General features: G+C 68.2%; 49 protein-coding genes, 1 tRNA gene and 1 pseudogene (1 of these 51 running past the window's edge). 22 read left to right on the forward strand and 29 right to left on the reverse strand.

Annotation, left to right across the window (positions count from 1 at the left end):
- The first annotated feature begins 135 nt into the window (after window positions 1–135).
- The 10 genes and pseudogenes from O9344_RS15470 (at window position 136) to mazG (ending at window position 9,246) form a co-directional block, all read left to right on the forward strand.
- Entirely contained in the window at window positions 136–390 is a 255-nt protein-coding gene (locus O9344_RS15470; RefSeq protein ID WP_298479174.1) for a hypothetical protein, read from the forward strand.
- Window positions 391–538: 148 nt separating this feature from the next.
- Window positions 539–628 (forward strand) — tRNA-Ser (locus O9344_RS15475).
- Window positions 629–1,022: 394 nt separating this feature from the next.
- Window positions 1,023–2,090 carry a septal ring lytic transglycosylase RlpA family protein gene (locus O9344_RS15480; RefSeq protein WP_298479176.1) on the forward strand — a complete coding sequence of 356 codons (1,068 nt, stop codon included), beginning with the start codon at window positions 1,023–1,025 and terminating at the stop codon, window positions 2,088–2,090.
- Between the two features lie 56 nt (window positions 2,091–2,146).
- Window positions 2,147–3,322 carry a D-alanyl-D-alanine carboxypeptidase family protein gene (locus O9344_RS15485; RefSeq protein ID WP_298479178.1) on the forward strand — a complete coding sequence of 392 codons (1,176 nt, stop codon included), beginning with the start codon at window positions 2,147–2,149 and terminating at the stop codon, window positions 3,320–3,322.
- The gene (gene tmk, locus O9344_RS15490) at window positions 3,319–3,993 is read left to right on the forward strand and encodes a dTMP kinase (RefSeq protein ID WP_298479180.1); all 675 of its coding nucleotides are present in this window, start codon (window positions 3,319–3,321) and stop codon (window positions 3,991–3,993) included. Before O9344_RS15485 ends, tmk begins: the two co-directional genes overlap by 4 nt.
- Complete coding sequence (locus O9344_RS15495) at window positions 3,990–5,039, forward strand: DNA polymerase III subunit delta' (protein WP_298479182.1); 1,050 nt, start codon at window positions 3,990–3,992, stop codon at window positions 5,037–5,039. The genes tmk and O9344_RS15495 overlap by 4 nt, the downstream gene beginning before the upstream one ends.
- Window positions 5,040–5,060: 21 nt before the next feature.
- Window positions 5,061–6,605, forward strand: coding sequence for a methionine--tRNA ligase (gene metG / locus O9344_RS15500; RefSeq protein WP_298479184.1), 1,545 nt, complete (start codon window positions 5,061–5,063; stop codon window positions 6,603–6,605).
- A complete protein-coding gene (locus tag O9344_RS15505; protein WP_298479186.1) occupies window positions 6,605–7,399 on the forward strand; it encodes a TatD family hydrolase in 795 nt (264 codons plus the stop codon). The genes metG and O9344_RS15505 overlap by 1 nt, the downstream gene beginning before the upstream one ends.
- Before the next feature lie 8 nt (window positions 7,400–7,407).
- Window positions 7,408–8,208, forward strand: coding sequence for an MBL fold metallo-hydrolase (locus O9344_RS15510; RefSeq protein ID WP_298479188.1), 801 nt, complete (start codon window positions 7,408–7,410; stop codon window positions 8,206–8,208).
- 171 nt (window positions 8,209–8,379) lie between these two features.
- A pseudogene (mazG, locus tag O9344_RS15515) lies at window positions 8,380–9,246 on the forward strand (nucleoside triphosphate pyrophosphohydrolase).
- A gap of 4 nt (window positions 9,247–9,250) precedes the next feature.
- On the opposite strand, the gene hflX reads toward mazG, so the two are convergent.
- The 8 genes from hflX to dusB all read right to left on the reverse strand — a co-directional run bounded on the left by hflX (window position 9,251) and on the right by dusB (window position 19,377).
- Window positions 9,251–10,615 (reverse strand): GTPase HflX, encoded by a 1,365-nt coding sequence (gene hflX / locus O9344_RS15520; RefSeq protein WP_298479192.1) that lies wholly within the window; start codon window positions 10,613–10,615, stop codon window positions 9,251–9,253.
- A gap of 20 nt (window positions 10,616–10,635) precedes the next feature.
- Window positions 10,636–10,884: an RNA chaperone Hfq gene (gene hfq, locus O9344_RS15525; RefSeq protein ID WP_108176771.1), complete on the reverse strand. Its 249-nt coding sequence runs from the start codon at window positions 10,882–10,884 to the stop codon at window positions 10,636–10,638.
- Between the two features lie 158 nt (window positions 10,885–11,042).
- Complete coding sequence (locus O9344_RS15530) at window positions 11,043–11,900, reverse strand: D-amino-acid transaminase (RefSeq protein ID WP_298479197.1); 858 nt, start codon at window positions 11,898–11,900, stop codon at window positions 11,043–11,045.
- 139 nt (window positions 11,901–12,039) lie between these two features.
- Complete coding sequence (locus O9344_RS15535; protein ID WP_298479200.1) at window positions 12,040–13,407, reverse strand: sigma-54 dependent transcriptional regulator; 1,368 nt, start codon at window positions 13,405–13,407, stop codon at window positions 12,040–12,042.
- A 17-nt stretch (window positions 13,408–13,424) separates the two neighbouring features.
- On the reverse strand, window positions 13,425–15,659 hold the full coding sequence (locus O9344_RS15540; RefSeq protein WP_298479205.1) for a PAS domain-containing sensor histidine kinase: 2,235 nt from the start codon (window positions 15,657–15,659) through the stop codon (window positions 13,425–13,427).
- Window positions 15,660–15,804: 145 nt separating this feature from the next.
- On the reverse strand, window positions 15,805–17,244 hold the full coding sequence (ntrC, locus tag O9344_RS15545; protein WP_298479208.1) for a nitrogen regulation protein NR(I): 1,440 nt from the start codon (window positions 17,242–17,244) through the stop codon (window positions 15,805–15,807).
- Window positions 17,245–17,254: 10 nt separating this feature from the next.
- Window positions 17,255–18,379: a nitrogen regulation protein NR(II) gene (locus O9344_RS15550; RefSeq protein ID WP_298479211.1), complete on the reverse strand. Its 1,125-nt coding sequence runs from the start codon at window positions 18,377–18,379 to the stop codon at window positions 17,255–17,257.
- Window positions 18,376–19,377 carry a tRNA dihydrouridine synthase DusB gene (gene dusB / locus O9344_RS15555; RefSeq protein WP_298479461.1) on the reverse strand — a complete coding sequence of 334 codons (1,002 nt, stop codon included), beginning with the start codon at window positions 19,375–19,377 and terminating at the stop codon, window positions 18,376–18,378. The genes O9344_RS15550 and dusB overlap by 4 nt, the downstream gene beginning before the upstream one ends.
- Window positions 19,378–19,569: 192 nt before the next feature.
- On the opposite strand from dusB, the gene O9344_RS15560 reads away from it, so the two are divergent.
- Window positions 19,570–20,769, forward strand: coding sequence for a bifunctional 2-C-methyl-D-erythritol 4-phosphate cytidylyltransferase/2-C-methyl-D-erythritol 2,4-cyclodiphosphate synthase (locus O9344_RS15560; protein ID WP_298479214.1), 1,200 nt, complete (start codon window positions 19,570–19,572; stop codon window positions 20,767–20,769).
- Entirely contained in the window at window positions 20,766–21,287 is a 522-nt protein-coding gene (locus O9344_RS15565; RefSeq protein WP_298479217.1) for a CinA family protein, read from the forward strand. The genes O9344_RS15560 and O9344_RS15565 overlap by 4 nt, the downstream gene beginning before the upstream one ends.
- On the opposite strand, the gene O9344_RS15570 is transcribed toward O9344_RS15565, so the two are convergent.
- The 9 genes from O9344_RS15570 to uraH form a co-directional block, all read right to left on the reverse strand.
- The gene (locus O9344_RS15570; protein WP_298479220.1) at window positions 21,254–21,727 is read right to left on the reverse strand and encodes a type II toxin-antitoxin system RatA family toxin; all 474 of its coding nucleotides are present in this window, start codon (window positions 21,725–21,727) and stop codon (window positions 21,254–21,256) included. The two genes, O9344_RS15565 and O9344_RS15570, sit on opposite strands and share 34 nt — an antisense overlap.
- Window positions 21,728–21,748: 21 nt before the next feature.
- A complete protein-coding gene (gene lipA / locus O9344_RS15575) occupies window positions 21,749–22,708 on the reverse strand; it encodes a lipoyl synthase (protein WP_298479223.1) in 960 nt (319 codons plus the stop codon).
- A gap of 49 nt (window positions 22,709–22,757) precedes the next feature.
- The gene (locus O9344_RS15580) at window positions 22,758–23,408 is read right to left on the reverse strand and encodes a hypothetical protein (protein ID WP_298479227.1); all 651 of its coding nucleotides are present in this window, start codon (window positions 23,406–23,408) and stop codon (window positions 22,758–22,760) included.
- A 106-nt stretch (window positions 23,409–23,514) separates the two neighbouring features.
- Window positions 23,515–24,786 (reverse strand): allantoate amidohydrolase, encoded by a 1,272-nt coding sequence (locus O9344_RS15585; protein ID WP_298479230.1) that lies wholly within the window; start codon window positions 24,784–24,786, stop codon window positions 23,515–23,517.
- Complete coding sequence (locus tag O9344_RS15590; protein ID WP_298479233.1) at window positions 24,783–25,973, reverse strand: urate hydroxylase PuuD; 1,191 nt, start codon at window positions 25,971–25,973, stop codon at window positions 24,783–24,785. The genes O9344_RS15585 and O9344_RS15590 overlap by 4 nt, the downstream gene beginning before the upstream one ends.
- 18 nt (window positions 25,974–25,991) lie before the next feature.
- Window positions 25,992–26,948: a xanthine dehydrogenase accessory protein XdhC gene (gene xdhC / locus O9344_RS15595; RefSeq protein WP_298479236.1), complete on the reverse strand. Its 957-nt coding sequence runs from the start codon at window positions 26,946–26,948 to the stop codon at window positions 25,992–25,994.
- A gap of 2 nt (window positions 26,949–26,950) precedes the next feature.
- On the reverse strand, window positions 26,951–29,263 hold the full coding sequence (gene xdhB, locus O9344_RS15600) for a xanthine dehydrogenase molybdopterin binding subunit (RefSeq protein ID WP_298479238.1): 2,313 nt from the start codon (window positions 29,261–29,263) through the stop codon (window positions 26,951–26,953).
- Entirely contained in the window at window positions 29,253–30,725 is a 1,473-nt protein-coding gene (gene xdhA, locus O9344_RS15605) for a xanthine dehydrogenase small subunit (protein WP_298479241.1), read from the reverse strand. The genes xdhB and xdhA overlap by 11 nt, the downstream gene beginning before the upstream one ends.
- Entirely contained in the window at window positions 30,722–31,078 is a 357-nt protein-coding gene (gene uraH / locus O9344_RS15610; RefSeq protein WP_298479244.1) for a hydroxyisourate hydrolase, read from the reverse strand. Before uraH ends, xdhA begins: the two co-directional genes overlap by 4 nt.
- 151 nt (window positions 31,079–31,229) lie before the next feature.
- Between uraH and O9344_RS15615 the strand changes: the two genes are divergently transcribed.
- Both O9344_RS15615 and O9344_RS15620 read left to right on the forward strand, forming a co-directional pair.
- Entirely contained in the window at window positions 31,230–32,939 is a 1,710-nt protein-coding gene (locus O9344_RS15615) for a SulP family inorganic anion transporter (protein WP_298479247.1), read from the forward strand.
- Between the two features lie 62 nt (window positions 32,940–33,001).
- On the forward strand, window positions 33,002–34,234 hold the full coding sequence (locus O9344_RS15620) for a UbiH/UbiF family hydroxylase (protein ID WP_298479250.1): 1,233 nt from the start codon (window positions 33,002–33,004) through the stop codon (window positions 34,232–34,234).
- Here the strand turns inward: O9344_RS15620 and O9344_RS15625 are convergent.
- The 4 genes from O9344_RS15625 to O9344_RS15640 all read right to left on the reverse strand — a co-directional run bounded on the left by O9344_RS15625 (window position 34,231) and on the right by O9344_RS15640 (window position 37,731).
- A complete protein-coding gene (locus O9344_RS15625; protein WP_298479253.1) occupies window positions 34,231–35,226 on the reverse strand; it encodes an AEC family transporter in 996 nt (331 codons plus the stop codon). The genes O9344_RS15620 and O9344_RS15625 overlap by 4 nt on opposite strands.
- A 74-nt stretch (window positions 35,227–35,300) precedes the next feature.
- Entirely contained in the window at window positions 35,301–35,636 is a 336-nt protein-coding gene (hspQ, locus tag O9344_RS15630) for a heat shock protein HspQ (RefSeq protein ID WP_298479256.1), read from the reverse strand.
- A gap of 102 nt (window positions 35,637–35,738) precedes the next feature.
- Entirely contained in the window at window positions 35,739–36,779 is a 1,041-nt protein-coding gene (locus O9344_RS15635) for a CoA ester lyase (protein WP_298479260.1), read from the reverse strand.
- 133 nt (window positions 36,780–36,912) lie between these two features.
- On the reverse strand, window positions 36,913–37,731 hold the full coding sequence (locus O9344_RS15640) for an invasion associated locus B family protein (protein ID WP_298479263.1): 819 nt from the start codon (window positions 37,729–37,731) through the stop codon (window positions 36,913–36,915).
- Window positions 37,732–37,939: 208 nt separating this feature from the next.
- Here O9344_RS15640 and O9344_RS15645 point away from each other — a divergent pair, with 208 nt between their 5' ends.
- From O9344_RS15645 to lexA, 6 genes are all read left to right on the forward strand, one after another.
- Complete coding sequence (locus tag O9344_RS15645; protein ID WP_298479266.1) at window positions 37,940–39,763, forward strand: extracellular solute-binding protein; 1,824 nt, start codon at window positions 37,940–37,942, stop codon at window positions 39,761–39,763.
- 35 nt (window positions 39,764–39,798) lie between these two features.
- The gene (locus tag O9344_RS15650; RefSeq protein WP_298479269.1) at window positions 39,799–41,430 is read left to right on the forward strand and encodes a class I adenylate-forming enzyme family protein; all 1,632 of its coding nucleotides are present in this window, start codon (window positions 39,799–39,801) and stop codon (window positions 41,428–41,430) included.
- 29 nt (window positions 41,431–41,459) lie between these two features.
- Entirely contained in the window at window positions 41,460–42,134 is a 675-nt protein-coding gene (locus O9344_RS15655; RefSeq protein ID WP_298479272.1) for a DsbA family oxidoreductase, read from the forward strand.
- A 56-nt stretch (window positions 42,135–42,190) separates the two neighbouring features.
- Window positions 42,191–42,676, forward strand: coding sequence for a cyclic pyranopterin monophosphate synthase MoaC (gene moaC, locus O9344_RS15660; RefSeq protein ID WP_298479275.1), 486 nt, complete (start codon window positions 42,191–42,193; stop codon window positions 42,674–42,676).
- A gap of 2 nt (window positions 42,677–42,678) precedes the next feature.
- Window positions 42,679–43,881 (forward strand): gephyrin-like molybdotransferase Glp, encoded by a 1,203-nt coding sequence (gene glp / locus O9344_RS15665; RefSeq protein WP_298479278.1) that lies wholly within the window; start codon window positions 42,679–42,681, stop codon window positions 43,879–43,881.
- Between the two features lie 105 nt (window positions 43,882–43,986).
- Complete coding sequence (gene lexA, locus O9344_RS15670; RefSeq protein ID WP_298479281.1) at window positions 43,987–44,685, forward strand: transcriptional repressor LexA; 699 nt, start codon at window positions 43,987–43,989, stop codon at window positions 44,683–44,685.
- On the opposite strand, the gene O9344_RS15675 is transcribed toward lexA, so the two are convergent.
- Window positions 44,679–46,931 carry a ComEC/Rec2 family competence protein gene (locus O9344_RS15675; RefSeq protein ID WP_298479284.1) on the reverse strand — a complete coding sequence of 751 codons (2,253 nt, stop codon included), beginning with the start codon at window positions 46,929–46,931 and terminating at the stop codon, window positions 44,679–44,681. The two genes, lexA and O9344_RS15675, sit on opposite strands and share 7 nt — an antisense overlap.
- 178 nt (window positions 46,932–47,109) lie before the next feature.
- Here O9344_RS15675 and gltX point away from each other — a divergent pair, with 178 nt between their 5' ends.
- Both gltX and gltA read left to right on the forward strand, forming a co-directional pair.
- Window positions 47,110–48,528: a glutamate--tRNA ligase gene (gene gltX / locus O9344_RS15680; RefSeq protein WP_298479287.1), complete on the forward strand. Its 1,419-nt coding sequence runs from the start codon at window positions 47,110–47,112 to the stop codon at window positions 48,526–48,528.
- Window positions 48,529–48,700: 172 nt separating this feature from the next.
- The gene (gene gltA, locus O9344_RS15685) at window positions 48,701–49,999 is read left to right on the forward strand and encodes a citrate synthase (RefSeq protein ID WP_298479290.1); all 1,299 of its coding nucleotides are present in this window, start codon (window positions 48,701–48,703) and stop codon (window positions 49,997–49,999) included.
- Between the two features lie 83 nt (window positions 50,000–50,082).
- Here the strand turns inward: gltA and lpxB are convergent, their stop codons facing one another.
- From lpxB to rseP, 7 genes are all read right to left on the reverse strand, one after another.
- Window positions 50,083–51,258 (reverse strand): lipid-A-disaccharide synthase, encoded by a 1,176-nt coding sequence (lpxB, locus tag O9344_RS15690; protein WP_298479293.1) that lies wholly within the window; start codon window positions 51,256–51,258, stop codon window positions 50,083–50,085.
- Window positions 51,255–52,106, reverse strand: coding sequence for a UDP-2,3-diacylglucosamine diphosphatase LpxI (lpxI, locus tag O9344_RS15695; protein ID WP_298479296.1), 852 nt, complete (start codon window positions 52,104–52,106; stop codon window positions 51,255–51,257). Before lpxI ends, lpxB begins: the two co-directional genes overlap by 4 nt.
- A complete protein-coding gene (lpxA, locus tag O9344_RS15700; RefSeq protein WP_298479299.1) occupies window positions 52,099–52,950 on the reverse strand; it encodes an acyl-ACP--UDP-N-acetylglucosamine O-acyltransferase in 852 nt (283 codons plus the stop codon). Before lpxA ends, lpxI begins: the two co-directional genes overlap by 8 nt.
- On the reverse strand, window positions 52,950–53,408 hold the full coding sequence (gene fabZ / locus O9344_RS15705; RefSeq protein ID WP_298479302.1) for a 3-hydroxyacyl-ACP dehydratase FabZ: 459 nt from the start codon (window positions 53,406–53,408) through the stop codon (window positions 52,950–52,952). Before fabZ ends, lpxA begins: the two co-directional genes overlap by 1 nt.
- 17 nt (window positions 53,409–53,425) lie before the next feature.
- Window positions 53,426–54,472 carry a UDP-3-O-(3-hydroxymyristoyl)glucosamine N-acyltransferase gene (gene lpxD / locus O9344_RS15710; protein ID WP_298479305.1) on the reverse strand — a complete coding sequence of 349 codons (1,047 nt, stop codon included), beginning with the start codon at window positions 54,470–54,472 and terminating at the stop codon, window positions 53,426–53,428.
- A 52-nt stretch (window positions 54,473–54,524) separates the two neighbouring features.
- Window positions 54,525–57,029: an outer membrane protein assembly factor BamA gene (gene bamA / locus O9344_RS15715; protein ID WP_298479308.1), complete on the reverse strand. Its 2,505-nt coding sequence runs from the start codon at window positions 57,027–57,029 to the stop codon at window positions 54,525–54,527.
- A 214-nt stretch (window positions 57,030–57,243) separates the two neighbouring features.
- Window positions 57,244–57,671: the 3' portion of an RIP metalloprotease RseP gene (gene rseP, locus O9344_RS15720; protein ID WP_298479311.1), read on the reverse strand. The gene runs 715 nt beyond the window's last position; the window shows 428 of its 1,143 coding nt (coding positions 716–1,143); its start codon lies beyond the right edge, outside the window — the gene reads right to left on this strand; the stop codon is at window positions 57,244–57,246.

The raw sequence follows: 57,671 nt of genomic DNA on the forward strand, positions 1-57,671 counted from the left end.
CGTTTAATCATGGTTTAATTTGCCACGGCGCAGAATCACGCCGTCGACCTCATGGTGTATCTATGGGACCGTGGTTTTTTCTTCGGCCCCGGGGCGGGGGGGGGGGCCGCCGCGGCCGCCTTCAGCTCTGCGGCCATGGCCGCACCGGCCGGAGCGACTGCCGCCACCCCTGCCGCGACGCCTGCCGGCGCACCGCTCGAGATGCAGTGGGGCTACGGCTATGGCTACGGCCCGGGCCCCGGTTGGCGCCGCCGCCGCCACTTCCGCCCCTACCGCCCCTATCGTCCGTATCGTCCGTATCGCCCCTATGGCTTCTACGGCCCGCGTCCCTTCCGCCCGGTGCGCCGCTGCTGGATCAACCGCTGGGGCGAGCGCGTCTGCCGCTTCTGACGCCAGTCCGCACCACCACCGCATCGACCCCGTCGCCTCCAGGCGGCGGGGTTTTTCATCTGAGAGCGACACGTCGATGCCAGATGCGGCCGGCACGTTGACGCGCCGGCCCGCCGCGCCCTATGCAGGCGCTCGCTTCCTGCGATGCGGATGGGTGGCCGAGTGGTTTAAGGCAGCGGTCTTGAAAACCGCCGTGGGTGCAAGCTCACCGTGAGTTCGAATCTCACCCCATCCGCCACGGCGCAGCGCGCATGGCCGCCTCAATCCACGGTTAATGGCCGCATAACCATCATTGGGCAAGATGATGGCAAGCGTCACGAATTCGTCCCATTTGCAACGACACTGGCGGTTCGGGACGGCGTCGGCTAAGGATGCCGATGCGGAGCGGGCTGGTCCCGCGCAGGCATGGAGCGACCAGCTTGAACTCTTCGGCGATCGGCGAGGGCCCGCGCGCGTCCGTTTCCGTCATGGGGACGCGCAGCCGCATCCTGGCCTGCACGGCGCTTTGCGGCCTTGGGCTGGCGCTTGGCGGGTGCAACAGCCAGACGGCATCGTCCAGCGGTCCCGTTGACCGTTTCAATTCGCAGTATGGGGTGAGCTCCAGCCCGCGCGTCGTGGCCGACGGTGCGTCCGTGCCGCGGGGGGGCGGCGTCTATCGCGTCGGCCGCCCGTACCGGGTCGCCGGCCGCACCTATACGCCTTTCGAGAAGCGTGAGGGCCACACCGAGGCGGGAATCGCGTCCTGGTACGGACGCCAGTTCCACGGCCGCCTGACCGCCAATGGTGAGGTCTACGACATGAACTCGCTCTCGGCGGCGCACCGCACCATGCCGATGCCGAGCTATGCCCGAGTCACCAATCTCAGCAACGGCCATTCGCTCATCGTGCGCGTCAACGACCGCGGGCCGTTCCACGGCAACCGCGTCATCGACTTGTCGCACCGGGCCTCCAACCTGCTGAATTTCCGCGGCCAGGGTCTGGCCCGCGTGCGTGTCGAATATGTCGGCCGCGCGCCGATGGAAGGTTCTGACGACCGTATGCTGCTGGCGACGCTGCGCACGGATGGCTCGCCCGCGCCGCGTCCTGTCGGCGGCGCCCCGGCCACCATGATCGCCTCCGCCGCGCCGCAGACGGTGCCGGATCCGGCGCCCCGTCCGGCGCCCGCCGCCGCCACGACACCGGTTGCGGTCCCCGTCGTTGCCGCCCCGTTGCCGGCCCCGCAGGAACAGCCCGCGCAGGGTTTCGCCTTCTTCCGCCGGGATGCGTCGGCCGCGCCGAGCGCGCCGGGCGACGTCAATCCCGATCTCGTCCAGTCCAATCCCTTCGCGTCGGCACCCGGCCAGGTCGCCGCCGCGCCGGTTGCCGCGTCGTCGCCGATCACCATGGCCTCGGCGCCGCTGCCGTTGGAGCGTCCGGGCCTGCGCGATTCGGCGCCTGCCGCTCCCGTCGCCACTACGGTGGTCGCCCGGTCGAACACGCCGGCGCAGGTCGCCCCGGCAACCGTGACGGTCGTCGCGACGCCGGCTCCCTCCGCCGCGCCGCAGCCGGCCGCGCCGGTGCTCGCGACAGCCTCGTCGCGTCCCGTCACCGTGCCAGCCGCCACCGCCTTCGCGCCCCCGCGGACCGCAGCGCCGGCCATCGCCGCCATGCCCGGCGGTGCCCCGGTACGGGCAGCTCTCGGCTTCGGCTCGCTGTACTGACGAACCTTGATTTCGCGTCGCGCCCGCCCCATCCATGGGGTGGGAGGACTGCCATCGTGACCCTGCGACTCGCCATGACGGCGCTGGCCGTCACCGTTTGGGCCATGGCCGCGCCTGCGAAGGCGCAGGACAATTTCCAGACCACCGTTCGCAATGCGATCCTGTTCGACGTCGGCACCCAGTCCTTTCTCTTCGAAAAAGCGGCCGATGAGCCGCAAGCGCCCGCCAGCCTCGCCAAGCTGATGACCATGGCGGTGATCTTCGAGGAGTTACGGCAGGGCCGGCTTCGCCTCGACCAGGAGGTCGTCATCAGCGAGGACGCCTGGCGGCGGGGAGGGGCTCCGTCGCGAACCTCTTCCATGTATGCGGCCGTCAATTCCCGCGTGAAGGTCCAGGACCTCATGCGCGGCGTCGTCATCCAGTCCGGCAACGACGCATCCATCGCGCTCGCCGAGGCCGTATCGGGCACCGAGGCGAATTTCATTGCCGTCATGAACACCCGCGCCCGCACACTCGGTCTGACGCGCTCGGTCTTCCGCAATGCGACCGGCCTTCCTGACCCCGAGCAGCGCTCCACCGCGCGCGACATCGCGAGGCTCGCCGACCACATCATCCGCGCCCATCCCGAGCACTACGGCCTCTATGGCGAGCGGGAGTTCGTCTGGGGCGGCATCCGCCAGCAGAACCGCAACCCGCTGCTCGGTACCTATCCCGGCGCCGACGGGCTGAAAACGGGCTATATCGAGGAGGCCGGCTTCAACCTTGCGGGCTCGGCAGTGCAAAACGGCCAGCGGCTCATCGTCGTCGTCATGGGCGCCCGCTCGCTGCAGGAACGCTCCAACGAGGCCCGCAAGCTGCTCGATTGGGGTTTCCGCTCCTTCGAACTGCGCGACCTGTTCCAGGAGAACGAGACGATCGGCGACGTCGCTGTCTTTGGCGGCGGGCAGGGGACAGTGTCGGTCACCGCCGGCAAGCCAGTGCGCCTCCTCCTGCCGCGCGGACAGTCGGACCGCGTCACCGCCCAGATCGTCTATCGCGGCCCCGTGCGGGCGCCGGTGCGTCAGGGCGCCGAGGTTGGCATGCTCCGCGTGTTGCGCGGCAGCCAGGTCGCGCTGGAGGTGCCGGTCTTCGCGGCCGCCGATGTCGGCACCGGCACGCTCAGCCAGCGCGCCATGCAGGGCGCCTGGGAACTCGCCACCGGCTGGATCCGCACCGGGACGGCGCGTCCGTGACCGATCCGGCGCCGATAGCGACGCCGCGCGGCCGTTTCATCACGCTGGAAGGCGGGGAGGGGGCGGGAAAGTCGACGCAGGCCAGGCGCCTCGCCGCCTTCCTCGAGCAGAAGGGCGTCGAGGTCGTGCTGACGCGCGAACCCGGCGGCTCGCCGGGTGCCGAGGTTCTCCGGCATGTCCTCCTTGCCGGTGGTGCCGAGCCCTTCGGCCCGGAGGCCGAGACCATGCTCTTCGCAGCGGCGCGGCGCGACCATCTCGACGTCACGATCCTGCCTGCGCTGACGCGCGGGGCCTGGGTGATCTGCGACCGCTTCGCCGATTCCACCCGCGTTTATCAGGGCCATGCGGGGCGCGTGCCCATGGAGCTGGTCCTTGCGATCGAAAACGTGACCGTCGGCGGGAACCGTCCGGACCTGACCCTGATCCTCGACCTGCCGGCCAAAGTGGGTCTCGCCCGCGTGGCGAGCCGTGGCATCGCCGCCGACCGTTTCGAGAAGGAGGGCGTCGCCTTCCACACCAAGCTGCGCCAGGGCTTCAAGGCCATAGCCCGCGCCGAGCCGGAGCGCTGCCGGCTCATCGATGCCTCGGCCGATGCAGATGACGTGACCGAGGCGATCCGCGCGGTGGTCGTGGAGCGCTTCGACATCGGGGCGCGGCTGGTGGCGTCATGATCGAGGAGAATGCCGCCGACCGGCTGGACGGCGCGCCGCACCCGCGCGAGCGCACCATCCTCATCGGCCATGCCGATGCGGAATGCCAGCTCCTGGACGCCTATCGCGGCCCGCGGATGCACCATGCCTGGCTGATCGGTGGGCCTGAAGGCATCGGCAAGGCGACGCTGGCCTATCGCTTCGCCCGTTTCGTCCTCGCCCATCCCCGTCCCGAGGCAATCCCCCCATCGACCCGGAACCTTGCCGTGCCGGAGGACCACCCGGCAGCCCGGCGCATCGTCGCGGGCTCCCATCCCGACCTCCTCGCGCTGCGCCGCATCGCCGAGGCGGGTAAGGAGAAGATCCCGCAGGACATCTCCGTCTCCGCCATGCGCGAGATCGTCCGCTTCTTCGGCTCGACGGCGGGCGAGGGGGGCTGGCGCATCTGCATCGTCGATGCCGCCGACGACCTCAACCGCTCCAGCGCCAATGCCCTGCTGAAACTGCTGGAGGAGCCGCCGCCGCGGTCGCTCTTCCTCATCCTCGCGCATATGCCGGGGCGGCTGCTGCCGACCATCCGCTCGCGCTGCCGCGTCCTGTCCCTGGCGCCGCTCACGCCGGCCGAGATCGCCGAGGGCCTCGGCACCTTCGACGACATCCGGCTGCCGCCGGACGAGGCCGCCCGCATCGCCGCCCATGCCGACGGCAGCCTGCGGCGCGCGCTGGAACTCGCAGAGGGTGCCCAGGACGGCTTTGCCGGCGAGGTCGAGCGGCTGCTGGGCGCGCTCCCCGAGCCCGATCCGATGGCCATCCACACCCTCGGCGACAAGCTCGCGCGGCGCGACGACGCGCTCTTTGACCTGTTCCTGCGGATGGTCTTCGACCACATCCACGGCCATGTCCGCCGCGCCGCGGGCGAGGGGGCGCGTCGCCTTGCACCCCATGCCGAGGTATGGGAGAAGGTCGAGGCTACCGCGGCGCAGGTGCGCACGTTCAACCTCGAACGCAAGCCCTTCGTTTTCCAGGTTTTCGGCTGGCTCGCCGAGGCCGGCCGGCGGCACGCCTGACCCCGGATCGCCATTACCGCCATGTCGAAGCAACGCTTCTACGTCACGACCGCCATTTCCTATCCGAACGGCGCCCCGCATATCGGCCACGCCTACGAGGTCATCGCCACTGACGCGATCGCCCGCTTCATGCGCGCCGACGGCCGCGACGTCTTCTTCCTCACCGGCACCGACGAACACGGCCTGAAGATGGTGCAGACCGCCGAGCGCGAGGGGCTGACCGCCCGCGCGCTGGCCGACCGCAATTCCGATCGGTTCCGCGCCATGGCCGAGGCGCTCGCCATCTCAAACGACGACTTCATCCGCACCACAGAGCCGCGCCACTACACGGCGAGCCAGGCCATCTGGGAGCGCATGGTCGCCGCCGGCGACATCTATCTTGGCGGCTACGAGGGCTGGTACTCGGTCCGCGACGAAGCCTTTTACAACGAGGACGAAACCTCGGTGAATGCCGAAGGCGTGCGGGTCGGCGGGCAGGGGACGCCGGTCGAATGGACCAAGGAGGAGACCTATTTCTTCCGTCTGTCCAAATACCAGGACAAGCTGCTGGCCTTCTATGAGGCGAACCCCGACTTCGTCGGCCCGGACACCCGCTTCAACGAGGTCATCAGCTTCGTGAAGGGCGGGCTGACCGACCTGTCGGTGTCGCGCACCACCTTCGACTGGGGCGTGCCGGTTCCCGGCGTCGATGGCCACGTCATGTATGTCTGGGTCGACGCCCTGACCAACTACATCACTGCCGCCGGCTTTCCCGACGAGAGCGCGCCGCGCTGGGCCTGGTGGCCGGCCGATCTTCACGTCATCGGCAAGGACATCGTCCGCTTCCACGCCGTTTACTGGCCGGCCTTCCTGATGTCGGCGGGCCTGCCGCTGCCGAAGCGCGTCTATGGCCACGGCTTCCTGTTCAACCGCGGCGAGAAAATGTCGAAGTCGCTCGGCAATGTCGTCGATCCCTTCGGCATGGCCGAGACCTATGGCGTCGACGCCATGCGCTACTTCCTCCTGCGCGAAGTCGCCTTCGGCAATGACGGCTCCTATTCGCACGAGGCCATCGTCGCCCGCACCAATGCCGACCTTGCCAACGACATCGGCAACCTCGCGCAGCGCTCGCTGTCGATGATCGCCAAGAACTGCGACGGCGTGCTGCCGACGCCCGGGCCCTTCAGCGCCGAGGACGAGGCGATCCTCGGGGCCGCCGATGGCATGCTCGATCTCTCGCGAGAAGCCATGGCGAGCCAGCAGATCCATCGCTGGCTGGAGGCCGTCTGGGCGGTAGTGGGCGAGGCCAACCGGTACTTTGCGGCGCAGGCACCCTGGGCGCTGCGCAAGACCGATCCGGCGCGTATGGAGACGGTGCTCTATGTCACCGCCGAGGTGATCCGTAAGGCGGCGATCCTCGCAGGCCCCGCCATTCCGCTCGGCGCGCCGAAGCTGCTCGACCTCCTCGCCGTCCCGGTAGACGCGCGCGACTTCGCGGCGCTCGGCAACCGCCTCGTTCCCGGCACGGCGCTGCCGGCACCGGTCGGTGTCTTCCCTCGCTATGTCGATGCGGAGCCCACCACCTGATGTGGGTCGACAGCCATTGTCACCTCGACTTTCCGGCGCTTGCCGCCGACCGGCAGGGCCTGATCGGCCGCGCGGTGGCGGCTGGCCTCCAGTCCATGGTGACGATCTCGACGCGCGTGCGCCGGTTCGATGCGATCCGCGCGATCGCTGACGCCCATGACGGCATCTGGTGCTCGGTCGGCACCCATCCGCATAACGCCCATGAGGAGCTCGACGTCACAGCCGAGGAGCTCGTCAGGCTCTCGGCCCATCCCAAGGTCATCGCCATCGGCGAGGCCGGTCTCGACTGGTTCTACGACAAGTCTCCGAGGGATGCGCAGGAACAGGGTTTCCTCACCCATATCGCCGCGGCGCGAGCGAGCGGGCTGCCGCTCGTCATCCACGCGCGCGAGGCCGATGCGCGCGTCGCCGAGATCCTGACCGAGGAAATGGGGATGGGGGCTTTCGCCGCCGTTCTCCACTGCTTCACCGGCTCGCGCGAACTCGCCATGACCGGCATCGACCTCGGCCTCTATGTCTCCTTCTCCGGGATTGCGACCTACAAAAGCGCCCAGAACCTGCGTGATCTCGCCCGCGACCTGCCGCTCGACCGCATCCTCGTCGAAACTGACGCGCCATACCTCGCGCCGGGCAAGTTCCGCGGCAAGACCAACGAGCCGTCCTACGTGGTCGAGACGGGCAAGGTGGTTGCCGAAGCGGTCGGCCTCACGGCGGAGGAGATGGCGCGGCAAACCTCGGCGAATTTCTACCGGCTTTTCGCCAAGGCCGATCCGCTCCAGCGCCTGTCGGCCTGAGGTCGGCCATGAGCCTTGAGGTGACCATCCTCGGATGCGGCTCTTCGGGCGGCGTGCCGCGGGCCGGTCAGGGTTGGGGGGCCTGCGATCCCGCCGAGCCCCGTAACCGCCGCCGCCGCTGCGCCATCCTGGTCGAGCAGACCGGTCCGGGCGGTGTCACCACGGTCCTGATCGACACGGGCCCGGACTTGCGCGAGCAACTGATCGGCGCCGGCGTCACGCGGCTTGATGCGGTGCTCTACACGCACGATCACGCCGACCACACCCACGGTATCGACGACCTTCGGCCGATCGTGCTCGCCATGCGCCGGCGCATCGCCGTCCATGCCGACGACGTCACCGCCGCGACGCTGCGCCAGCGCTTCGGCTATTGCTTCGCATCGCCGCCCGGCAGCGACTATCCGCCGATTGTCGACATGCATGAATTCGCGCCTGACACGCCCGTGGTGATCGACGGCCCCGGCGGGGCCATCGCCTTCGGGCCGATCACGGTCGAGCATGGGGCCGGCTATCGCGCCTTCGGATTTCGCTTCAAGGACGCTGTCTATTGTCCTGATGTCAGTATGATTCCAGCGATGTCACGGGCAGCCTTCATCGACGCGCGGATGATCATCCTCGACGCGCTGCGCTACACGCGCCACCCGACGCATCTGAGCGTCGACGAAGCTTTGGCCTATCTCGCGGATTTCGCGCCGACGCGCGCCGTCCTGACCAACCTGCATACCGACGTGGATTACCGCGTGCTGCAAAGTCGCTTGCCGGATCACATTGTGCCGGCCTTCGACGGCATGCGGATCATCCTCGACTGAGGCCCAGAGCACCGCCGTGGTGCTGTGGACAGGCCAATATTGATGGCTCTTGGAATTCCATAATATGTCTTATGCGAATCATTCCTTGGCGTCTTGCGAAGGCCACCAAGTCCTGTGGACGACCCGCCGTTGCCCTTGCCATCGCCCGGCCCTTCACCGCCACACTCTCCCATGAGCCAGCCCTCCCTCGATCCCACCGCCGTTACGCCCTCCGGGGACATCCAGCGCCTGCTGGAGATCATGGCCTGGCTCCGCACGCCCGGCCGCGGCTGTCCCTAGGACCTCGAGCAGGACTTTACGACGATCGCGCCGTTCACCATCGAGGAAGCCTATGAGGTGGCCGATGCCATCGAGCGTGGCGATCTCGCGGACCTGAAGGATGAGCTGGGCGACCTCCTGCTTCAGGTCGTCTTCCATGCCCGGATGGCCGAGGAGCAAGGCGTCTTTGCTTTTCCCGACGTCGTCCGTGCCATCACCGAGAAGCTGATCCGTCGACACCCCCATGTCTTCGGCGGCGACCGCGACATGAGCCCCGAGGCCGTCAAGGGCCTCTGGGACAGCATCAAGGCCGAGGAGAAGCGGGCGAAGGCCGAGGAGCGCCAGCGGCTTGGCCTACCGGTTCCGGCCGCAGCCGGTGTCCTGGCGGGGGTTCCGACCGCCCTGCCCGCATTGACCCGCGCGCTCAAGCTCCAGGACAAGGCCGGCAAGGTCGGTTTCGACTGGAACGATGTCGATGCTGTCCTGGCCAAGATCGTCGAGGAAGCCCAAGAGATCGTCGAAGCGCGTCGCGCCGGTGCTCCGCAGGCGGCCGTGGCCCACGAGGTTGGCGATCTGCTCTTCGCCGCCGTCAATCTCGCCCGCCATCTTGGCGTCGATCCCGAGGGCGCCCTGCGCGGCACCAACGCCAAGTTCGAGCGTCGCTTCGGAATGATCGAGGCCTCGCTGGCCGCCGAAGGCAGAACACCTGCCGAGGCCTCCCTCGACGAGATGGATGCCCTGTGGAACGAGGCGAAGCGCCGGGAGCACGAGGCCGGCTGAGCCTTCAGGAGGCCTGAGCTAGCCGCCGTTCCAGCTGTTCGCGCTTGGCCGGTGCAATGCGCAGCGTGACGCGGGTCTCGCCGCTGTCGAGCGGTTCGCGCGCCTCCACCTCGGCATTCTCGTGGATCCAATGGAGCGTCGCGCCATCGGCGGCAGCGACCGTCACGGTCATGCGGTCATGGGCGGCACGCAGCTTGTCCTCCACCGCCGACAGGAGCTCGGGGATCCCCTCCCCGGTGATCGCCGAGACGAAATGTGGTCGCGCCTCCGGTTCGTGGCGCTCGGCCCGGTTGCGCGCGGCCTCGCGCGTCTCGGCGTCGAGCAGATCCACCTTGTTCCAGACCTCCAGGATGGTGCGCGTCGCCTGGTCGATGCCGAGGTCGCCAAGGATGGCCTTCACATCCGCGGCCTGGGCCTCCGTGTCGCCATGGCTGACGTCGCGCACATGCAGGATCACATCGGCCTCGATGACCTCCTCCAGGGTCGCCCTGAAGGCGGCGACGAGCATGGTCGGCAGGTCGGAGATGAAGCCGACCGTATCCGAGAGGATCGCCTTGGTGCCGCGCGGCAGGCGCATCTGGCGCAGCGTCGGATCGAGGGTCGCGAAGAGCAGGTCCTGCGCCAGCACGCCGCCGGTGGTCAGCGCGTTGAACAGCGTGGACTTGCCGGCATTGGTGTAGCCGACCAGCGCGATGATCGGATAAGGCACGCGGCGGCGGCTTTGGCGATGCAGGCGGCGCGTGCGCGTCACCTGTTCGAGCTCGCGCTCGATCCGGGTGATGCGCTCCTGGATCATCCGGCGGTCGGCCTCGATCTGCGTCTCGCCAGGACCGCCGAGGAAGCCGAAACCGCCGCGCTGGCGCTCAAGGTGGGTCCAGGAGCGGACGAGCCGGCTCTTCTGGTAGCTCAGATGGGCGAGTTCGACCTGCAGCCCGCCCTCTTTGGTGCGGGCCCGCCGGCCGAAGATCTCGAGGATCAGGCCCGTGCGGTCCACGACCTTGGCCTTCCACGCCTTTTCGAGGTTGCGCTGCTGCACGGGTGACAGCGCGGCGTCGACAAAGACGAGCCCGGCATCGTGGACCGTGACAAGGCCGGCGAGTTCCTCGACCTTGCCCTTGCCGATGAGGGTCGCAGGGCGCGGCTCGTTGAGGGTGACGATCACCGCCTCGGTGACCTCGAGGTCGATTGCAGCGGCGAGGCCCACCGCCTCGTCGCGCTTCGCCGTGGCCGAGCGCGAGGGCGCATCTGCCCCCTCACCTCGCCGCGACGAGCGGACGGGCACAACGACGAGGACTCGCGTCGGTGTGCCGCGCGGTTCCTCGCCATCGGCGAGAGTGGTGCTGACGATGTCGGGTCTGCGAATGTCCAACAAGGGCTCCGGGAAGGAGATCAGCCCTTGTCGTCACCGTCCTGGGGTTCGAAAAGCTGGACAGGCGCACCGGGCATGATGGTCGATATGGCGTGCTTATAGACCAATTGCGAGTGCCCGTCCCGGCGCAGCAGGACGCAGAAATTGTCGAACCAGGTGACGACGCCCTGCAGCTTGACGCCGTTCACCAGGAAAATCGTGAGCGGAATCTTCTGCTTGCGGACGTGGTTGAGGAAGGTGTCCTGGAGGTTTTGCGCTCTTTCCGCCATTGTCTTTTTCCGTTTTGTTGCCGCGGACTGAAAGGCGCCGCGAAGGTTTATGGGCCGGCGGAGCCGGCGGGCTTGTTCTTGGGTTATGCCATTAAAGGCCGATCATGCCGCAGCGCACAAGCGCCTTGTGGTCACGGCCCCGTGTCGCATGGGCCTTCTCAGGCGATCTCGGCCACCTCGTGGAACTTGGCGCGAAGGTCGGTTGCGATCGAGCCCGGAGCGCCGTTGCCGACCGGGCGGCCATCGATCTCGACGATGGGCATGACGATCGTCGTGGCCGAGGACAGGAAGGCCTCACGGGCGTTCTGGGCCTCCTCGATCGTGAACTTGCGCTCCTCGATCCTCAGGCCCTCGCGCTGGCAGAGGTCGAAGATCGTGGTGCGGGTGATGCCCTTGAGGATGCCGGTATCGGCGAAGCGGGTCACCAGCGCGCCGTCCTTGGTGATGATCCAGGCATTGGTGGAGGACCCCTCGGTGACGAAGCCGTCGTCATCGACGAGCCAGGCCTCGTAGGCGCCCTTCTCCCGCGCCGCCTGCTTGGCGATGCAGTTCGGCAGGAGCCCGACCGACTTGATGTCCACCCGCTCCCAGCGGTTGTCGGGCATGGAGATGACCTTGACGCCCTTCGCCGCATTGGCGTCGTTCTTGCCGAAGTCGATGGACTTGGCGGTGACGACGAGGGCAGGCGGCGTACCGGGCTTGGGGAAGGCATGGTCACGCCGGGCGACGCCGCGGGTCACCTGCAGATAGACGAGACCGTTGCGCACGCGATTGCGGCGCACCGTCTCGCGCAGGACCATGCCGAGCGGGCGGCGATCCATGGGCATGGCGATGCGCAATTCGCTGAGCGAGCGCTCGAGCCTGTCCATGTGGCGCGTCTCGTCGACAAGACGGCCTCCCCTCACCTCGCAGACCTCATAGACGCCGTCAGCGAATTGGTAGCCGCGATCCTCGATATGAACGGCGGCCTCGCCATGGGGCACGTAGCTTCCGTTGACATAGGCGACGCGGGACATGCGGCTCGGCTCCTCGGACGGGATCAGGACAGGGGGCGACGCGTGGCGGCGGCGCGGGCGCACTGTGCCATGGTTCGCTCGGCCGGCGAAACGCGGCAGCGGATATTGCGCTGCAAGGCGGCCCTGCCGAAATCGGGGATCATTCCACCGACAGGGCCTTGAGCTTGCGGTGAAGCGCCGAGCGTTCCATGCCGATGAACTCGGCGGTGCGCGAGATATTGCCGCCGAACCGGTTGATCTGAGCGGCAAGATATTCACGCTCGAAGGCCTCGCGGGCCTCGCGCAGCGGCAGGGCCATGAGGTGCTCGCCCCCCTGCCCCGTCGGCATGGACGGCGCGGCGGCGCCGACGTCCGGCGGCAGCATCGAGACAGTGACGACCGCCTCCGGATCGCCGCCGGCGAGGATCAGCACGCGCTCGATATTGTTGCGGAGCTGGCGCAGGTTCCCCGGCCAGTCATGAGACTGGAGAACCGCCATGGCATCGTCGCCGATGCGCCGGCGCGGCAGGCCGGAGACGGTGGCGAGCTGCTCGACGAAATGCTCGACGAGTTCGGGGATGTCCTCGCGCCGCTCGGCAAGCGACGGCACGCGGACCGGCACCACCGCGAGACGGTGGAACAGATCCTCGCGGAAACGACCGAGGGTGATGTCGCCCTGGATGTCGCGGGCGGTGGCCGAGATGATGCGCACGTCCACCTGCACCTTGGCGGTGCCGCCGATGCGCTGGAAGCTCTGTTCGACGAGGACGCGCAGGATGCGGTTCTGCGTCTCGCGCGGCATCTCCGCCACTTCCTCGATGAAGAGCGTGCCGCCATGGGCCTCCTCGAGCGCGCCGACCTTGCGGCCCTGCGCGCCATCGGCCTCCGAACCGAAGAGCTCGATCTCCATGCGGTCGGGCGTGATCGCCGCGGCATTGATGACGACGAAGGGACCATTGGTCCGGGTCGAGGCGCCGTGGATGGTCCGCGCCACCAGTTCCTTGCCCGCCCCGGAGGGGCCGAAGATCATGATCCGGCTATTGGTCGGCGCGACCCGCTCGATCGTCTGGCGGAGCTGGTTCATGGCCGAGGACCGGCCGACGAGCCCGGCCGCCTGGCCGGAGATCTGCCGCAGTGCCTTGACCTCGCGGCGCAGCCGGCTCGTCTCGATGGCGCGCTCGGCGACAAGGACGAGGCGATCGGCCTTGAAGGGCTTCTCGATATAGTCGTAGGCGCCGCGCTTGATGGCCGAGACCGCCGTCTCGATATTGCCGTGGCCGGAGATCATCACCACGGGCAGGTCCGGGTGGCGCTCGCGCACGACGTCGAGCAGCTGCAGGCCGTCGAGCCGGCTGCCCTGCATCCAGATGTCGAGGAAGACGAGGTTCGGCCGCCGCGCCTCGATCGCGGTGAGCGCCTCGTCGGCATTGCGCGCCGTTCGGGTGCGATAGCCCTCGTCGTCGAGGATACCGGCCACGATGTCCCGGATGTCCGCCTCGTCGTCGACGACCAGAATGTCCCCTGCCATGCGTCCCTGTCCGTCCCTCATTCCGCCGCGGCGATCGTCTGGGTCGCCAGCTGCTGGTCCTTGAAGCTCAACCGGATATGCGCGCCGCGCTGGTGGCCGTCGGCATCCGGCGGCGCGTCGTAGAGGCCGAGGCCCCCGCCATGCTCCTCCAGGATCTTGCCGACGATGGCGAGGCCAAGGCCGGTGCCCTTCTCCCGTGTCGTAACGTAAGGCTCAAGCAGCCGATGGCGGTTTTCTTTGGGCAAGCCGATACCGTTATCGATCACGTCCACCGAGAAATAGGGCGTGTTGGCATTGAGCCTGACGAGGATCCGCCCCTTGCCGCGCTCCGTCTCCGGCACGGCGGCAATGGCCTCGGTGGCGTTCTTGATGATGTTGGTCAGCGCCTGGCTGATGAGGCGGCGGTCGAAGGAGGCGGGCTGCGCCCCCTCCGGGATATCGCCCTCGATATCGATCTCCGGATAGCCGATCCGCATCATGAACACCGCCTGCCGTACCGTGTCGGCCACGTCCTCGGTCTCGAAGACAGGCTTGGGCATGCGCGCGAAGGAGGAGAATTCATCGACCATGCGGCCGATATCGCCGACCTGGCGGATGATCGTGTCAGTGCACTGGTCGAAGACCTCGCGGTCATCGGTGATGACGCGGCCATAGCGGCGCTTGAGGCGCTCGGCCGACAGCTGGATGGGGGTCAGCGGGTTCTTGATCTCGTGGGCGATGCGCCGGGCAATATCGGCCCAGGCCGAGGTCCGCTGCGCCACCACGAGATCGGTGACGTCGTCGATCGTGACCACGGCGCCATGGGCACCCTCGTCGTCCGCTTCGGGGGCGACGCGCACCACGAGCGTCCGTTCGCGTCCGCTGCGAACGATCAGCACCTGCCCCTGGACGACGGACGCGCCACGCTCGGCCCGGCCGATGAGATCTGCGAATTCCGGCACCGATTCGGCGAGGATCGTGCCGGCAAGATCGCTCTCGCCGACGTCGAGGATCTCCATGGCGAAGCGGTTGGTCAGCGTCACCCTGCCCTGCGGGTCGAGGCCGATGACGCCGGCCGTGACGCCGGCGAGCACCGCCTCGGTGAATCGGCGGCGGCTGTCGATCTGATCGCGTGCGGTGATGAGGTCCTCGCGCTGCTGGCGCAGCTCGGCAGTCATCTTGTTGAACGTGTCGCCGAGATTGGCGAGATCACCCTCGGACTTGCGGATATGGACCTCGACCGAAAGGTCGCCCGCCGCGACCTGATCGGCGGCCCCGATGAGCCGGCGGATGGGCTGAACGAGGCGGTTTGCGAAGGAGAGGCCGAGGTACACGGCCGACAGCGTCACCAGGAAGGCGATGAGCGCGAACATCAGCGCGAAGGCGATCTGCAGTCCGATGCGCCTCGACTGCAGCGCCTGGTATTCAAACAGGCCCACCTGCGTGGAGCGCAGGTGCTGAGCGATCTGCGGGCTGATCTGGCGCACGACATAGAGGAACTCGTCGCCGCCGCGTTTGAGCTTGAGCACGGCCTCGACATAGTCCCGCTCGTCGCGCGAGGAGATGTTGGCGATGATGTCGTCGGTCTTGCTGACCTCGTCGAGGATCGCCGCCGGCACGTTGAAATCCGACTGCAACGGCAGGTCGGCGCGTTCCACCACCGTGCCGTCGACCCTCAGGATGCGCACGACGGTGAGGCCGCGCACCATGGCCTGGGCAGTGAGGAAGCGGCCGAAATTCACCTCCGCCGGGTTGAGCGTACGGATGCGCTCGATGTCCTGGACGAGCGCCGCGGCCTCCGCCCGCACCACCACCACCTGTTCGCCGAGATAGGCGTTGGCGAGATTGGCGGAGGCCTCGATGGAGCGGCGCACGCTGCCCGAGAATATGCTCTCGAGGCCGCGGTCGAGCGTCACCGAGGCGGCGACGGCGATGACGGCCACAGGCACCGAGGCGACGATGGCGAAGAGACGGACGACGCGCTCGTGCAGGCGCGAGGCCGCCTGCCCCTGTCGGCGCGCCTGCCGAAGCACCAGGATCTCGCGCACGATGAGATAGATCAGCGCACAGACGAGCACGCCGTCGGCGACCAGCACGGTCAGCACCACCTCGTGGGTGGCCTGGACCGGCAACAGCCCGGTCACAAGAAGGAAGGTGATCAGGCCGAAGAAGAGCGCGATGCCGACCATGATCGGACCGGCGCGACGGGTCCGCAGCCGCGGCATGAAGGCCGAGGCGTCGTGGGCTGTCGTCGCGGCGGTCGTATCGGTCATCCGATGCTCATCTCCTGACGGTGCGGCGGAATTCCGGTCGGGCCGGTCCGCCACCGTCGGGACTCAACGGTGACCCTGATACAACAACTGTGACCGAAATGACACGCCGATCCCCCTGCCCCCACGCGGTCGTGAGGACAAAGTCTCAGCGGGAGGTGCGGATCACCTGGATGTCGAGGTCGCGGACCTTCTTGCGCAGCGTGTTGCGATTGACGCCCAGCAGATCGGCCGCCTTGATCTGGTTGCCGCGCGTAGCCGCGAGCGCCGCCGAGATCAGCGGGATCTCCACCTCGCGCAGGACGCGGTGGTAAAGGCCGGGCGGCGGCAGGTCGTCGCCGAAGGTCTTGAAATAGGCACCCATGTGCCGCTCCACCGAGCCCATCAGCGTGTCGTCCTCGCGCGGCTCCTCGCGCTGGGTCGCCGGCTCGGGCGTCGACAGCTCGTTGTCGACGATGGGGGCGGTGATGATCTCCTGCGGATAGAGCGCCGCGAGACGGCGGATGAGGTTCTCCAGCTCGCGGATGTTGCCCGGCCAGCGATAGCGCTTGAGCTTCTCCATGGCGGCCGAATCGATCTGCTTCGCCGGCAGGCCCTCGCGCTCGGCGAGGGCGAAGAAGTGGCGGACGAGATCCGGCACGTCGTCGAGGCGCTCGCGCAGCGGCGGCAGGCGCAGAGGCACCACGTTGAGGCGGAAGAACAGGTCCTCGCGGAACAGACCCTGCTGAATGAGCTGGCGCAGGTCCTTGTTGGTGGCGGCGACGATGCGCACGTCGGTCTTGATCGGCGTGCGGCCGCCGACCGTCGTGTACTCGCCCTGCTGGAGGACGCGCAGCAGGCGCGTCTGCGCCTCCATCGGCATGTCGCCGATCTCGTCGAGGAACAGCGTGCCACCCTCGGCCTGCTCGAACCGGCCGGGATTGCGCGACTGGGCGCCGGTGAAGGCGCCCTTCTCGTGGCCGAAGAGCTCGCTTTCGATCAGGTCGCGCGGGATGGCCGCCATGTTGATGGCGACGAAGGGGCCATTCCGCCGCTTGCCGTAGTCGTGCAGCGCGCGGGCGACGAGCTCCTTGCCCGTGCCGCTCTCGCCGACGATCATCACCGTGAGGTCGGTCTGCATGAGGCGGGCGAGGACACGGTAGATGTCCTGCATCGCGGGCGAGCGGCCGACCAGCGGCATGGTGTCGGCATCGACGGGAGACGCTTTGCCCGGCCTGCCCTTGGGCTCGGCCAGCGCCCGGCCGACGATGGCGACGAGCTCCTTCAGGTCGAAGGGTTTTGGCAGGTAGTCATAGGCGCCGCGCTCCGATGCCTTGATCGCGGTCATGAAGGTGTTCTGCGCGCTCATCACCACGACCGGCAGGTCGGGTCGCAGCTTCTTCATGCGCGGCAGCAGGTCGAAGGCGTTCTCGTCGGGCATGACCACGTCGGTGATGACGAGATCGCCGTCGCCCTGCGACACCCAGCGCCAGAGGGTCGTGGCATTACCGGTGAGCCTGACGTCATAGCCCGCCCGCGACAGCGCCTGGTTCAGCACGGTGCGGATGGCGGCGTCGTCGTCGGCGACCAGGATGGTTCCTGTCGGCATGGGAGCCTCGTCAGAGCGATTTGCGGCCGTTCATGTCGGTTTGCGACACGCGGGCCATGGGCAGGAGGATGCGGAAGACGGTCTTGCGGGGCTGACTGTCGCATTCGACGATGCCACCGTGGTCGCCGACGATCTTGGCGACGAGTGCGAGGCCAAGGCCGGTCCCCGAGCTTTTCGTGGTGACGAAGGGGTCGAACAGATGCGGCATGAGGTCGTCGGGAACGCCCGGTCCATTGTCGCGGACGCAGACCTCCAGCGGCAGCGCGACGCGGCTGGACACGCCCGGCATGGTCAGCCTGACGCCCGGCCGGAAGGCGGTCGACAGCAGGATCTCGCCGTCGGTGGCCCCCTCGCCGATGGCCTCGGCGGCATTCTTCACGAGGTTCAGGAAGACCTGGACGAGCTGGTCGCGGTTGCCGAAGACCGGCGGCAGCGACGGGTCATATTCCTCGACGAAGCGGATGTGCCGGGCAAAGCCCGACTGCGACAGCTTCTTCACGTGCTCAAGGACCACGTGGATGTTGACGGGCTGGCGCTCCACGGGCCGCTCGTCGGAAAAGACCTCCATGCGGTCGACCAGCTTCACGATGCGGTCGGCCTCGTCGCAGATGAGCCGGGTCAGCGTCCGGTCCTGGTCATCGACGGAGCCTTCGAGAAGCTGTGCCGCGCCACGAATGCCCGAGAGCGGGTTCTTGATCTCGTGAGCCAGCATGGCGGCAAGCGCCGTGACCGACCGCGCCGCACCGCGATGGGTGAGCTGGCGGTCCATCTTGTCGGCGATCGTCCGCTCCTGGAGCATGATCACGACGTCACCCGGGCGCTCCGCCAGTGGCGCGACATAGATGTCGACGATCCGCTCATGGCCGTTGCGGGGCGTGCCGAGATCCACCTTGTATTCGTTCACCGGCGCATGCCGCTCGCGCACCTGTTCGATCAGGGCGAGCAGCGGCGAGCCGAAGGGCACGACGTCCTTGATGGCATGGCGCTTCAGGACGGCGATGGAGGCCTGGAAAAAGCCCTCCGCGGCGGCATTGCCGTCGACGATCATGCCGGTTGCGGAGACGCTGACCACCGGGTGCGGCAAGGCGTTGAGGATGGAATCGTGGCTGCCGAGACGCTGGGCTGCGACGCTCATGCGGCGGCCCTCCATTGAAAGCGATCAAAACTCTCGGCGAGCGTGGCGATGGCCTCGGCCGGCTCGTCGGTGGTGAGGACACGGCCGCGGGCCTCCGACAGAAGCGCCGGGGATGCGTTGCAGGCGGCCGCGGCAGCGTCGAGCGCCCAGCCGAGATGCTTGCGGGCATGGCGCACGCCGATCGCCCGGCCATAATGGACAAGCTGTTCCTGGTAGAGCTCGGTGGCGCAGGCAAGCTGGGTCGCAAGATCCGGATCAGCCGGAACCGGTTCGCCCGCAAGATGAGCGGCGATCTGCGACGGCACCCAGGGGCGGCCCTGTGCGCCCCGTCCAACCATCACCGCATCCGCCCCGGACAGCGCGAGGCAGGCCTCGGCGTCGGCGGGCGTGGTGATATCGCCATTGGCGACGACCGGTAGGGTCACCGCCGCCTTCACCGTGGCGATGGCGCTCCAGTCGGCCGAGCCCTTGTAGAACTGCTGCCGCGTGCGCCCGTGGATCGTGACGAGGACGACACCCGCCGCCGCGGCCCGCCGGGCGAGGTCCGGCGCATTGAGCATCGTCTCGTCCCAGCCGAGCCGCATCTTCACGGTCACCGGCAGGTCGACCGCCGCCACCGTCGCAGCGATGAGCCGCTCCGCATGGTCGAGGTCGCGCATCAGCGCCGATCCGGCATAACCACCGGTCACGCGCTTCGCCGGGCAGCCCATATTGATATCGATCACGTCGGCACCGGCTCCGGCGGCGACCCGCGCGCCCTCGGCCATCCAGTGCGGCTCACACCCGGCGATCTGCACGACATGGGGGGAGATCCCCGTCCCTTCCGCGCGCAGCCTGGCCTCTTCGTCGCCGGCCACCAGACCGTCGCCCGGCACCATCTCCGACACGGTCCAGCCAACGCCAAACCGCGCCACCATTCGCCGGAAAGGCGCGTCCGTGACACCGGACAGGGGAGCGAGGGCAACGGGGGACCTTACGGGGACGGAACCGATCGACAGGCCGCCCGTCAGGGGCGCTCGCGTCGATGGTTGGATCATGAAGCTGCCTATTTCATAAGCGTGATCAGATGCTGCCTACACTTTAGACATCATTCTCCGCACTGCACAAGGGGTGAGCCCCCCGGAAGACACGGCGTGGTGAACGCGCTAGGGAATGTGCTGTTGCCGGACCGCACCGGGATCCCGCCCCTGATGAGCCTTGCCTCTCCCCTTGTCGCCGCCCTGATCGTTGCTGCCGGGCGCGGTACCCGCGCCGGTGACGGGCCCCCGAAGCAGTATCGCCCCCTCGCCGGCCGGCCAGTCCTGGCCTGGGCGGCGGATGCCCTCATCTCATCCACCGATGTCGGCCGCGTGCTCGTGGTCATCGACCCCGCCGATAGTGCCCTCCTCAATGCGGCGCTTCCCCACGGCTCCAAGGTCCTGCCACCCGTCGCCGGAGGTGCAACGCGCCAGGCCTCCGTCCTCGCCGGGCTCGAATCGCTCGCCGCCAACCCGCCGGACATCGTGCTGGTCCATGACGCGGCCCGCCCCTTCGCCAGCGCCGATCTCATCAAGGCTGCCATCGCCCGCATTCGGGACGGGGCTTCCGGTGCCGTGCCTGGGCTCGCCGTCGTCGATACGATCAAGGCCGTCGATGCTGGGGAACGTGTCGTCGGGACGCCGGAAAGGGCCGGGCTCCGCGCTGTCCAGACGCCGCAGGCCTTCGCCTTTGCGCCGCTCCTCGCCGCCCATCGTGCCGCCGCAGAGCAGGGCGTCGCGGGCCTCACGGACGACGCATCGGTGATGGAATGGGCCGGCCATGCGGTCGTGGTCTTTCCCGGCGAGGCCGACAATACCAAGATCACCCATCCCCAGGATTTCGCCGAGGCCGAGCGCCGGCTCGCGGGAGGAGCCATGCTGAACGACGTTCGTGTTGGCCAGGGTTACGACGTTCATGCCTTCGCCGAGGGAGACCATGTCTGGCTCGGCGGCATCCGCATCGCCCATGACCGCGGCGTCCTCGCCCATTCCGACGGCGACGTGGTCCTGCATGCCGCGACCGACGCGATCCTCGGGGCCCTCGCCGATGGCGACATCGGCACGCATTTTCCTCCGAGTGATCCCCAATGGAAGGGCGCTTCGTCCGATCGCTTCCTCGCCCATGCCGCAGCGCTGCTCGCCACCCGGGGTGGCCGCCTCGCCATGCTCGACGTGACCGTCGTCTGCGAGGCGCCGAAGATCGGACCGCACCGCGAGGCGATCCGCGCTCGCATGGCGCAGATCCTCGGGGTCACCCCCGACCGCATCGCCATCAAGGCGACAACCAGCGAGAAGATGGGCTTCACCGGCCGCCGCGAAGGCCTCGCCGCCCTCGCGCTCGCCACCGTCCGACTGCCCGGAGACGGCCCATGACCGATCCGGAGATCGACGCGCTCGCAACCGAGGTTCTTGTCGCCTGCCGCGCGCGAAAGCTGATGGTGGCAACGGCCGAAAGCTGCACCGGCGGCCTCGTCGCCGCAGCGCTGACCGCCATTGCCGGCTCCTCGGACGTCGTCGACCGCGGCTTCGTCACCTACACCAACGAGGCGAAGCAGGAGATGCTGGGCGTATCCGCGGACATCCTCGCGGCCCATGGCGCCGTCTCGCCCGAGACGGCGGAGGCCATGGCACGCGGCGCGCTCGCGCGGTCGAGAGCGCAGGTCTCGGTCTCGATCACCGGCATTGCAGGTCCCGGCGGGGCGACCCCGGGCAAGCCCGTCGGCCTCGTCCAGTTCGGGGCCTGTAGCGACGATCGCCTGATCCTCAGGGAGCACCGCTTCGGCGCCATCGGTCGCGCCGAGGTGCGCCGCGCCAGTGTCATGGTCGCGCTCGGACTGCTGCTGGAGCTCGCCGAGCCTCAGGCCGCCGGCGCGGCGCCGGGACGACCGTAGATCTGATCCGCCCGCGTTTCGAAGGCCTCGGCGAAGCGGCGGAAGGCGGCGTCGAACACCGCGCCCATGACCAGGGCGAGGGCGCGCGACCGGAACTCGTAGTCGATGGAGAAGGCGACACGCGTCCCCTCCCCGTCCGGCGTGAAGCGCCAGTGGTTCTCGAGGCGGGAGAACGGCCCGTCGATATATTCGGCGATGATATGCAGCCGTGGCCGATCCAGCGTCACGCGGCTGGTGAAGGTCTCCCGGAGAAGCGCATAGGCGACCGTCATATCGGCGACGAGGATAGACACGCCGTCATCCCCCGCATTGACGCGGCGGCGCACCTTCAGCGCCTCGCAGAGCGGCACGAATTGCGGGTATTTATCGATGTCGGCCACGAGGTCGAACATGGCCTCGGGCCGGTGGCCGACCCGCCGCTCCGTCTTGAACACGGGCATCGGTTAGCTCCGGTCCCGCCCTCAGTGGCCGAGGCGGGCGAGGCGCGCCGCCTTCAGCTTGGCGAAGTCATCGCCAGCATGGTGTGAGGAACGCGACAGTGGGCTCGACGAGACCAGCAGGAAGCCCTTGGCCATGGCGATCGTCTCATAACCCTTGAACTCGTCGGGCGTGACAAAGCGCACGACCTCGTGGTGCTTGCGGGTCGGCTGGAGGTACTGGCCGATCGTCATGAAGTCGACCTCGGCCGAGCGCAGGTCGTCCATCAGCTGCAGGACCTCGTTCCGCTCCTCGCCGAGGCCGACCATGATGCCGGATTTGGTGAAGATGGTGGGATCGAGCTCCTTCACCCGCTGCAAAAGCCGGATGGAGTGGAAGTAGCGCGCACCGGGCCGGACCTTCAGGTACTTCGACGGCACGGTCTCGAGATTGTGGTTGAACACGTCGGGGCGCGCGGCGACGACGATCTCGAGGGCGCCCTCCTTGCGCAGGAAATCAGGGGTCAGCACCTCGATCGTCGTCTTCGGCGAGCGGCGGCGGATGGCATTGATGACGTCGGCGAAATGCTGCGCGCCGCCATCGGCAAGGTCGTCACGGTCGACCGAGGTGATGACCACATGCTCGAGGCCGAGCTTCTCCACGGCGATCGCGGTGTGTTCGGGCTCGTTCGGGTCGAGCGCGCCGGGCATGCCGGTTTTGACGTTGCAGAAGGAGCAGGCCCGCGTGCAGGTGTCGCCCATGATCATGAAGGTGGCGTGCTTCTTCTCCCAGCACTCACCGATATTCGGGCAGCCTGCCTCCTCGCAGACCGTGACGAGCCCGTTTTCCTTCACGATCTTGTGGGTCTCGGCCCATTTCGGCGAGCCCGGCGCCTTGACGCGGATCCATTCCGGTTTGCGCTGGATCGGCTGGTCGGGCCGATGCGCCTTTTCCGGATGCCGCGGGCGGTTGTCGCGCTTCAGCGTGTCGATGAGTGTCGCCATGCCCCTCATTAGGCAAGCCCGGGCCCGGATAGCAAGAGGATGGCGCGTCTCAGGCCGTGGCGGGCAGCAGCCAGATCCCCCAGCGATCCTCGACCTTCCGGCCGCCGGCGGCGACCACGAGCTCGCCAATGGCGTCCTTCTGCCGGGAGCCGAAATGCTGGAAGATGACCGCCTTGCGGGCGTGGCGGCGCAGGGCGGCGATGAAGCCGAGCTTGCGCGAGCGAAAGATCCAGGACTGGCTCCACGCGTGGTTGGCGAGGGGGCCGACATAGTAGAGGCACTCGCAGACGAGCAGCACGTCTGGCCTGGGAATCGGTAGGCCAATGGCGGGATCGTCGTACAGGCGCGTCAGGTCGAAGGCCGCGAACGATCCCGACAGCGCGCCCCGCGCCCTGTCGAGCGCGACCTCGGACAGGTCGCATCCCGAGAGGTTGGCCACGCCGAGGCGGTCCGCCACGCGGCCCAGTGCATAGCCTTCATAGACGCTGACGTCGCCGAGGCTGGCGCAGTCTCCGACCTCGCGGCGGATGACTTCGGCGATGGCATCCATGCGCTCATCGCCATAGTCCCGCATGTGGTAGAAGTCCGGGTATGCCGCGAACAGCCGGTCGAGGACACAGGCGCGCGGACGTCCAAGAAGGGTCGCGACGGCATAATCGACACGCGCCCGCGCGCCCCGCCAGGCTGAAACCGCCGCCATATGCCCCGCCGCCCTTGCCGCCCTTCTCAGGCGGTATTTCGGTCGAGGGCGATATCGACGGCGATGTCGGATGGAAACGCGTCACGCTGACGCAGCGTCAGGCGGGTCAGGGGCGCGCCGGTGGCCGGAACCCCTCGATGAAGCGGATGAGTGTCGCGACGGCTGCGCCCATGTCAGGCACGGTCGCGGATTCCAGTGGATTGTGGCTGATCCCGCGCTCGCACCGCACGAAAAGCATGGCGAAGTCGGTCATTCCCACCATGGCCTGCCCGTCATGGCCGGCGCCCGAGACGAGGCGCGGTGGGCTGAAACCAAGGCTCGCCGCACCGGCTGCGAGCTGGTCCTGTAGCCAGGGCGCGCAGGCCGCCGTCGGGCAGTCGTGATATGTCTCGAAGGCGACGGCACAGCCCCGCGCGCCGGCAAGCGCCTCGGCCTTGCGCAGGAACTGGTCGAGCGCCTTGTGGCGCGGCGCATCGGCGGCGGCGCGCAGGTCGAGGACGAACTCGACACGGTCGGGGATGACGTTGATCGCGCCCGGCTTCACCGCGATCTGGCCGACGGTCGCGACCATGGAGGCCTCGGGGTGGGCCTTCGCGATGGCCTCGGCCGCCAGCATCATCTCCGACGCGGCGAGCAGGGCGTCCTGCCGCAGCCCCATCGGCACAGTGCCGGCATGGCCCGCCATTCCGGTGATGGTGACGCGGGTGCGGAACTGACCGGCGATGGAGGTCACGACCCCCAGCGGCACATCGGCATGTTCGAGCACCGGTCCCTGTTCGATATGCACCTCGACATAGGCGAGCGCCTCGTCGCGGCTGATCGCTGCAGCCGGAATCCCGGCCGTGTCGAGGCCATAGGCCTGCATGGCATCGCGCAGGCTGACGCCGTCGCGATCCTTGCCCTCGAGCCAAGAGGGCTCGAACTGGCCGGCAACCGCGGCCGAGGAGGAGAGGACAGTGGGAAAGCGCACGCCCTCCTCGTCGCCGAATGCCAGCACGTCAATGGCGAAGGGCATTTGCCGACCGAGGTCGCGGAAGTGCTCCACAGCGAGGATCCCGCAGACGACGCCAAGCATGCCGTCATACTTGCCGGCATTGATCACCGTGTCGATATGCGAGCCGATAAGCAGCCGCGGCACGGCATTCGCGCCCGCCTCCTCTCCCGCCATGGCGTAATGGCCGCGCACCGTGCCGAGCGCATCCTCGGCGGTCGCCATGCCGGCTTCGGCCATCCACTGCGCGACCAGATGGGCGGCGCGCTTGTGCTCGGGCGTCAGGAAGCGCCGCGTGAGGCGATCCGGCTCCTCGGAGATGGCGGCGAGTTCGTCCAGCATGGCCTCGGCACGTCGGCCGAGACGGTCAATGTCGAGGGATGTCATCGAAGGGCTGCGAGATAGGCGCCGAGAGCGGCGCGGTCCTGGTCGGTCATGTTGGTGCTGTTGCCGAGCGGCATGGCCTTCGACTGCACGGACTGCTGCACCACCCCGGCGGCGAAGCGCTTTAGGTCGGCGGCCGTCTCCAGCACCACGTTCTTCGGCGGCTCCTTGAAGCTCTCATGCGTCGGACGGCGCGCATGACAGGCGACACAGTGGGTCGAGACGATCTGCAGCGCCTGCGTCTCCGTCACCCGGCCGGCCGCCGCGAGGTCGAGCTGGGGCCGCTGCGAGGTCACGAAAATGGCGAGCAGCAGCGACACCGCCGCCACCGGCACGGCCCAGCCATAGCTCTGCCGGGGATCATGCGCCTCGTGACGGTTCAGCGTGTGCTGCACCAGTGCTCCGGTGACGAGGATGAAGGCGACGACCAGCCAGGAATGAGGATGGGCGTAGAGCATCGGATAATGGTTCGAGACCATCATCAAGAGGACCGGCAGGGTCAGGTAGTTGTTATGGGTCGAGCGGGTCTTGCCGATCTTGCCGTATTTCGGATCGGGCTTGCGGCCCGCGATGAGGTCGGCGACGACGATCCGCTGGTTCGGGATGATCACCAGGAAGACGTTGGCCGCCATGATCGTGCCGACGAAGACACCGACATGGATGAAGGCGCCGCGGCCAGAGAAAACCTGCGAGAACGCCCAGGCGGCCCCCACCACCATCACGAAGACGATCAGCGCCAGTACCGGCGGATGGTTCGCCAGCGGCGACTTGCAGAGCGTGTCGTAGAGCAGCCAGCCGATGACAATGGAGGCGAGGGACAGGCCGATGGCCTGGGCGGGCGAGATATCGGCGACCGCCGGGTCGATAAGGAAGCCGCGGGCGTTGAGATAGTACTGGGCCACGAGCAGCACGAAGCCGGAGACCCAGGTCAGATAGGCGGCCCAGCGGTGCCAGAGCAGATCCGGCGGCAGGTTGTCGGGCGCCACGAGATATTTCTGCACGTGGTAGAAGCCGCCGCCATGGACCTCCCAGGCGACGCCATCGGCGCCCGCCGCACCCGGCGCTTTCTGCTTCAGGCTGTAGTCCAGCGACATGAAGTAGAAGCTGGTGCCGATCCAGGTGATCCCGGCGGTGATGTGGAACCAGCGCGAGAGCAGGTTGAACCAGTCAGTGGCGAGGGCGAGATCCATGGGTCTCCGGTGGCGGTCCTAGGCGCTGGTCCGCCGGGCGGCGGTCTTGCTGTTGATGGAGCGGGCTTGCGCCAAGATCAAGCATTCCGCAGCAACGGAGGCCGCTATCACCGCAGGCTCCTTGCCGGCAAGGCCGGCGATGCCGATCGGGCACCGCAGCGAGCGCTGCGCCTCGGCGGCCAGCCCCATATCCGCCAAGCGGCTCATGAAACGGGCGCGCTTCGTCGCCGAACCGATGAGCCCGACATGGGGGAACCGTTCCGACCGCAGCGCCGCCGCGACCAGCGCCAGATCGAGCGCGTGGCTGTGGGTCATGACGAGGACCTGCGCCCCGTCGGGAAGGGCGCCGAGCGCCTCCTCCGAGGGGCCTGACAGGCAGGTCACCACGCCGGCGATCACCGCCGGAAACGCGCCGGGCCGCTCGTCGTGCCAGACGACGCTGAGCGGCAGCGGAGCCAGTGCCAGGACCAGCGCCTTCCCGACATGGCCGGCGCCAAACAGGCCGATCACCGGCAGCCGATCGCCGAAAGTCTCGGTGAGACCACCGCGTGGCGCGTCCTGTCCGTCGGGGAGGATCGTCCGGGCGAAACGGGCCTCACCGATCACCGTGGCCGTTCGAAAAGGTCCCCGCCGCTCGGCAGCAGCGAGAGGCGCGACATCCGCCGCGTTGGCCGCTGTGTAGAGCTCGAAACCGAGCGTCACTTGGCCGCCGCAGCACTGGCCGAGATTGGGGCCGAGCGCCTCGTCGCGGGTCGCCGCCATCCGCTCCCGCCGCGCCAGCATGCGCTGCGCCTCGGCCAGCGCCTGCCATTCCAGCGTGCCGCCGCCGATCGTTCCGTGGAAGCGCCCATCGGGCCGGACGAGCATCCGCGCCCCCGCCTCGCGCGGCACCGATCCGCGCGTCGACAGCACGGTGACGAGGACGCAGGCGCCCTCCTCCGCCACCAGGCTCTCGATGCGCGGCCAGACGTCCATGGTCAGCGCCCCCTCACCTGCGCCATGCAGGCCTTGAGGATCGCCTCGGGCGTCGCCGGCGCATCGAGCGCCACGGCGCGACCCGGCGCCAGAGCGTGGACGGCATCTGCAATGGCGCAGAACGCCGAATTGGCAAGCATCAGCGGCGGTTCGCCGATGGCCTTGGAGCGGTGGACCGTCTCCTCCCGGTTGGGATTGTCGAAGAAGGCGACGCGGAAATCCGCCGGCACATCGCGCGCGGTGGGGATCTTGTAGGTCGAGGGCGCGTGGGTGCGCAGCCGGCCCTTCGCGTCGAAGACCAGTTCTTCCATGGTGAGCCAGCCCATGCCCTGGACGAAGCCGCCTTCGATCTGGCCGATATCGATGGCCGGGTTCAGCGACCGGCCTGCATCATGAAGGATATCGACCCGGTCGAGGGTGAACTCGCCGGTGAGCGTGTCGATCGTCACCTCCGAGCATGAGGCACCATAGGCGAAATAGAAGAACGGCCGGCCGGTGGCCTTGGGCCGGTCCCAGGTGATCTTAGGCGTCGCATAGAAGCCGGCGGCGGAGAGATGAGTGCGGGCCAGATAGGCCTTTTTCACCACCTCCGGGAAGGACAGGCTCCTGTCGCCTGACCAGACCCGGTCATCGCGGAAGACGATGCTTGCCACGGGCACCTGCCAGTCGCGGGCGATGAACTCGGCAAGCCGCTCGCGGATCTCCTGCGCCGCCTTCTTCGCCGCCATGCCGTTCATGTCGGTGCCCGAAGAGGCCGCCGTCGGCGAGGTGTTCGGCACCTTGCCGGTATGGGTGGCGGTGATGCGGACGCGGTCGAGGTCGATACCGAATTCGTCAGCGACGATCTGCGCCACCTTGACGAAAAGCCCCTGCCCCATCTCCGTCCCGCCGTGGTTCAGGTGCACGGAGCCGTCCTGATAAACATGGACCAGTGCGCCGGCCTGGTTAAGGAAGGTGGTGGTGAAGGAGATGCCGAACTTCACCGGGGTGAGGGACAGGCCCTTCTTCAGGATGCGCGAACCGGCGTTTAAGGCGGCAAGGGCCTGCCGGCGCGCGCGATAATCGCTCGACGTCTCGAGCTGGCGCATCAGCGCCTCCGCGACATTGTCCTCGACGGTCATGCCGTAGGGCGTGATGTTCCGGTCGCTCGTGCCGTAGAGATTGGCGTAGCGGATATCGAGCGGGTCGCGGCCGGTCGCCCAGGCGATCTCGTCCATCAGCCGTTCGGCGAAGACCATGCCCTGCGGCCCGCCGAAGCCGCGGAACGCTGTGTTGGAGACCGTGTGGGTCTTCAGCCGTCGCGAGGCAATGTGCACCTGCGGATAGAAATAGGCATTGTCGGCATGGAACATCGTCCGGTCGTTGATGGACGAGGACAGGTCGTGGCTGTAGCCACAGCGGCCGGCAAAGGCGACGTCCACCGCCTCGATCCGCCCCTCGCCATCATGGGCGGCGCGGTAGGTGACGAGGAAGTCGTGGCGCTTGCCGGTCATGGCGAAATCGTCGTCGCGATCGAGCCGCACCTTCGCCGGCCGGCCGGTCACCTGGGCCGCGAGCGCGGCCATGGCGGCCCAGTGGCTCGCCTGGCTCTCCTTGCCACCGAAGCCGCCACCCATGCGCCGGACCACCACCTCGACCGCCGCGTCGGCCAGGCCGAGGACGCGGGCGACGACATGCTGCACCTCGCTCGGATGCTGGGTCGACGAATGGACGGTGAACGTGCCGTCCTCGCCGGGCACGGCGAGAGCTGCTTGCCCCTCGAGGTAGAAATGCTCCTGGCCGCCGATGCGGAGGCTGCCGGCGACTGGCACGTGCGCTGATGCGATCAAGGCCTCCGGCTCGCCGCGGCGGAAGGCGTATGGGGGCATGATGTCGGCATCGGCCTTGAGGGCGTCGGCAACATCCACCAGCGGTGTCTCCTCGGCCGTCTCGATGATTGCGAGCCGCGCCGCCCGCCGCGCTACATCCCGCGTCTCGGCCACTACCGCGAAGACCGGCTGGCCATGGAATTCGACCGTGGTCGCCGCAAAAAGCGGATCGTCGCCGGCGACCGGGCTGACGTCGTTCTTGGCCGGGATATCGGCCGCGGTCAGGACCGCGACGACGCCCGGAGCGGAGCGAACGGCCGTCAGATCCAGCCGCGTGATCCTGCCATGGGCCACGGGAGCGCCGCCGGGGACGACATGGACGGTGCCATCGGGCTCCAGGATGTCGTCGATATAGGGCGCATTGCCCTGCACGTGCCGGTCGGCCGCGTCGTGGCGGATCGGCTTGCGGACATGGCGCAGGGTCTCGGTCTCGGGGTCAGGCCGCATGGGCGCCTCCCCTCAACGGCTGGATGCGGGTCGAGCTCCGCTCACCCGCGGCGATTTCGGCAAGCGCCTTGCGGATGAGGTTGCCGGCGACGGTGAGTCGGTAGGCGGCCGAGGCGCGGTGATCGTCGAGCGGCGTGAAGTCCTCTGCCAGCCGCGCCACCACGGACGTGATCGCCTCCTCATCGGTGACGGCGAGGCCGGCCAGCGCCGCCTCCACCGTTGTGGCCCGCTTGGGGATTCCCGCCATGCCGCCGAAGGCGATGCGCATGCGAGCGATGCGGCCAGCCTCCAGCGTCACCGCCAGCGCCATCATGACGGAGGAAATGTCCTGGTCGAACCGCTTGGCGATCTTGAAGACGCGCAGATCTGTCGCGGCGGCCGGTTTCGGCACGATGATCCGCGTCAGAACATCGCCCGGCGCCCGGTCCTGCCGGCCATAGGCGAGGAAGAACTTTTCGATCGGCACCTGCCGGACATCCGCGCCCTTTCGGAGTTCGACCGTCGCGCCAAGCGCGATGAGGAGCGGCGGTGTGTCGCCAATGGGCGAGCCGTTCGCCACGTTTCCGCCGATCGTGCCGGCGGCGCGCACCTGGGCCGAGCCAAGACGCTCCAGCAGCAGGGCGACATCGGGGTCGAAGGCCGACAGCGCCTCGTTCGCTTCGGCATAGGTCACCGCAGCGCCGATCGACAGCATCGCGCCATCATCGGTCATCCGCCGCAGTTCGGCGACGCGGCCGGTATGGACGATCTTCGGCAGCGTCCTGAGCTGCTTGGTGATCCACAGGCCGACATCCGTGCCGCCGCCGAGCAGCGTCGCGTCGGGATGGGCCTCCATGAGCGCGCAGAGCGCGTCGAGGCTGGCCGGCGCAGCGAAGAAACCGTCCCCGTCGCTGACAAGCAGATCCGCATCGTCCTGCAGTGCCTGCAGCTTCGAAAAGGTCTCCGCAGCCCGTGCCGTGAATCGGTCGTCGGGCGTCGCGGCGGCGGCCAGAGCCGCATCGACGATCGGTCGATAGCCCGTGCAGCGGCAGAGATTGCCGGAAATGCGCGACAGCACGGCCTCGCGGTCCGCTCCGCCCCCCTCCTGGTGGAGCGTGAACAGGCTCATGACGAAGCCCGGCGTGCAGAAGCCGCATTGCGAGCCGTGATGGTCCACCAATGCCTGCTGGACCGGGTGGAGACGGCCGCCGACGGCGAGATCCTCCACCGTCACGAGCTCGGCGCCGTCGAGCTGACCGACGAGCAGGATGCAGGCATTGGCGGGCTCATAGACGAGCCGCCCGTCCTTCACCCGGCCAAGGGCCACGGTGCAGGCACCGCAATCGCCTTCGCCGCAGCCCTCCTTGGTGCCGGTGAGTCGCTTGTCGAGCCTCAGCCAGTCGAGGACCGTGGTCATGGGCGGGAGGGTGGTGATCTCCACCACCGCGCCGCGGTGGAGGAAGCGGAGCGGGCGCGTCGTCATGAGCCGCGATAGGTCGTGTAGCCGTAGGGCGAGAGCAGCAGCGGGATATGGTAGTGCTGGTCGAGGGCCGAGACGTTGAAGCGCAGCGTCACCACGTCAAGGAAGGGCGGATCGGTCAGGGCAAAGCCCTGCGCCCGGTGATAGGCGGCAACGTCATATTCAAGGCTGTAGGGGCCCGGACGGATGGTGGCGGGGGTCAGCAGCGGCACCGGCGCGCGCCCGTCCGCATTGGTCTCGCCCTCGGCCATCAGGCGACGCGCCTCGCCGTCGATGGCGTACAGCCGGTAACGGATGCCCGCGGCAGGCCGGCCGGCCGCCGTGTCGAGCACATGGGTGGACAGGTGTCCGGGCATGGAAACTCCTCTCGTCCCGCTATTTTCAGCATGAAGAGCGCCGCTTTGCACCGCAAAAAAATACCTGATGTGCAGGCGCGCACCGTATTTTTCCGGACGCTGTGTCGCAGCCCCGGCCCCTAGCATCGACCCGCCCCCGCCGAGTCGTGCCATGACCAGCCTCACGCAGCCTCAGGCCTCCTTTGCAGACCTGTTCACGCCGAAACTCGTGACGGTTCTCAAGGAGGGCTACGGGCCGAAGGATCTGCGCACCGATGCCATCGCCGGCCTCACCGTCGCCATCGTCGCCCTGCCACTCTCCATGGCCATCGCCATCGCCTCGGGCGCAACGCCGGACAAGGGGCTCGTCACCGCCATCATCGGCGGCTTCCTCATCTCAGCGCTGGGCGGCTCGCGGTTCCAGATCGGCGGCCCGGCCGGTGCCTTTATTCCGCTCGTCGCCTCGACGATCGCCATCCACGGCTATGATGGGCTGGTGATTGCCACCTTCATGGCCGGCATGATGCTGGTCGCCGTCGGTTTCCTGAGGCTAGGCACCTACATCAAGTACATCCCCTATCCCGTCACGGTCGGCTTCACAGCCGGCATCGCCGTCATCATCGGCGTCAGCCAGATCCGCGACCTTCTCGGCCTCCGGCTCGGTGGCCCGGAGCCCGCGGAAATGCTCCACAAGCTCCCCGTTCTCTGGCAGGCCCTGCCAAGCCTCAACCCGGCGGCCGTGGCCCTTGCCGGGTTTTCCATCGCCGCCCTCGTGGCGCTGAAGCGCTGGCGGCCGACCCTGCCCGGCATGCTCATCGTCGTGGTGGCGGGCTCGGGCGCCGCCCTGCTCCTCAGCCTGCCGGTCGAGACGATCGGTTCGCGCTTCGGCGCCCTGCCCTCCGGCATTGGCTACCAGGGCCTGCCCGGCCTGTCGCTCACCCGCATCCGCGAACTCATCGTGCCGGCCGTCGCCATTGCCATGCTCGGCGGCATCGAATCGCTGCTCTCCGCCGTGGTGGCCGACGGCATGACCGGCCGCCGCCATCGCTCGAATTGCGAGCTCGTCGCCCAAGGGGTCGCCAACATGGCCTCGGCGCTGTGTGGTGGCATTCCCGTCACCGGCACGATCGCCCGGACCGCCACCAATGTCCGCGCCGGTGCGCGCGGACCGGTGGCCGGCATTCTCCACTCCCTGTTCCTGCTGGCCTTCCTCTCGGTGGCGGGAGGCCTCATGGCCTATGTGCCGCTCGCCGTCCTCGCCGCGGTCCTCGCCATCGTCGCGTGGAACATGGCGGAGAAGCGGGAATTTGCATCGCTGCTGCGCGCCTCGCCCGGCGACGCGCTGGTGCTGCTGGCCGCCTTCCTGCTCACGGTCTTCGTCGACCTGACCGCCGGCATCGGCGTCGGCATCGTGCTGGGATCGCTGCTCTTCATGCACCGCATGGCCGAGGCGATGGCGGTTGAGAGCAAGGTGCGCCTGCTCGACGAGGACATCCCCGACCGCGATGCGCCGACACCCGCCGACGCTGGCCGGGGGCGAGATCGCCGCATCGTCACCTATCGGCTCAGCGGCGCCTTTTTCTTCGGTGCGGCGGCCACGGTGGCGTCTGTCTTCGACCGCATCGGCCAGCCTCCCGACGTCTTCATTCTCGACGTCACGGACGTGCCCTTCCTCGACACGACTGGCGCCTACACGCTGGAGACCTTCGTTCACAAGCTGGAGCGTGCGGGAACCCATGTCGTGATCGCCGGTGCCCGTGACAGCGTGGCGAATGCACTCGCCCATTTCGACCTGAAAGAACCGCGGCTCACTCTCGCACGTAATCTCGACATGGCCACCGCGGCGGCCGAGGCGCGCCTCGCCTTCTCAGGCAAGCCCTGACGCCCGGGATGCGAAGGCGCCGGGTGCCATGCTAGGACGGACCCGCGACGGAACGAAAGCCGATGACCGAGACCGAGAGCCACGACGCCGACACCACCAGAGCCGACGTGATCGTCGTCGGTGCCGGTCCCGCCGGGCTTTTTGCGGCGCTCGCCCTTCACCACGAGGGCTTCCGCCCGCTGGTCGTCGGGCCGGTGCCGGATGGCCGGCGCGACCACCGCACCTCGGCCCTGCTCGACGGCTCGGTCCTCGCCCTGAAGCGTCTCGGCGTTTGGCCGAACCTCGCCGACAAGGCCGCCCCGTTGCGCGTGATGCGGCTCGTCGATGCCACGGGCAGCCTGCTGCGTGCGCCGATCTTCGAGGGCCGTGCCGGCGAGATCGGGCTCGAGGCCTTCGGCTTCAACATTGCCAATGACGACATCACCGCCGCACTTCTCGCCGTCGTACGCGAGCGCGGCATTCCCATCATTGCCGAGCCCGTCACGGCGGTGACGGTCGACGGTTCCGCCACCGTGACCACTGCCTCCGGTCGCATCTTCTCGGCCCCGTTGGTCGCCGGCGCCGATGGCCGACAGTCGCTCGTCCGCCAGAGCGCCGGTATCGAGGTGGTTGCCGCGCGCTATCCGCAGACGGCGGTCACCGCGACCTTCCGCCACTCGCGGCCCCATGACGACGTCTCGACCGAGTTCCACACGCCGACGGGTCCCTTCACGCTGGTGCCCCTGCCGGGCGACCGGTCGAGCCTCGTCTGCGTCGTCACCCCGCGCGAGGCGGATCATCTGCTCGCCCTCGATGATGCCGCCTTCGCCCGCGAGATCGAGCGGCGCTCGCAGGCGATCCTCGGCAAGGTGACGCTGGAGCCCGGGCGCGGCCGCTACGACCTCTCCAGCATGACGCCGAAGAGCTTCGGGGTGCCGCATGCCGCCCTTATCGGCGAAGCCGCCCATGTCGTGCCACCGATCGGCGCGCAGGGTCTGAACCTCGGCCTGCGCGATGGCGCAGCACTCGCCGAATGCCTCGCCGCGGCCCGGCTGCGCGGTGAACCCATGGGCAGCGCCAGCGCCATGGCGGACTATGACCGGGCGCGACGCGCCGACATCGTCGTCCGGACGCTCGCCATCGACGTGCTGAACCGGTCGCTCCTGTCCTCGCTCATGCCGGTCCATGTCGCCCGCGGCGCCGGTCTCTGGGCCCTCGACCGCATCGGACCGCTGCGGCGCGCCTTCATGCGCGAGGGCCTGCAACCGCAAGGCTCGCCCCGCCTCATGCGGGCCGATGACCGCGACGCGGCCTAAGGGCCGAAGAGGTTGATCGGCAACAGACCGTTCTTCACGAGGTAGAGCACGCTGGTCAGCGTGCCGACCGAGACGAGCGTGCCGAGCAGCACGGCGTTCGACGCCTGCTCGACAGAGGTGTCGTACTGCCTGGCGATGATGAAGACATTGAGGGCGGGCGGCAGGCAGGCCATCAGCGCCGCGGCATAGACCCAGGACGGCTCAAAAGTGCCGAGGAATGACAGGATCACCACGGCCAGCACCGGGTGGATGATCAGTTTCAGAGCGAGGACCGGCGAGATCGCCGCCGCCACCCGGCCGAGTGCGCGAAAACTCTCCATCCGCAGGGCAACCGTCACACCGAGCGTGAACAGCGCCACCGGCGCTGCGGCGTTCTGCAGGAAGCCAAGAAAGCGGTCGAGCATTTCCGGCGGCTTGAACTCCAGAAAGGCGGCGATGACGCCCGCGACCGTCGCCAGAATGAAGGGGTGGGTGATGATCTTCACCACGACCTCGCCGATCACCGCGAGGACCGACCGCCGTTCCGTGCCGCCGAGCGCCATCAGCATCGGCACCAGCGAGAACAACAGAATGTTGTCGAAGCAGAAGATCAGCGCGACCGGCGCCGCGGCATCGGCCCCGATGGTCGAGAAGGCGAGGCCCGGCCCCATATAGCCGATATTGCCATAGGCGGCCGCGACGCCGGCGACCGTCGCATGTCCGGTGTGCCCGCCGGAGCGCCAGGCCACATAGGCAAAGCCCAGCACGAATACCGTGAAGGTTGCGAATGTCGTGCCCACCACGAAGGGCACGTTGTTCAGTTTCTCCAGTGGCGTCTGGGCGAGGATGCGGAAGAACAGCGCCGGCAGGGCGATGTAGATCAGGAAGAAGTTCATCCAGCCGAGCCCGGCCTCAGGAATCGGCGTGCCTTTCCAGGCCTTGTAGCGCGCGGTGGCGAAACCGAGCGCGATCAGGCCGAAGAACGGCATGGCGAGATTGAGGACTTGCAGCATGAACGGGCCGGATGGCGGGACGAGCGACCGCTAAAGCCCGCGGCCGCGAAGGTCAACGCCGCTTGTGGCGCGGCTCAGTGCAGGCCGCTGCGCCGGACGCGGTAATTGCCCTCGCCATCCTTGTCGAAGACCTCGTCGACCTGCGGATGGCGGATCGGATCGCCGCTGGTGTCGGGCAACAGGTTCTGCTCCGACACATAGGCGATGTACTCCGTCACCTCGTTCTCGGCGAAGAGGTGGTAGAAGGGCTGGTCCTTGGCGGGCCGCATCTCCACGGGAATGGATTCATACCATTCGTCCGTGTTCGAGAAGGTCGGATCGACGTCGAAGATCACACCCCGGAACGGATGGATCCGGTGCCGGACGACCTGGCCGATCTTGAACTTGGCTTGCCGGGGCTTGTCGATCACGCCGGTGGGCATCCCTTCGTGCGGTTGGGGCGCGGGACAACAGCCGCAAGCGGAGGCCCTGTCAACGTCCTGTCACGAAGTCTTTACGGCGCAGGGTGCCGGTCAGATCGCATAGCGCGCGGCGTAGTCGGGATCCTTGGCCGCGACGATGCGGGCAAGATCGACGATGACCTTGGCCTGTTTCCAGGTCGCATCGTCCTGCATCTTGCCATCGATCATCACCGCGCCGGACCCGTCTGGCATGGCCGCGAGAATGCGGGCGGCGAAGGCCACCTCGTCCGGATCGGGCGAGAAAACCCGCTTGGCGATGTCGATCTGGCTCGGATGCAGCGTCCAAGCGCCGGCACAGCCCATGAGGAACGCATTGCGGAACTGGGTCTCGCAGGCGATGGGGTCGGAGAAGTCGCCGAAGGGGCCGTAGAAGGCCTTCAGGCCGTTGGCGGCACAGGCATCCACCATCTTGGCGATCGTGTAGTGCCAGAGGTCTTGCTGGTAGGCCGCGCGCGGCCCCTCCCCGCCCATGTCGGCCACCACCTTGTATTCGGGATGGCCGCCGCCGACGCGCGTCGTCTTCATCGCGCGCGAGGCCGCAAGATCCGCCGGCCCGAGGCTCATGCCATGCATGCGCGGCGAGGCGCTCGCGATGGCATCGACGTTCTTCACGCCCTCGGCCGTCTCCAGGATCGCGTGGATCAGGATGGGCTTGCCCACCCGGTGCCGCGCCTCAAGCTGGGCGAGCAGCTGGTCGAGATAGTGGATGTCCCAGGGCCCCTCGACCTTCGGCAGCATGATGACATCGAGCTTGTCGCCGATTGCCGCGACGATCTCGGTGAGATCATCGAGGATCCACGGCGAGTTCAGCGCGTTGACGCGCGTCCACACGCCCGTCGTGCCGAAATCCGTCGCCATCACCATCTCGATGAAGCCGGCCCGCGCCGCCTCCTTGGCGTCGAGCGGGATCGCGTCCTCGAGATTGCCGAGCACCACGTCGACGGTGCGGGCGAGGTCCGGCACTTTGGCCCGCACCTTTTCCAGATGCGGCGGGACGAAATGGATCATGCGCTCGAGCCGCACCGGCAGGTCGCGATAGGGCTCGGGAGCTCCAATGGCGAGCGGCTTGTAGATGTTGCGCGGCAGCTTCATGGGATCACTCCTGAACCGCCAGCGCTACAGGACCCGGTTGCACCGCACAATTCCGTGGAACGGCGGATGGCCTGGTTGAAAACAAAAAGGCGCGGGACCGGCCCGCGCCTTTGTCTTGGCTGAGAACGATTAATCAGCGCTGCGGCGGAGCCAGCGGCGCCATGCCGGCGGGAGCGCCGGGCATCGGGACACCGGCCGGTGCGCCACCCGGGGCACCGCCCTGCTGCCGCTGCTGCTGCTCCTGCAGGCGGCGCTGGGCTTCCTCGCCGCGACGCTGCAGCTCGGCGGCCAGGCGGCGCTGCTGCTCCTCGTAGGCCTTCGGGTCGACCGGGTCGCCATCATAGGAAGCCTGGAAACCCTGCAGCGACATGCCGAGCGAGATCGCCCGGTTGTTCATGTTCACCACCTGGATGCTCAGCTGGTTCGCGCGCTTCATGCGGGTGAGGAACTCCGGCTGCATCTCCATCTGGGCGAAGCAGGCATTGGGCAGGCAGACCTCGTAGCGCATCGCCTGCGGCTGGGGCTGGCCCTGGCCGCCCTCGAGCACGACGCGGATGCCCGGCTGCAGCGACATGCCGACCGGCACGGCGATGATCAGGCGCGGCTTTTCGCCCTCCAGGTCGCGGATCTGCACCGAGGCCAGCATCTGGCCGTTCTCGGCACGGGTCTCCTGAACAACCATGCAGAGCTTCTTGGTGGTCGGCGGGGTGCGCTCGTCGACGGGCACCTGATCGCAGAGCTTCACCCAGGGGGTCTGGACGGCCGCGAGGTTCTCAGCCGAATTGGCCGGGGGCTGGGCAGGCGCCTGGGCAGCGGGCGGCTGGGCGGGACGCTGCTGCTGCTGCGCCGGGCGCTGCTGCGGCTGCGGTTGCTGGGCGAAGGCCACCGCAGGCGCCATGAGCAGCGCGAGGCCTGCCCCGAGACGAACCGCGGACTTGGCGGAGAACGACATGAAAGGTCCTTTCGATCGTGTCCGGAGCGCGCGCCTGCAGCGGGTCGGACCTTGATGAGTCGGAGCGGTCGCGCTCTTTCGCCGTGGAACGTGGCGACATGGTGGCGCGAGCCTCGGAGGCGGTTGATAGCGGCTCGCCCTTGCGTTGAAAAGCCGGAATCACCATGGCCCGTGCTAGGCTGCCGCGCAGTCTTTGCAGACAGGACCCATGCTGCACCGCCTCCTCGCCCTCGCCGCCATCCTTCTGCTGCCCGCGACGGTCGCCGGCGCTGGCGACTTCGCGCGCCTGCCCATGCGCGAGGCCATTGCCATGCACGGCGAGCCGGCAGCCACCGCCGCCCTCGCCCATCGCCGTTACGTCAATCCAGATGCGCCGAAGGGTGGCCGCTTCGTCCTCGGCGTCCAGGGCACCTTCGACACGCTGAACCCCTTCGTTGTCCGCGGCCTGGCCGTGCCGGGCGCACGCTCCTATGTCTGGGAGACGCTGATGCAGCGTTCCTATGACGAGCCGTTCACGCTCTATCCGCAGGTCGCCGCCGGCCTCGAAGTGCCAGAGGACCGCTCCTGGGTGATCTTTCACGTCGATCGCCGCGCCCGCTTCTCCGACGGACGCCCCGTCACCGCCGAGGACGTGCGCTTCTCCTTCGACCTGTTGCGCGAGCGAGGACGACCGAACCACCGCACCTATTTCCGCAAGGTGGCGCGGGTAGACCTCATCGACAGCCATACGATCCGCTTCGACCTTGCCGGCGCTGGCGACCGCGAACTGCCGCTCATCCTCGGGCTCTTGCCGGTCCTGCCGCGGCATGCTGTCGATCCTGAAACCTTCGAGGAGACGACGCTGACGCCGCCGGTCGGCTCCGGCCCCTATACGATCACCGAGCTGCGCGCCGGCGAAAGCGTGACCTTCCGCCGCGACCCGACGTGGTGGGGCGCAGACCTCGCCATTAACCGCGGCCTGCACAATGTCGATGAGGTCCGCTTCGACTTCTACCGGGACGGCAACACCCTGTTCGAGGCCTTCAAGAAGGGCCTGGTCGATGTTCGCGTCGAGACCGACCCCGGCCGTTGGGCCTCCGGCTATGACTTTCCGGCGATGCGCGACGGCCGCGTTATCCGCGACACGATCCGACAGGGCACGCCGAAGGGCATCCGCGGCCTCGTCATGAACACCCGCAGGGCCGTGTTCGAGGATGTCAGAGTGCGCGAAGCGCTAGGCCTTCTCTTCGACTTCGAATGGACCGACCGGACCCTCTATGCCGACGGCTTCGAGCGCAGCCAGTCACTGTTCGAGGGCTCGGAGCTGTCAGCCCGCGCGCGGCCTGCCGATGCGGCGGAGCGGCGGCTCCTCGCCTCCGTCGGCGCCACTGTTCGCGCCGACTTGCTTGACGGAACATATGCTGTGCCGGTCTCGGACGGCACGGGCGCTGACCGGAACAGGCTGCGACAGGCGCTCGCCCTCCTCGGGCAAGCCGGCTACCGGCTCGATAGCGGCGTGCTGAAGGGCCGCGACGGCCAGCCGCTCGCCTTCGAGTTCCTGGTTGCCACCCGCGATCAGGAGCGCCTCGCCCTCACCTTCCAGCGCTTCGTGCAGCGCGCCGGCATCCGGATGAGCGTCCGCAATGTCGATGCGGTGCAATATGACCGCCGCCTGCGCGACTTTGACTTCGACATGGTCGACTACCGCTGGTGGAACACCTCGCTCTCGCCGGGCAACGAGCAGGCCTTCTATTGGGGGGTCAATGCTGCTTCGACCCCGGGCAGCCGCAACCTTCCGGGGATCACCGACCCGGCTGTCGAGCGGCTCGTCGCTGCCATTGTCGAGGCACGCAGCCGCGGCGACCTCGTCACCGCCGCCCGCGCCCTCGACCGGGTCGTCACCGGCGGCTTCTACTGGGTGCCGCTCTTCCATCAGCCGGCGCAGTGGATCGCCCGCTGGAACCATGTGGGGACGCCTGCCGAATCATCTCTTTTCGGCTATCTCGTAGAGACGTGGTGGCGTCGTGACGCCGGTGGGGCTGTCGGTCGGTGATACTCGGCAAGGGGCGAAAGGACGGAGCGGCGGGGGTGGCGGGCCATGCCACGCTCGATGCACTGTTGCGCCGTGCCGCCGAGATCCGCCCCCACTCGCGTGCCCTCGCCGATGCCCCCAACCGTCCGCATCTCATCGGCGGCGAGGCGCGTCACTATTCCTGGAGTGAGCTCGACGGTCTGGTCGACGCCCTGGCCGGCCGGCTGCGGCAGATGGGCCTGCCCACGGACGCCGTGGTGGCGACGCAGTTCGCCATGTCCTGCGATGCCGTCATCGCCCTGCTCGCCATCCTGCGGTCCGGCTGCATCGCCGCCCCCCTGCCGCTTGGTTGGGGCCGGCGCGAGGTCTCGGCCCATCTTCAGCGCCTTGGGGCCCGCGCCGTGCTGACGGCGGGCCGCATCGGTCCGGTCGAGTCCGCCGACATCATGCGCTACGCTGCGGCCGAAACCTTCTCGGTGCGCTTCGTCTTGTCGCTCGGTGGCCCCGTCCTGGATGGCGTGATCCCGCTCGACGACGTGATGACGGACCCGACTGTCGCGGACCGGGTCGATATCGAACGCACCGGCAATGCCGCTGATCACGTCGCCATCGTCACCGCCGATGCCGTAGCTGAGGGACATATTGCGGTCGCCCGCAGCCACAACGAGGTCGTGGCGGGAGGCCTTGCCGCCTATGTCGCCGGCGTGCCCGACGAGCATTCCGTCTTCGCCGGCGCGCTCGCCCCGGACGGTTTCGCCGGCATCGCCCTGCAGATCGTGCCCTGGCTCATGGCGGGCGGCACGCTGGTCGCCCATCCGCCGCTCGCCCCGCGCATCATCCGCGATCGCCTCGCCCCCGACGGCGTCACCCATGCGGTGCTGCCTGTTGCCCTCGGCGAGTATGTGGTCGCAGCGCCGCTCGCCGAGCGGCCACAGCTGCGCCACCTCGCGCTCCTGGCGCGCCGGCCCGTCTCGGCTGACAGCTTTGCTGCCGCCGCGGAGGAAGGCCTGATGGTCGATGTGTTCTACGGCATCGGCGAGACCGCCGTGGCACGGGGCCTGCGCGGGACCGGCGGCACCATCACCCTCGGCCCCGACACCCACACCTCCGGCAGCGGCCAGTCGCCCGTCCTCGTCGAGACACGCGTCGGGCCCGACGGCGAGCTTGCCCTGCGGGGCGCCATGGTGCCGGTCCACGCCTTCCCGCCGGGTGCCGAGAACGGCCAGCCGCCCTATTGGTCCACCGATCCGTCAGGCTTCCGCGCCACCGGCATGCCTGCGGCCGCCGACAAGGCAACCCGCAGCATCGCCATCGGCTCGCGCGAGGCCGGCGTCGTCTCCATCGGCGGCCGCCGCTTCGCCGAGGCGGCCATCCGCGGTGCCTATGCCGAGGCGGGCGGCGAGATCGCCCCGGTGATCCGCCCTGATCCGCTCCTGGGTGAACGTGTCGCCGGCATTGTCGGCGATGGCCGCGCCATTGTCGGCCTCGCGGCGCGGCTGGTCGAAAGCGGGCTCACGCCCCTCGCCATCCCCGGCGGCACCCGCCAGACCGGCCAGCTCCCCTTCGAGGACACCCGGCCCAAGGAGGCCAGCATCAAGGACCCCGAGGGGATCCTCGATCCGCTGGGCGACGCGCATTCTGCACTGGCGCAACTCTTGAGCGTGGCGCGGGCCGCCGCAGGGTACTAAGCTGGCGGCTTTCTTCCGGGAGCCCGCCGATGGATGCCACCCCTTCCCCCGTTCTGACGATCGACGTGGTGTCGGACGTCGTCTGCCCCTGGTGCTTCGTCGGCAAGCGGCGGCTCGAAAAGGCCCTGGAGCTGGTTCCGGACGTGGCCGTCGACATCCGCTGGCGGCCCTACCAGCTCGCGCCGGACCTGCCCGCCGAGGGTGAGCCGCGCAAGTCCTACATGCTCAAGAAGTTCGGGGATCCCGACCGCATCCGGCAGATCCATGAGCGGCTCACCGGCATCGGCGCCGATGAGGGCATTGCCTTCGACTTCGACGCCATCGAGGTGGCACCCAATACGCTGAACGCCCACCGCATGATCCTCTGGGCGCGGGCCGGCGGCGCGCAGGGTGCGGTTGTCGAGGCGCTGTTCAAGGGTTTCTTCGTCGAGGGGCGCAACCTCTCCGATCCCGCCGTGCTCGCCGAGATCGGCGCCTCCGCCGGCCTCGACAGCGCCCTTCTCGCCGAACTTTTCGCCTCCGAAGCCGATGTCGAGCGCACCGAGCGCGACATCGCCTCAGCCCAGAAGATCGGCATCACCGGCGTGCCCTTCTTCATCGTCGGCGGTCGCTATGGCATTGCCGGGGCCGAGGATCCGCAAACGATCGCCGGTGCGATCCGGCAGGCTGCGGCGGAACAGGCGACACCGGCCGCCGCGAGCTGAACCGACCGGCCGTGCGAGCCGTTGCGGCGCGCCGCGTCAGCGGCTAAGGGCAGGTCATGGCACAGGGAACGACGCTCACCCATCTCGACTCCAGCGGCCAGGCGAACATGGTCGATGTCTCGGCAAAGCCGGCGACGGACCGGACCGCCGTGGCGGTCGGCCGCGTGGTGATGAAGCCCGAGACCCTCGCCATCGTGCGGGCTGGCGATGCCAAGAAGGGCGACGTGCTCGGCACCGCCCGCCTTGCCGGCATCATGGCCGCCAAGCGCACCCATGAACTCATCCCACTCTGCCACCCGCTCCTCCTCACCAAGGTCGCGGTCGACGTGGTGCCGGACGACACCCTGCCCGGCGTCCGCGTCACGGCGACGGTGAAGGTCTCCGGCCAGACTGGCGTCGAGATGGAGGCGCTCACCGCCGTGTCCGTCGCCTGCCTCACCGTCTACGACATGGTGAAGGCGGTCGACCGCGGCATGCGGATCGAGGCCGTGCAGCTGCAGGAAAAGACAGGCGGCTCCTCCGGCACGTTCCGGGCGGAGTGACCATGGCCGGCCTCCTCCCCGTCGAAGAGGCCCTGGCGCGTGTGCTCGACGGCGCATCGCCCCTTCCCGAGGAATGGATCCCCGTCGCCGATTGCGACGGCCGTGTGCTGACCCGCGATCTCGTCGCGTCACGTAGCCAGCCACCGGAGGACATGTCCTCCATGGATGGCTATGCCCTTCGCGCGGCCGACCTGCCGGGCCGCCTGACGGTGGTCGGTGAGGCTGCCGCTGGCCGTGGGTTCCCCGGTGAGGTCGGCGACGGTCAGGCCGCGCGCATCTTCACCGGCGCGCCGATTCCCGACGGCGCCGATGCGGTCGTCATGCAGGAGGACACGTCCCGCGATGGCGACACGGTCATCATCGACCGGACCGCACGGGCCGGCCAGTTCATCCGCCGCCGCGGCCTCGATTTCACCGCGGGCGTCACGGGCCTTCCCGCCGGGACAGTGATGAACCCGCGCAGCCTCGCCCTCGCGGCGGCGATGAACCACGCATCCGTACCCGTCCATCGCCGGCCGCGCGTCGCCATCCTCTCCACCGGCGACGAGCTGGTCGAGCCCGGCACCGCTCCGGGGCCAAACCAGATCGTCTCGTCGAATGCCCTCGCGATCGCCGCCATCGCCCGCCGCGCCGGCGCGGATGTCACCCATCTCGGCATTGCGCCGGACCGGCTCGAGGCGACACTGTCCCGGGTCCGGGATGCCCGCGACGGCGGCCACGACATCCTCGTCACCTCCGGCGGCGCCTCGGTCGGCGAATATGACCTCATGCGCGAGGTCATCCGCCACGAAGGCGGAGAACTCGGCTTCTGGAAGATCGCCATGCGTCCCGGCAAGCCGCTGATGATGGCGGATCTCGGCGCCACGCGGCTCCTCGGCCTGCCGGGCAATCCCGTCGCCTCCTTCGTCTGCGCGATGCTGTTCCTCGAGCCGCTCATCGCCCGGCTCGCAGGGCGTCTTGTCAACGGCCCCACCACCGCAGCCGCTGTGCTTGGTGCCGATGTGCCGGCTAATGATCTTCGCGCCGATCATTTGCGCGCCCGTGTGATCGAGACGGATGGCCGCCTCGTCGCGACGCCCTTCCCGGTTCAGGATTCCTCGATGATCCGCGTCCTCGCCGAGGCAGACGCCCTCATCCTGCGCCCGGCCCATGCCCCGGCCGCCCGCCAGGGTGATCCCTGCCGCATCGTCCGGCTGCCGCGCTGAGCCTTCACGAAATCTCAACGGTTGCAGAACACACATAGAACAGATAGTGATTGTTCATGGTCTGTTCGTTCGATTCGGGCCAGTGACATTCAGGGGCGGTTTCCGATGCTGACGCGCAAGCAACACGAGCTTCTTCGCTTCATCCAGGAGCGGCTGAAGGAGACCGGGGTGCCCCCCTCCTTCGACGAGATGAAGGAGGCGCTGGACCTGAAGTCCAAGTCCGGCATCCACCGGCTGATCACCGCGCTGGAGGAGCGCGGCTTCATCCGCCGCCTGCCGAACCGCGCCCGCGCCCTCGAGATCATCCGCCAGCCCGAGCAGTCGGCCGGCCCCTCCACCGCCCGCGGCAAGTTCTCGCCGAGCGTCATCGAGGGCTCTCTCGGCCGCGCCCGTCCGCAGCCCGTGGATGACGACACCGTCATGCCGGTCGCCGTGCCGCTCATGGGCCGTATCGCCGCCGGCGTGCCGCGCGAGGCCATCGAGCAGCGCATGTCGACCGTGTCAGTGCCGCCCGAGATGATCTCCCGGGGCGAGCACTATGCGCTCGAAGTGCGCGGCGATTCGATGATCGAGGCCGGCATTCTCGAAGGTGACCTCGCCCTTATCCGCAAGGGCGACACGGCCGAGACCGGCGACATCGTCGTGGCGCTCATTGACGACGAGGAAGCGACGCTGAAGCGCCTGCGCAAGCGCGGCACCTCCATCGCGCTCGAGGCGGCGAACCCGGCCTACGAGACGCGGGTCCTCGGCCCCGACCGCGTCCGCATCCAGGGCAAGCTGGTCGGACTGATCCGCCGCTATTGAGCGAGCGGAGCCTCGGCATCGCTCTCCTCGGTCATCTCGCCGGTTGCGGGGGCAGGTGACGGAGGCGGCCGTGATCCGGTTTCGGGCAGCCGCAGCACCTGCGGTGCCGGCCCAGCCGGCCGCGCCCGATGCCAGGGCCGTGTTCCCGAAGCAGGCCGTGCCACCTCGACCTCCCAATTCCCTCCGGTCTGCCGGAGCCTGATCGCCCCGGTCCAGCGAATGGCGGCGAGATCGAGGATCACCGCGCCGCAGCCCTCCGGCGGCGCGAAACGGGTCACCACCAGCCGCGCCTCCCGGCAATCATCGGCGAGCGCGTCGGGATGGAGAGGAACCGCGATGCGCCCACCTCCCGCAAGTGGCATGGCGCAGCCGAGCGCATCGCATCGCACGCCCTGCTGCAGGCTCTCCTCAGCCGCGTTGCGGCGGTCGCCTTCGGCGAGCAGCCAGCGCTGGACCGCGAACCGGCTGCCGCGCCGCGACACCAGCCTGAGCGTCCCGTCCGGGGCGCGGGCCGCAACCGTGGCGCCGTCGCCATCGACGAGCGCCAGCGGCGGCCGGCCGTGGGGAGCGGCCAGCAGGCCGAGGAGCACGAGCGGCGCACCGACCCAGCGCAGCGGGGTCGACAGCGCAGCGACCAGCACAAGCCCCAGCGACAGGACAAGCAATGCGGCCGGCCGCGTCTCCGGCACGATGACTTTGCCGCCGGGCCAGGACGCGACCCATTCCACCACCCGGACGAAGAGATCGATACCCAATCCGGCGAGCGCCCAGACCGGCTTGTCCCAGCCGAAGGGCCAGAGCATCAGCGCCAGGATCTCCAGCGGCATGACGAAAAACTCGATGACCGGCGCACCGAGCAGGTTCCCCGCCACGCCATAGAGGTGAACGGTGTTGAAGTGATGTGCCGCATAGGGCGTCGTGGCGAGCGAGGCGACGAAGGAACTGGTCGCGAGGCCGGCGACGCCGTTCGTGGCCATGAGCAGCACGCGGCCGAGGCCTGCCGGCGCATCGGCGTGAGCTTCGGCGAAGGGCCGCAGCGACACATAGCCGGCGATCAGCGCCAGTGTGGCGGCGAAGGACATCTGGAAGCTCGGGCCGAGCAGGCTCTCTGGCGCCACCAGCAGGACCACCAGCGCCGCGATGGCGAGCGTCCGGAGCGTCAGCGCTCCCCGGTCGAGCATGACGCCGACGAGGACCACGGCGATCATGATCCAGGAGCGCTGTGTCGCGACCTCCGCGCCTGAAATGACCAGATAGATGGTCGCCACCACCAGGGCGACGAAGGCCGCCCAGGCCTTGGCGCGGTGGCGCAGCGCAATGGCCGGGACAAGGGCGAGGCCACCTCGGACAATGCCGAAGATGAGGGCCGCCACCAGCGCCATGTGGAAGCCGGAAATCGACAGGATGTGATAGGTGCCGGCGGCCCGCATAGCCTCGTTGAGCCCTTCAGGGATGCCGTCGCGCTTGCCGGTGACGAGCGCGTCGGCGATCGCACCGGACGCGCCAGGGATCGCCGAGCGGATGCGGTCACTGATGGCCTGGCGGACGGCGTCGAGCCGCGCCCTCAAGGTCACGCCGAAGGGGGCCTCGCCCGCCTCGCCTGCCCTGACCTGGCCGATGATGAACCCGGTGGCGCCATAGCCGGCGAACCATGCATCGCGGCCGAAATCATACTGGCCGGGCGCGGCCGGGTCGGCCGGCGGGCGCAACCGAACCGTCAGCAGCACCGCCTGCCCGGTGGTCACGCCCGTCGCACTACGGCTGGTGACGCGGATGCGGTCCGGTGCGGGATCGGGAGCAGGCGTGAGGCTGCGGACCCGCAGCGTCAGCCGGTCACCGGTCTCGCGCCGCTCGACCGCCTCGACCCAGGCCGAGACAGACACGGATTGGGTCTCAGCGCGAAGCACGGGATGGGCGACGAGCGCCGTGCGCGTCGCGGCCGCCGCAAACCCGATGGCCATGGCCGCGATCGCGGTCATGACCAGCGCAGCACCGTGGCGCTGCCGCAGGACGAAGGCTGCCAGCGCGCTTGCCGCGGCGAGCAGGAGTGACGCGACGAGCGACGGTTCGTCCGGAGCCGCGAAGTAGAGGAGGATACCGGCGCCCATCGCCACCGGCAGGAACAGGAAGCCGCGGCCACGCTCCAGCTCCAGCGCCCACCATCCCGACAGTCGCGCGCCGATTGCGGCGAGGCCGAGCCCGTGACGGGTCCCGGCCGCGGCGCGCAAGCCAGCGGCGACCGCCACGGCCCGGGCCCGCGGCCTCACCGCCCGCCTCCCGGCGCGGCGCATACCGACGAGACGGTCGACACATGGTCGCTCGCCACAGGGCGCTCCCCATTCCCGTGCCGGCATGCTAAGCCGACGCGCTTTCGGGCCTGAAGCCTAGTCTCGCCCGGCCCGTCCTGTCGTCTTCGGAAGAATCATGACCGTCGTCTCCCGTTTCGCCCCCTCCCCGACGGGCTTCCTGCACATCGGCGGTGCGCGCACCGCGCTGTTCAACTGGCTCTATGCCCGCAAGACCGGCGGCAAGATGCTGCTGCGCATTGAGGACACCGACCGCCAGCGCTCCACCACCGAGGCCATCGACGCCATCCTCGACGGCCTGGCCTGGCTGGGCCTCGCCTGGGACGAGGAGACGATCTTCCAGTTCGCCCGCGCCGAGCGTCATGCCGAGGTCGCCCGCCAGCTCCTCGCCACGGGCAAGGCCTACCATTGCTACGCGACGCCGGAGGAGCTCGAGGAGATGCGGGCCACCGCCATGAAGGAGGGCCGCCCGCCCCGCTATGACGGCCGCTGGCGCGACCGCGATCCCTCCGAGGCCCCGGCCGGCGTCAAGCCTGTGATCCGTCTGAAAGCCCGCCAGGATGGCGAGACGGTGGTCGAGGATCTCGTCCAGGGCCGCGTCGTCATTCCCAACAAGGACCTCGACGACCTCGTCCTGCTGCGTTCGGACGGCACGCCCACCTACATGCACGCCGTCGTCGTCGACGACCACGACATGGGCATCACCCACATCATCCGCGGCGTCGACCACCTCACCAATGCCGCCCGCCAGACGCAGATCTACGAGGCGCTGGGCTGGCCGGTGCCGGCCATGGCGCACATCCCGCTCATTCATGGGCCGGACGGCGCCAAGCTGTCGAAACGCCACGGCGCCCTGGGCGTTGAGCAGTATCGCGCCCTCGGCTACCTCCCCGAGGCGCTGCGCAACTATCTCGTCCGCCTCGGCTGGAGCCATGGCGACCAGGAGATCTTCTCGACCGAGGAGATGATCGAGGCCTTCGACCTCTCCTCCATCGGCCGCTCACCCGCACGGTTCGATTTCGCCAAGCTCGAAGCGATCAACGGCCATTACATCCGTCACGCCACGGACGAGCGGCTGCTCGCCGCCATCGACGAGATCCTGCCGCATATCGAGGGCGGCACGGCGCTGAAGGACGCCCTGACGCCGGCGCGCCGCGCCCAGCTTCTCAAGGCCATGCCCGGGATCAAGGAGCGGGCGAAGACCGTGCTTGACCTCATCGACGGCGCCGGTTTCATCCTCGCCATGCGACCGCTCGCCGTGGACGACAAGGCGCGCGCCCTGCTCACCGACGAGGCCCGCGGCCATCTCGCCGCGCTGCACGCCCGCCTCTCCGCCCTCGCCGACTGGACGGCGGCCGCCGCGGATGCCGCCGTACGGACCGAGGCCGAGGCGCGGGGCGTCAAGCTCGGCGCCCTCGCCCAGCCACTGCGCGCCGCACTGACCGGTCGCACCACCTCGCCCGGCATTTTCGACGTGCTGGAGGTGCTCGGCCGCGAGGAGAGCCTTGCGCGCATTGCCGACCAGATGCGCGCCTGACCCCCGTCAGCCTGTCATCGCCTTATCCTACATAGGTCGGAGGGCCCGCCCTAAGGGTCCGCACGCGCTTGCCGCGTTGCGGAAAAACGTCTATCCGGAACAAGGGGCGCGACGGGTGTTCCACACCTCGGGCGGGCACATATAAAGAGTCTGGAAATTCAAGGGGTTGCCGATGTCCGCAAATGCCAAGACCGCGACATTGACCGTCGGGGACAAGACGGTCCAGCTGCCGGTCTCAGACGGCACCGTCGGTCCGTCGACCGTTGATATCGGCAAGCTCTACGGCCAGACGGGCATGTTCACCTATGACCCGGGCTTCACCTCGACCGCGAGCTGCGAGAGCAAGATCACCTATATCGACGGTGACGAGGGCGTGCTCCTCTATCGCGGCTTCCCGATCGAGCAGCTCGCCGAGCACGGCGATTTCCTCGAGACCTGCTACCTGCTGCTCTACGGGGACCTGCCCACCGCCGCCCAGAAGGCCGATTTCGACTACCGCGTCACGCACCACACGATGGTGCACGACCAGATGTCGCGCTTCTTCACCGGCTTCCGCCGTGACGCCCATCCGATGGCCGTCATGGTCGCGGCCGTCGGCGCGCTCTCGGCCTTCTACCATGACAGCATCGACATCGCCGATCCGCAGCAGCGGATGATCTCGTCGATCCGTCTCGTCGCCAAGCTGCCGACGCTTGCGGCCATGGCCTACAAGTACTCGATCGGCCAGCCCTTCGTGTACCCGCAGAACTCGCTCGACTACGCCTCGAACTTCCTGCGCATGTGCTTCTCCGTGCCGGCCGAGGACTACAAGCCGAACCCGGTCCTCGCCCGCGCCATGGACCGCATCTTCATCCTGCACGCCGACCACGAGCAGAACGCCTCGACCTCGACGGTCCGCCTCGCCGGCTCGTCGGGCGCCAACCCCTTCGCCTGCATCGCGGCCGGCATCGCCTGCCTCTGGGGCCCCGCCCATGGCGGCGCCAACGAGGCCGCGCTGAAGATGCTCGGCGAGATCGGCCACGTCGAGAACATCCCGAAGTTCATCGCCAAGGCCAAGGACAAGAACGATCCCTTCCGCCTCATGGGCTTCGGCCACCGGGTCTACAAGAACTACGACCCGCGCGCGAAGATCATGCAGAAGACCTGCCACGAGGTCCTCGGCGAGCTCGGCATCAAGGACGACCCGCTGCTCGACGTGGCGGTGGAGCTGGAGCGCATCGCGCTTTCCGACAGCTACTTCGTCGAGAAGAAGCTCTACCCGAACATCGACTTCTATTCGGGCATCACCCTCAAGGCGATGGGCTTCCCGACCGACATGTTCACCGTCCTCTTCGCGCTGGCCCGCACCGTCGGCTGGATCGCGCAGTGGAAGGAGATGATCGAGGACCCGCAGCAGAAGATCGGCCGTCCCCGCCAGCTCTACACCGGCGAAACCCGTCGCGATTACGTGCCGATCTCGCGCCGCAAGTGAGATCGCCGCACGGCAAGGGTTCAAAGGGGCGCTTCGGCGCCCCTTTTTCGTGGCTGACGGTCTGAAGAAACCTCTGGCGCGCCTCAGCGACGGCGGGCGCGCCAGGTGTCGAGGACAATCCGGGCTGCCTTCGTGCTCGGCTCCTCGCCGGCAAAGTCCATGACCGCGTCGAGCCGGGCGAAGGCCGAAAGCTGGGCGTGCCGGTCCGGCCCCTCCGTGATGATCCCGGCGAGAGCCGCCGCCACGGCTTCAGGCGTGCCAAATTCCTGGATGAACTCCGGCACCACCTTCTCGCCGATGACGTGGTTCGCCAGCACCGCCGTATCCGTGGTGATGAGGCGGCGCGCGATCTGCGCCTCCAGCCAACCCGTACGATAGCTCACGACCTCGGGCACGCCGGCCACCGCAAGCTCCAGCGTCACCGTGCCTGAACAGGCCAGCGCTGCGCGCGCCTGGCGGAAGGCGGCAAACTTCGCCTCCTCGCCATCGACGATGCGTGGCTTCACTGGCCAGCGCGCGACCTCCGCAGCGATCAGGCCGCGATGATGCGGCACGGCCGGCAACACCCAGTCGATTGGACCCAGCGCCGCCTCCACCCGCTCCAGCACATCGGCAAAGAGCGGTGACAGCCGGGTGATCTCCTGCCGCCGGCTGCCAGGCAGCACCAGCACCAGCGGCGGCGAGGCCTGCCGGCGCACCTGGTCCTCAGGGCCCGGCCGCAGATCCGCGAGGCGCTCTGAGATCGGATGGCCGACAAAGGTCGTCGGCGGCCCACCGAGGCGACGATGCACCTCCGGCTCGAAGGGCAGCAGCGCCAGGAGATGATCGACGAAAGGCCGCATCTCCGCCGCCCGCCGCGGCCGCCAGGCCCAGACGGTCGGAGAGACATAGAAGACGATCGGAATATCGGGACGCACCTTGCGCACCGCGCGCGCGACACGGCGGTTGAACCCCGGGCAGTCCACGAGGACCAGCACGTCGGGCGGTCGGGCGACGATCTCCGCCACCGTCTCGCGCACGCGGCGGAGGATGTTGGGAATATGGACGATGATCGAGGTAATGCCGAACAGCGCGATCTCGTTCATGGGGAAGCGCGAAACGAAGTCGCGTCGCTCCATGCGCGGGCCACCGACACCGCGGAAGGCGACCGGGGCGTTGTGCTGGGCCTTCAGCGCATCCATAAGATGGGCACCGAGCTGATCGCCGGATTCCTCGCCCGCGACGATGAAGACGTCGAGGGGCCCCGCGGCCTCGCTCATCGCTCCGCCTCCGCGCCGACCCCGAGCACGAAGACGCCCTGCCGATCAGCGCGCCGCACGACCTCGTCCATGTCCACGACGAGCGTCGAGCCGGCGACAACGGCGATGCCACGCAGACCCGCCGCGGCAGCCTTGTCGACCGTCGCCGGACCGATGGCCGGCATATCGATGCGCCGGTCCTGCTGCGGCTTTGGCGCCTTGACGAGGATGCCGACGCCCTTGCCCCAGCGAATGCGGCCGGAGGCGACCATTGCGGCGCAGCGCTCCAGCATCCCGTCCGTCCCTTCCGCGCCCTCAACCGCGACGATGCGCCGACGGCCGATGACGATGCCCTGCCCCACATCGTAGGGTCCGAGGGCGGCAATGGCGGCGCGTGCCATGGCGATGTCGTCGCGGTCGTCCGCATCGGGCTCAGGCCCGGCAAGCCGTCCTTCCGGCATCAGCAGTTCCGGTGCGACCTCATGGGCGCCGACGAGCCGGAACCCCTCGCGCTCGAACAGCCGGGCGATGCCGCTGAGCAGGTGGTCGTCGCCGCCGCGGTAGAGGCGCAGCACCTCCGGGAGCGTCTTCAGCGCGCCGAGATCGGGGATTGTGGTCCAAAGGTTCGGTCGCACCAGCGAACCGATGAGAACGAGATCACGGCAGCCGGCTCGTCGCGCCTGCGCGCAGATGGCGCCGAACTGGCCGATGCCGACCCAGGCATGGGGATAGGCCTCGAGTTCCTTGCCGGCGATGCCCTTCAACAGGACGGCGAAAACCGGCCGCCCCTGTGCCTCGGCCGCCCGCGCAAGGGCGAGCGGAAAGGCTCCTGCCCCCGCAATGATCCCGAGCGGCGTCGCCTCACTCATCGGCGGGCGCGGTGCCCCCGCCGGCGACGCGGGTCTTCTTCGGCGCCGCCATCATGATCGGCCGCTTCTCCTCTGCCGCGATGAAGGCGATGAGACGTCCCGCAGCGGGATGGTCGGCATAGGCGGCGGTCGCATCAGCCAGACGCTCGGCGAAGGTGCCGGCCCCGTAGAACAGCGTCTCGTAGCAGGCCCGAACCTGGCGAACGTCGTCGCGGGCGAGGCCACGCCGCTTCATGCCGACCACATTGAGACCGATCAGCTCGCCCGACGTGCCGTTGGCGCCGAAGGCCATGCCATAGGGAATGACGTCGTCCTTGACGCCCGTCACGCCGCCAATCATGGCGAAATCACCGATACGCGTGAACTGATGGACGCCGCAGAGGCCGCCGAGGAAGACGAAATCGCCGACCTTCACATGGCCGCCGATCGTCGCGGCATTGGCGAAGATTACATTGTTGCCGACGCGGCAGTCATGGGCGACATGGGCATAGGCCATGAGGAAGCAGCGGTCGCCGATCACCGTGGCACCGCTCTTCGGCGTGCCGCGGTTGACCGTGACGCTCTCGCGGATCACGCAGTCCTCGCCGATGGAAGTCGTGGTCGCCTCGCCCTTGTAGGAGATGTCCTGCGGCGGCGTGCCGAGCGAGGCGAAGGGATGCACCACCGTGCGCGCGCCGATCGCGGTGATGCCATCCACATTGACGTGGCTGACCAGCTCGACGCCGTCGCCGAGCGTCACGTCGGCACCGACCGTGCAGAAGGGACCGATCCGCACCCCCTGCCCCAAGCGGGCGGCGGGCGAGACATAGGCAAGCGGATGGACTTCGGTGGCGCGTGACGACATCACGCAGCGTCCGCCAGCATGGCCGAGAGCTCAGCCTCAGCCACCAGCTTGCCGTCCACCATGGCCTCGCCGCGGTAGAACCAGATGTTCCGTTTCTTGGCGATCTTGGTCATGTGATACTCGATCCTGTCACCGGGCGTGACGGGCTTGCGGAACTTCGCCTTGTCGATCGTCATGAAGAAGACCAGCTTGCCGGTGCCGCCCACCGAAGTCAGCGCCATCACGCCGCCGGTCTGGGCCATGCCCTCGATCATCAGCACGCCCGGCATGATGGGATTGCCCGGGAAATGGCCCATGAACTGCGGCTCGTTGACCGTCACGTTCTTGATGCCGATGCCGAACTCGTCCCCGCGAATCCCGACGATCTTGTCGATGAGCAGGAACGGATAGCGGTGCGGTAGCACGCTGAGGATCTCGCGGATCCCAGCCGTATCGATGCTGGTCGTCGTCTCGGTCATCAGCTGGCTGCCTCCCCTCAGTCCTTTTCACCGGGCCGTGCGCGGCCCAGCCGCTCCAATGCGGCGATCTCGCGGAACCAGTCGCGGACCGGCTTGGCGGGCCTGCCGCCCCAGCGTGCGCCCACCGGCACGTCGTCCTTGACGATGGAGGTGGCGGCAATCTGCGCGCCACTGCCCACCGTCACATGGTTGTTCACGCCGACCTGACCGCCCAGCATGACGAAATCGCCGAGCCGCGCCGAGCCGGACAGGCCGACCTGGCTGACGATGACGCAATGACGGCCGATCTCGACGTTGTGGGCGATCTGCACGAGATTGTCGATCTTCGTGCCCTCGCCGATCACCGTGTCGAGCACATGGCCGCGGTCCACGGTCGAGTTGGCGCCGATCTCCACATCGTCCTGGATGATGACGCGGCCGATCTGCGGGACCTTGGCATGCCTTTCACGCCCCAGCTCGAAGCCGAACCCGTCCTGGCCCACCCGCACGCCCGCATGGAGGATCACCCGGTTGCCGAGCAAGGCATGGGTCAGCGACACATGCGGCCCGATGGCGCAGTCGCGACCGATGCGAACGCCCGGACCGACGACTGCACCCGCAGCGAGCACCGTGCCGGAGCCGATCTCAGCCTGCGGCCCGACGACCACGCCGGGATCGACCACGACGCCGCTTTCGAGCCGAGCGGTCGGGTGGATCATCGCCCCCGGGGAAATTCCGGTGGCGCCGAACAGCGACTGCGGTTTCAGGGCCTGCGGGTAAAGCCTCCGCGAGACCGACACGAAGGCCGCATGCGGATGCGGCACGATGATCGCCGCGACGTCCGCGGGCACCAGGTCGCGCTGGCGCGCATGGACGAGACAGGCAGCAGCCCGCGTCACAGCGAGCTGGCCGGCATATTTCGGATTGTCGAGAAAGGTCAGGCTGTCCGGCCCGGCATTGGACAGGGCAGACACAGTCCGGACGACGCGCTCGCCGTCGCCGCCGACCCATTCGGCCTTCAGAAAAGACGCGACCGAGGCGACGGTCATCGCCTCGGCCGGTATCAGGAACTGAGGTTCCGCCATGATGATCCCGCTCCGGGGACCGCAGCGCCCCGAGAAGCCGGGACGCCGACGGTCAGAAGCGCGTGCCGCCCGAGAAGCGGAAGGCCTGCGTCTGGTCGCCCCTCGCCTTGGACAGGACGAAGGAATAGTCGAAGCGGATCGGACCGAAGGGCGAGTTCCAGAGGAGGCCCACACCGACGGCCGAACGAATCTTGTGGGCGTCGGAACCGTCGAGCGTCACCGGGAGAACGCCGCCACCCGTGTTGAACGAGCGGATGCTGTTATAGCCCCAGACCGAGCCGGCATCCGCGAACAGCGCGCCGCGCATGCCGAAATCGCGCGGCAGGATGGAGATCGGGAATGTGACCTCCGCCGAGGCGCCCCAATACATCGTACCGCCGACCGCGTCGGGGAGGCGACCAAGAATGCCGGACGCATTGGCGATCGCGAAGTCACGCGGCCCGATGCCCGCGGTCTGGAAGCCTCGCACCAGTTCGGGACCCATGAAAAACTGGTCGACGGAGTCAAGTCGACCGCCGAGGGCACCGATATGACCGGCCTGCAGACGGAGCATACCGATCCAGTCGTTGGACAGGTCCTGGTAATAGCGGGACTCAAAGGTCGTTCGAATGAACCGCGCATTGCCGCCGGCACCGGCAAAATCCTGCCGCAGCTCAGCATAGAGACCCTGGCTCGGATTGGTTGCCCGATCGAGATTCGAGTAGATCAACGAATAGCCGAGCATGGATATGAATCGCGTACGATTGTTGATCGCACGCAGCGCCACCGAGGTCTCGCCATCGGACAAGCAAGAATATGGATTGGCCGTGACGCCCGTCCCGACGGTACCATCAGCCTGAACGTAAGCCAGACCCTCGTTGGTTCCGACAGCACGCGGATCAGTGGCTTCGTAATAGGAGACGTTGCCGTTGTTATTGAAGCGGCTGAGCTGGCCATTGTAGCCGGTGTAGCAGTTCACCTGATCATCGCGGATCGAGATCCGCTGAGACACGCCACTGTAGCGCAACTGAACAGCCAGGTTCTCGGTGATCGGAATGCCCAGGCGCAACGTCGCGCCATACGACGTCGACTGGAACGGCTGCCAGCTCGACCGGTTGGTCTGGCGGTAGAAAATGTCAAACCCGCCGGCGAGGCGATAATCCAGCAGGAAGGGCTCGGTGAACGAGAAATTCACGCCCCTTGAGCGCTGGCCGAACGTGCCCCCAAGGCGAACGAACTGACCACGGCCGAGGAAGTTGCGCTCCTCGACCGATGCCTCGGCGATGAAGCCATCCGAGGTGGAATAACCGCCGGCAATCGAGAAAGCGCCGGTCGGCTGGTCCTGAATCTCGACATTGACGATGACGCGGTCGGCGGCCGAACCCGGCTCGGTCGTGATCCGCACGTCTTTGAAGAAGCCGAGGTTCTTCAAACGACGTTCGGCGCGATCAACGAGCACACGATTGTATGCGTCACCCTCGGCCATATCGAACTCGCGGCGGATGACGCGGTCCTGGGTACGGGTGTTGCCGCGCACGTTAATGCGCTCGACATAGACACGCGGGCCCTCTTCCACCACGTAGACGAGGTTGACCGTCAGCGTCGAAGGATCGCGCTCACCGCGCGGACGAACCGCCGCGAAGGCGTAGCCGCGCCGGGCGACCTCAAGGGTGACATCCTCAAGCGACTTGTCGACCAGTTCGACGTTGTACACGGCACCGGGTTGGGTCTTCACCGCGCCGCGCAGCGTGGCACCGTCGACGTCGCGGATATTGGACTGCACATCCACAGAGCCGATGCGATACTGCGGACCTTCCTCGATCTCGATGGAGATGGTGAAGGCGTTGGCGGCCTGGTCAAAGTCTGCACGGGCCGAGAGCACCCGCATGTCGACATAGCCGCTGCGCAGGTAGAGGCGGCGGATCGCCTCCTGGTCAGCGTTGAGGCGATCAGCGTCATAGACGTCGTTGGACTTGAGCCAAGAGAAAATGCCGCTCTCCGCCGTCGACATCACGTCCAGCAGGCGCTGGCGGCCGAAGGCGTTGTTGCCGACGAAATTGATGGCGCGGACCGAGGCTTTCTTGCCCTCGGTGATCTCGAAGACGAGGTCGATGCGGCCATTCGGCTGCTCGATGGTCTTCGGCGTGATCTCGACCTCGTAGCGGCCGGTGCGGCGATAGAGGTCGTAGAGGCGCTGGGTGTCGGACTGGACCATGGCGCGCGAGAAGGTGCCGCGGGCCTTGGATTCAATCTCGCCCATGAGCTGGTCGGTCTTCAGGCGACGGTTGCCCTCGAAGACAACGCGGTTGATGACCTCGTTCTCGGAGACCTGAACGACGAGGCGGCCGCCCTGGCGGCTGACGCGCACGTCGCGGAACAGGCCCGTGGCGTACATCGCCTTGATGCCCTCGTCGACGCGGGCGGCGCTCAGTTCACCACCGGAGAAGTAGGAGCGGATCGTGTCGGCCTCGATCCGGCGGTTGCCCTGCACGATGATCGAGGCGGCCGACTGCGCGTTGACTGCCGAGGAAAGGACCACGCCCGATGTCGTGGCCATCACCACGCCCACTGCGGTCATCGTTCCTGCGATCACGACCGTTCGGACCGTCCGAGCGAAAGAAGTCATGAAGCACGCGCCTGTCTGTTGGGTATGTTGGTTTCACGCGAACGCGAACCACCCGTGGATCCCTCCCGGGCGGTTCGCTTGTATCCGGTTTGCCCAGAAGTGCAAACCGCCCCGACGCCGCACCGCCGGTTTTTGAAAGGCCGTTGCCGGATCGCCACGCCCGCCATCATCCGACGAGCCCCCGGATGTCGTTCCAGGTGGCGAAGATCATCAGCATGAGGACCAGCGCCAAACCGAAGCGAAACGCCATTTCCTGCGACTTTTCGCTCATCGGACGGCCGCGCACGGCCTCGATGGCGTAGAAGACAAGGTGGCCGCCGTCGAGCATGGGGATCGGGAACAGATTGAGGAGCCCGATGGAGACGGAGATGAGCGCGGCAAGGCTCAGCAGGGCGACGAATCCAATCTGCGCCGCCTCACCCGAGACCTGGGCGATTCTGATGGGGCCGCCGAGCTGGTCGGCACTCTGCGTGCCCATCACCACGCCGCCGAGATAGGCGAAGGTACGATCGATGACGAACCAGGTCTCCGTCACGCCCATCCAGGTGGCGGTGAACGGATCGTAGTGGCGAATCTGGGTGTCGCCGGGCTGGT

The sequence above is a fragment of the Phreatobacter sp. genome (assembly GCF_027532945.1).
In the GTDB taxonomy this organism is placed as follows: domain Bacteria; phylum Pseudomonadota; class Alphaproteobacteria; order Rhizobiales; family Phreatobacteraceae; genus Phreatobacter.

Coding starts and splice junctions, on each gene's coding strand:
- fabZ (WP_298479302.1), bottom strand. CDS start 53,408: ATGACCGAGACGACGACCAGCATCGATACGGCTGGGATCCGCGAGATC.
- O9344_RS15580 (WP_298479227.1), bottom strand. CDS start 23,408: ATGGCGGCGGTTTCAGCCTGGCGGGGCGCGCGGGCGCGTGTCGATTAT.
- lpxD (WP_298479305.1), bottom strand. CDS start 54,472: ATGGCGGAACCTCAGTTCCTGATACCGGCCGAGGCGATGACCGTCGCC.
- xdhA (WP_298479241.1), bottom strand. CDS start 30,725: ATGACGACGCGCCCGCTCCGCTTCCTCCACCGCGGCGCGGTGGTGGAG.
- O9344_RS15470 (WP_298479174.1), top strand. CDS start 136: ATGGCCGCACCGGCCGGAGCGACTGCCGCCACCCCTGCCGCGACGCCT.
- hfq (WP_108176771.1), bottom strand. CDS start 10,884: ATGGCGGAAAGAGCGCAAAACCTCCAGGACACCTTCCTCAACCACGTC.
- O9344_RS15495 (WP_298479182.1), top strand. CDS start 3,990: ATGATCGAGGAGAATGCCGCCGACCGGCTGGACGGCGCGCCGCACCCG.
- gltA (WP_298479290.1), top strand. CDS start 48,701: ATGTCCGCAAATGCCAAGACCGCGACATTGACCGTCGGGGACAAGACG.
- xdhB (WP_298479238.1), bottom strand. CDS start 29,263: ATGCGGCCTGACCCCGAGACCGAGACCCTGCGCCATGTCCGCAAGCCG.
- ntrC (WP_298479208.1), bottom strand. CDS start 17,244: ATGCCGACAGGAACCATCCTGGTCGCCGACGACGACGCCGCCATCCGC.
- lipA (WP_298479223.1), bottom strand. CDS start 22,708: ATGGCGACACTCATCGACACGCTGAAGCGCGACAACCGCCCGCGGCAT.
- O9344_RS15615 (WP_298479247.1), top strand. CDS start 31,230: ATGACCAGCCTCACGCAGCCTCAGGCCTCCTTTGCAGACCTGTTCACG.
- uraH (WP_298479244.1), bottom strand. CDS start 31,078: ATGCCCGGACACCTGTCCACCCATGTGCTCGACACGGCGGCCGGCCGG.
- xdhC (WP_298479236.1), bottom strand. CDS start 26,948: ATGGACGTCTGGCCGCGCATCGAGAGCCTGGTGGCGGAGGAGGGCGCC.
- O9344_RS15640 (WP_298479263.1), bottom strand. CDS start 37,731: ATGTCGTTCTCCGCCAAGTCCGCGGTTCGTCTCGGGGCAGGCCTCGCG.
- O9344_RS15550 (WP_298479211.1), bottom strand. CDS start 18,379: ATGAGCGTCGCAGCCCAGCGTCTCGGCAGCCACGATTCCATCCTCAAC.
- O9344_RS15540 (WP_298479205.1), bottom strand. CDS start 15,659: ATGACCGATACGACCGCCGCGACGACAGCCCACGACGCCTCGGCCTTC.
- lpxI (WP_298479296.1), bottom strand. CDS start 52,106: ATGAGTGAGGCGACGCCGCTCGGGATCATTGCGGGGGCAGGAGCCTTT.
- O9344_RS15620 (WP_298479250.1), top strand. CDS start 33,002: ATGACCGAGACCGAGAGCCACGACGCCGACACCACCAGAGCCGACGTG.
- lpxB (WP_298479293.1), bottom strand. CDS start 51,258: ATGAGCGAGGCCGCGGGGCCCCTCGACGTCTTCATCGTCGCGGGCGAG.
- O9344_RS15570 (WP_298479220.1), bottom strand. CDS start 21,727: ATGCCCGTGTTCAAGACGGAGCGGCGGGTCGGCCACCGGCCCGAGGCC.
- O9344_RS15635 (WP_298479260.1), bottom strand. CDS start 36,779: ATGAAGCTGCCGCGCAACATCTACAAGCCGCTCGCCATTGGAGCTCCC.
- lexA (WP_298479281.1), top strand. CDS start 43,987: ATGCTGACGCGCAAGCAACACGAGCTTCTTCGCTTCATCCAGGAGCGG.
- O9344_RS15505 (WP_298479186.1), top strand. CDS start 6,605: ATGTGGGTCGACAGCCATTGTCACCTCGACTTTCCGGCGCTTGCCGCC.
- O9344_RS15565 (WP_298479217.1), top strand. CDS start 20,766: ATGACCGATCCGGAGATCGACGCGCTCGCAACCGAGGTTCTTGTCGCC.
- O9344_RS15530 (WP_298479197.1), bottom strand. CDS start 11,900: ATGTCCCGCGTCGCCTATGTCAACGGAAGCTACGTGCCCCATGGCGAG.
- metG (WP_298479184.1), top strand. CDS start 5,061: ATGTCGAAGCAACGCTTCTACGTCACGACCGCCATTTCCTATCCGAAC.
- glp (WP_298479278.1), top strand. CDS start 42,679: ATGGCCGGCCTCCTCCCCGTCGAAGAGGCCCTGGCGCGTGTGCTCGAC.
- moaC (WP_298479275.1), top strand. CDS start 42,191: ATGGCACAGGGAACGACGCTCACCCATCTCGACTCCAGCGGCCAGGCG.
- O9344_RS15560 (WP_298479214.1), top strand. CDS start 19,570: ATGAGCCTTGCCTCTCCCCTTGTCGCCGCCCTGATCGTTGCTGCCGGG.
- O9344_RS15510 (WP_298479188.1), top strand. CDS start 7,408: ATGAGCCTTGAGGTGACCATCCTCGGATGCGGCTCTTCGGGCGGCGTG.
- O9344_RS15590 (WP_298479233.1), bottom strand. CDS start 25,973: ATGGATCTCGCCCTCGCCACTGACTGGTTCAACCTGCTCTCGCGCTGG.
- gltX (WP_298479287.1), top strand. CDS start 47,110: ATGACCGTCGTCTCCCGTTTCGCCCCCTCCCCGACGGGCTTCCTGCAC.
- O9344_RS15625 (WP_298479253.1), bottom strand. CDS start 35,226: ATGCTGCAAGTCCTCAATCTCGCCATGCCGTTCTTCGGCCTGATCGCG.
- O9344_RS15645 (WP_298479266.1), top strand. CDS start 37,940: ATGCTGCACCGCCTCCTCGCCCTCGCCGCCATCCTTCTGCTGCCCGCG.
- bamA (WP_298479308.1), bottom strand. CDS start 57,029: ATGACCGCAGTGGGCGTGGTGATGGCCACGACATCGGGCGTGGTCCTT.
- O9344_RS15535 (WP_298479200.1), bottom strand. CDS start 13,407: ATGGCAGGGGACATTCTGGTCGTCGACGACGAGGCGGACATCCGGGAC.
- lpxA (WP_298479299.1), bottom strand. CDS start 52,950: ATGTCGTCACGCGCCACCGAAGTCCATCCGCTTGCCTATGTCTCGCCC.
- O9344_RS15655 (WP_298479272.1), top strand. CDS start 41,460: ATGGATGCCACCCCTTCCCCCGTTCTGACGATCGACGTGGTGTCGGAC.
- O9344_RS15585 (WP_298479230.1), bottom strand. CDS start 24,786: ATGACATCCCTCGACATTGACCGTCTCGGCCGACGTGCCGAGGCCATG.